This is a genomic window from Bosea sp. BIWAKO-01 (genome assembly GCF_001748145.1).
Lineage (GTDB): Bacteria > Pseudomonadota > Alphaproteobacteria > Rhizobiales > Beijerinckiaceae > Allobosea.
Genome location: NZ_BCQA01000001.1, coordinates 2,226,380 through 2,280,000, shown reverse-complemented (window position 1 = coordinate 2,280,000; position 53,621 = coordinate 2,226,380). Strand labels below are relative to the sequence as shown.

Sequence of the window (53,621 nt, the reverse complement as noted above, 5' to 3'; positions counted from 1 at the left end):
GGCCCGGCACAGCGCGCGCGCGCCCATGTCCCAGCGCGTCGGCGACCGTGAGGTCATCCGCGTGCGCCCGTTCGTGCGGCTTGCCTCCAACCTGTCGCTGACCACCGGCGTCTACGCGACGAACATTCCGCCCTTCAATCCGCTGCGCCTGTTTGCGGAAGGCGGCCAGCCCGCCGAGCGCTATGCCGAACCGGCCGGCGACATGCCGGATGCCGACGTCACCATCGTCAAGCGCGACCTCACCACGATCGCGATTCCGACCGGACGCCCACGCCTCGGCGACCCCGACGTGATCAAGCAGGTCGAGGAAGAGCGCGCCAACCAGGCTGTGGCGGGCCGGCAACGTCCCTTGCCGATCCCGCCACAGCTGATGCTCAGCCGCACGCTGGGCGGCGGTGCAGCGCCCAGCGCCACGAACGACCTTCTTGCCTATTCTCCGGCCACAGACACGCGCTTCTCCGGCATCGAGGTGCGCGTTGTCCCTGAAAATGTCACCAACGCGCTGAAGACCCCCATCGCCGCATCCCGCGAGCCGCTTGTCGAGGACAAGCTGCTGATCACGCGGCGCGGCGAGAATTTCGAACAGGTCATGCGCAATGCCGGTGCTCCGGCCGAGCAGATCAGGGCGATGATCCAGGCCTTCAGCGGCAAGGTGCGCGTTGCCGCCTTGCCGGACGGCCAGGTCCTTCAGGCGCTGTTTGCACCCGGTCCCCGGCCAGGCGATCCGCGCCAGATCGTTCGCGTCTCGCTGCTCACCAACGGCCAGCCCGAGGCAACGATCGCGGTCAATGATGCCGGCGCTTTCGTTCCGGTCTCGCTGCCGAAGCAGGAGATCGTCGGCACACCCCGCAGGGCAGCCGCGGAAGACGAGGAGGACGAGGAGGATACCGGCGCCGCCAGGCTCTATGAGAGCCTCTACGAGACCGGATTGCGCCACGACCTGCCGCGCCCGATGATCGACGAGCTGGTCCGGATTTTCTCCTACGACCTGGACTTCCAGCAGCGCGTGCGCGGCGGCGACAATCTCGAGGTGATCTTCACCGAGGACGAGGAAGGCGAGCGCGGCGAAATCCTGTCGGCGACGCTCACCATCAACGGCGATACCCGCCGGGTCTTTCGCTATCAGTCCCCTGAAGACGGCCTGATCGACTATTTTGACGAAGAAGGTCGCTCGCTGAAGAAGTTCCTGCTGCGCAAGCCGATCACCGATGCCGAGATGCGCTCCGGCTTCGGTATGCGCTACCACCCGGTCATGCGCTATTCGAAGATGCATACCGGCGTCGACTGGGCCAACCGCATCGGCACGCCGATCCTGGCCGCCGGCAACGGCACGGTGATCAAGGCCGACTGGGCCTCAGGCTACGGTCGGCGGATCGAAATCCAGCACGCGAACGGGTATGTCACGACCTATTCGCATCAGTCGGGCTTTGCCAAGGGCATCGGTGCCGGTGTGAAAGTGCGCCAGGGTCAGGTTATCGGCTATCTCGGCAATACCGGCCTCTCCACCGGGCCGCATTTGCACTACGAGGTCATGGTCAACGGCAACTTCGTGAATCCGATGAAGATCCGCGTTCCGCGAGGACGCGAGCTCGAAGGCAAGACGCTGGCCGAGTTCAAGCGCCAGCGTGACGAGATCCAGGGGTTGATCGTGCGCTCGGGCGGGGTGCTGGCCCAGGCGCGCTAGCGCCCTATCCCGGCTGACCGAAAATGCGGCACGGCCATGCCGCTATTTGCGCGACCGCTTCCTTGACTTTGCCTGCTGCAAGACCGATCGCGAGGGGGCGCCTTCCCGATCCCGCTCATCGAATCTGTCGCGCCGATGCTCTCCTCCCTGCTTGTCGTCCTGCCCGTCTTCGGCCTGATCGGCCTCGGCTATGTCGCGCGCTGGACGAAGCTGGTCCGCGAGACGACCGGCGAAGGTCTTTCCGACTTCGTCTTCGTTCTGGCTGTGCCCTGCCTGCTGTTCCGGACACTGGCCAAGGCCGATATCCCGGCGAGCCAACCCTGGGGCTACTGGATCTCCTATTTCACCGGCCTTGCCATCGTCTGGGCCCTGGCCATGCTGGTTGCGCACCGCGTCTTCAGCCGTAAGGGACCGGAGCTGGTGGTCTCGGGCTTTGCCGCCGCCCAGTCCAACACGGTCTTCGTCGGCGTGCCGATGATCCTGAAGGCCTATGGCGATGCCGGCGCGGTGCCGCTCGGCCTGCTACTGGCGGTCCATCTGCCTGTGACCATGACGGCAGCGACCTTGCTCGCCGAGGGCCGCTCGGCATCGCTGAAGGTGATGGCCCGCAGGCTCTTCACCCACCCCATCATCATCGGCATCCTGCTCGGCTCGGCGGTGCGGCCGGTGATCGGCTTCATCCCAGCCCCGGTCTGGACATTGGTCGACCTGCTCGCCGGTGCGGCGGTCCCCTGCGCCTTGATCAGCCTCGGCATCGCCATGCGGCGCTACGGGCTGGAATCCGGTCTCGGTCTGCCGGCCGTGTTGAGCACCCTCAAGCTCGGCCTTCACCCGCTGATCGTCTATCTGCTGGCGACCCGCGTCTTCGAGATGCCGGCGCACTGGTCAGGCGTCGCAGTGCTCTTCGCCGCCTGCCCCTGTGGGATCAACGCCTATCTGTTCGCCGAGCGCTATCGGCAGGGTGTCGCCGATGCCTCGAGCGCGATCGCCCTCTCGACCATGCTCTCGCTCTTTACCACCGCGGCCTGGCTGACCTGGCTCGGCGTCGGCTGAACCGCCCGTGCATCGGCCCGAAAATGGATTGCCGCTTTCGGGCCGACGCCAACACAGAAGGTTAGCCTCAGACCGGATACGGGATCCCGTCCGAGGCTCTAGGCAAAGCCGAGCCGCGCGCGGATGTCCGCGGCCGTGACACCTTGTGCCCTCAGCTCCGCGAGGCCTTCCGACATCCGGCTCTTGGCGAGCTTCTGGCCGGTCTCGTCCTGCAACAAGCGATGGAAATGGTAACGCGGCGTCGGCAGGTCGAGCAGGTGTTGCAGCACGAGATGGATATCGGTCGCCGCTTCGAGATCCCGCCCGCGCACGACATGAGTGACGCCCTGAAGCGCATCGTCCGCGACCACGGCAAGGTGGTAGCTGGTCGGCACGTCCTTGCGTGCCAGAACCACATCCCCCCAGCGCGCGGGAGCGGCGGCAACACGCGTGACCCGCCCATCTTCGTCGAAGCGCGGATATCCGACCTCCCCGCCGATCCCTGCCGCCGCCCGCCCCATCGCCAATCGCAGCACATGAGCCTCGCCGTTCGCCGCACGCTTGCCCGCGTCATCGGGAAGCAGCGCGCAGCAAGTCCCGGGATAGAGCGGCGATCCGTCGGGATCGCGCGGCCAGGGACGGCCCGTCTCTGCTTCCTTGAGCTCCACTGCACGCATGATCTGCCCGCGCGAGCAGAAGCAGGGATAGATCAGCGCCTTCGTCTGCAGCCGGCCGAGCGCGGCGCGATAATCGTCGAAATGTTCGGACTGCCGGCGGATGGCGGCGTCAAAGCGGATGCCGAGCCAGGCGAGATCCTCATGGATGCCTTGCTCGAATTCTGGCCGACAGCGCGAGACGTCGATATCCTCGATGCGCAGCAGCAGCCTCCCGCCCCATCGCCTGGCCAGGTGCTCATTCATCAGCGCCGAGAATGCGTGGCCGAGATGCAGCCGGCCGTTCGGGCTGGGCGCGAAACGAAACACCGGTCTGTCGCGATCGCCTGAGGACGTTGCCATGGGCCCTCTCTATGGTCTGGCCATGACCGGGCCAAGTCTTCAGGTACAACCCGTCTTCAGACACAGCCAAATCTCCTGACACGCACTGCCACCATCCCGGTTCAAGAAGCGAAGATGACCAGAATCACCTGCGACGCCGACCTCGAAGAGGGCATGGCCGCGCTCCGCCCGCTTCACCCGAGCTGGAGCGCCATCATCGACCGGACCGGCCTGCCGCTGCTGCGTCGCCGCGAGGGCGGCTTCAAGGGGCTGGCATCGATCATCGTGGCGCAGCAGCTTTCCGTGGCGAGCGCCCGTGCCGTCTGGACCCGGGTCGAGTCGGTCCTGACGCCGCTCACGCCGGAGCGCGTGCTCGCTGCAAGCGATGAGGATATGCGGCTGTCCGGCCTGTCGCGGCCAAAGCAGCGCACCTTGCGAGCCGTCGCCGCGGCAATCGTCGAAGGAACGCTCGACCTGGGGTCTCTGGAGGGCGGTACCCCGGAATATATCCACGAGCACATGACCGCCGTCTCCGGCATCGGACCCTGGACCGCGGATATCTATCTGTTGTTCTGCCTCGGACACCGCGACGGCTTCGCGGCCGGCGATCTCGCCATCCAGGAGGCCGCGCGCGTCGCCTTCGGCCTCCAAGCCCGCCCGAAACCGGGCGAGCTGCAGGAGATGGCCGAGGCCTGGCGCCCCTGGCGCGGCGTGGCAGCCAGACTGCTCTGGGCCTACTACGCCGCGCTGAAGCGCCGCGAGGGGATCAACTCCTAAGGCATCGGCCCGCGAAGTGGAATGCGGCTTTCAGGAAAGCCGATTCGAACAGAGACGGTTGGATCGGACCTTAGCCGCGAACCACTTTGAGCGCGGTCTGCGCGGCCGCACGCAGGAAGCCGGTGTCGCTCATCACGGTGACCAGCCTGGCTCCCATCTCGACGCCCTCCTTCGCCCTCTCGGCGCTGGCGGCATAGAATGCGACCGGCTTGTTCACGGCAGACGCACGGGCCACGATGTGACGCAGGGCCTCGTCGACCTCCTTCGCCGAGGCGTTGACCGACGCTCCACCGGACAATGCGATCGAAAGATCGGATGGGCCCACGAACAACGCGTCGATGCCTTCAAGCGCCAGAATATCGTCGAGAATCGCCATGGCCTCGCGCGTCTCGATCATCGCGAAGGTCATCGAGAAACGATTGGCGGCCTTGAGATAGCTATTGGCGTCGAGCCCAGAGGCGCCCAGGCCGCCATAGCTGCCCCAGCTGCGTTCACCGAGCGGCGGATACTTGGCATAGGCCGCCAGACGGCGCGCATCCTCCATTGTGTTGATCATCGGCGCGATCACGCCCGAGACGCCGGCATCGAACAGCTTCGACACGTTCTGGAATTCGCCGACCGCGATCCGCGCCAGAGCAGGCTTTCCGGCCGCATTGATCAGCGGGATCGCCCGGATGACCTCGCCAAGCGTGATCGGCCCGTGCTGCATGTCGAGCGTGACGGCGTCAAAACCTTCCTGCGCAAGCACTCCGGCGATGCTCGGATCGGGCAGTCCACACCAGGCGGACAGGAGCGTGTCGCCTTTGCCGAGACGATCGGCGAGCGAGGACAGGACGGTTGGCTTGGCGGAGGACATCGGCGTTTTCATCCGGTTGAGCCCGCTCTTGAAACACGGCGGGACGAGGACAGTGGGCAGCAAACTCGCACAAAAACAAACGGGCGCTCATGCGCCCGTTTCAACCACGTTCTGCGTTTGGTGAACCGGCCAAGCCGATTCACGTGAAACAGGGTCTTGGCGCTAGCGCCCGGCCTGGATTTCCTCGGCGGCCCTGATCAGGAGCTCGGTCATCACGCGGCGGATCTCCTCGTCCGGCACCGCGACGCTCGCGGTTGCGAAATCGGACCTCACTTTGCGCAGCACGTCATCGTCGCCGGCCTCCTCGAAATCGGCCAGGACCACGGACTTCGCGTAAGCGTCCGCTTCAGCGCCGCTCTTGCCGAGCTTCTCGGCTGCCCAGAGGCCGAGAAGCTTGTTGCGCCGGGCCGTCGCCTTGAAGCGCAGCTCCTCATCAAGGGCGAACCTGCTCTCGAAGGCATCCTTGCGCTGATCGAATGTCGTCATGCGGGTTAAGTCCTCTTGCGGGCTCCGGGTGGCTTCTCAAAGCGATATAGGATGCCGCAGCGCCCAGGGCCAGCGCGGATTGCACGCTGGCGATCAGACACTCCGCCCGGTTTGTTGCGTTTGCAGTGCAGAAGCCCCATATAGCGGTCGCGAGGGTATCCGATTTGGCTATGCTCGCTTTGAACCGGACCAATCCGCAATCCAGGCCGATCGCGTCCGAGCGCAGATCTGAGCGAGGCTTGCGAAGGACCGGCGGAACAGGGGCCACGATCCCGCCGCGGGCAACCGCGACCAGAGAAAGGCCGATTTTGGATTTCCTCAAGCCACGGTACATCCCGATGAATCGCCGCCGTCGCATTTACGAAGGCAAGGCGAAGGTCCTCTATGAAGGACCGGAGCCCGGTACGCTGATCCAGCACTTCAAGGACGACGCCACCGCCTTCAACGCCAAAAAACATGAGGTGATCGACGGCAAGGGCGTCCTGAACAACAGGATCTCCGAGCACATCTTCTCCAATCTCAACGATATCGGCGTGCCGACGCATTTCATCCGTCGGCTGAACATGCGCGAGCAGCTGATCCGCGAGGTCGAGATCATTCCGCTCGAGGTGGTGGTGCGCAATGTCGCCGCCGGCTCGCTCTCGACCAAGCTCGGCCTCGAAGAGGGCACCCAGCTGCCGCGCTCGATCATCGAGTTCTACTACAAGAACGACGCGCTGAACGACCCGATGGTCTCGGAAGAGCACATCACCGCCTTCGGCTGGGCGACGCCCCAGGAAATCGACGACATCATGGCGCTTGCCATCCGCGTCAATGATTTCCTCTCCGGCTTGTTCCTCGGCGCCGGCATCCGCCTCGTCGACTTCAAGATGGAATGCGGCCGGCTCTGGGAAGGCGAGATGATGCGCATCGTCGTCGCCGACGAGATCAGCCCGGATTCCTGCCGGCTCTGGGACATCAAGTCGAAGGACAAGATGGACAAGGACCGCTTCCGCCGCGACATGGGCGGCCTGATCGAGGCCTATACCGAAGTGGCCCGCCGCCTCGGCATCATGGGCGAGAACGAAAAGGCCGGCCCAGCCGCCGGACCTCGCCTGGTGCAGTGAGCGCTGGCGGAGCCGTGACAGCGAACTGGAAACGGGAGCGCCTGCGCTCCCGTTTGCTTTTGGCTGCGCTGCTCGGCGGCCTGAGCCTGCTCACCGCCTGCAGCAACCATTTCGGTCCCGGCCTTGCCGAACTGGCGGCCGATCGAGGCTGGCAGCCGCTGCCGATCGGCTCCTGGGTCGTCAATGACGGCCTCGAGCCCCGTACCATCGTCTATTGCGCCGGCGCGCACTGCGTGCGCCCCGCTGTCGCAGCCCTGATCGCCGTTGAAGGCCGCAAGGCCGACGAGTTCGAACGAGGCCTCGCCACCGATCCAGCCCGTCTGGCCCGTGAATTCTCGAAGCCGGTCGATGCCGCCAAGGGCACGAAGCCCAGGCGCGCAACGGCCACGATCAAAAGCACCACCAGCGTTTCCCGCTTCGATGGCGGCGGTCCGTCCGGCCTGCTCGTCGAAATTCGCGGCAAGGGCGAGACCGGGCTGCTTGCAGCAACCGCGATCCTCTATGGCCGGGAAGCCGGCAAACTCGTCATGGCGATCGCGGTCAGCAATGATGGCGAAGCCGCCCAAAACTATGCACGCGCCGCCTGGCGCAGCCGCTGATTCGCCGTGAAGCCCTGACATGTGGTTGAGCCCGAACCGATTCGCCGCTAAGGCACCCCGCAGAAGCCCTGCCCGGAGAGCACAATGAAAGCCCGCGTCACCGTCACCCTCAAGAACGGCGTGCTCGATCCGCAGGGCAAGGCGATCGAAGGCGCTCTGAAATCACTCGGAATCGACGGTGTCGGCTCGGTGCGTCAGGGCAAGGTCTTCGACATCGAGCTCACCGCCAGCGACAAGGCCGCAGCCGAGAGCGCTCTCAAGGATGCCTGCGAGAAGCTGCTCGCCAACACCGTGATCGAGAACTATCGCGTCGAAATCGGAGCGTAAGACGATGAAAGCCGCCGTCGTCACTTTCCCCGGATCCAATCGCGAGGGTGATGTCGCCACTGCCCTGCGGCAGGCCGGCGCCACCGTCACCCATGTCTGGCATGCTGACATGGAGCTTCCGGCCGGCACGGATCTCGTCGTGCTGCCGGGCGGCTTCTCCTATGGCGACTATCTGCGCTGCGGCGCCATCGCCGGCCGGGCCCATATCATGGATGCAACGCGAGCCCATGCGGCGCGCGGCGGCTATGTGCTTGGCATCTGCAACGGCTTTCAGATCGCCTGCGAAGCGGGGTTGCTCCCGGGTGTCCTTGCCCGCAACGCCAATCTGAAATTCGTCTGCAAGCGCCAGCATCTCACCGTCGAACGCACCGATACCGCCTTCACCCGTGCCTATGCCAAGGGCCAGGTGATCGATGTCTGCATCGCGCATGGTGAAGGCAACTATATCGCTGATCCCGAGACGCTGGCCCGCCTCGAAGGCGAAGGCCTGGTTGCCTTCCGCTACGCCGACGCCGATGGTCAGGTCACCACCGAAGCCAACCCCAATGGCTCGCTGAACGGCATTGCCGGCATCTACTCGCCGGGTTTCAATGTGCTCGGTCTGATGCCGCATCCGGAAAACCTGATCGATTCGCTCACGGGCGGCACCGATGGACGCGGCATGTTCGAGAGCCTGATCAGCGGCAAGAAGGCAGCCTGACCGGCTCCCCCGTCATGCTCGGATTTGGCCTGGCATGACGGACACGACGGGGCCAGGCGGCCCGGCTTACTTCGCCAGCGAGGCCGCCTTCGCCAGCAGCTTCTGCGCGCTGTTCACATCGAGCGCGCCGACATGCTTGTCGACGATCCGCCCGTCGGGGCCGATCAAGAAGGTTTCCGGTACGCCATAGACGCCCCATTCGATGGCGCCACGGCCGGCGCGATCGACGCCCACGGCGGAATAGGGATTGCCGAGCGCTCCCAGGAAGCGGCGGGCATTCTCGGCCTCATCCTTGTAGTTCAGCCCGACCACGGCGACCTTGCCCTGCTTGACCACGGGCGCCTCAGCCATCGCGACAAGATGCGGGTGCTCGACGCGGCAGGGCGCGCACCAGCTCGCGAAGACATTGACGATGGTGGCCCGCCCCTTGGCCAGATCGGCCATGGTGAAGGCCGGGACCGGCTGTCCGTCGCGCTGCAACCCTTCGAGCGCGGTCAGCGCGATCGTCGGAGCCGGCTTGCCGATCAGCGCCGACGGAACCTTGCTGGCATCCCCGCTGAACAGCCCGACCAGGAAGACCAGGGACAGCCCGGCAAACAGGATCAGGGGAATCAGGAAAACCAGCGGCGAGCGCCGGCCTGGCGCACTCTCGACCTCGCTCACGACAATGCCTTCCCGGAACGGCGGCCGGCGCCGCGCTGTTCCAGCGCGTCGAGAGCCTGCCTTTGCGCGCGGTGATCGCGCCAGGTCATCAGAATCAGTCCGCCGAGAATCATCACGACCGACCCATAGGCGGACAGGATGTAGCCGGCATGCGGTCCAAACGCGCTCATATCGCGACCTCTGCCGCCAGCCGGTCCAGCCTCTCGGCCTCGAAGATCGTCAGCGTGCGGACCCGGCGGCGCATGATCTCGGCCCGCATCGCGACGAGATGCAGCGCCAGCGCCAGCAGAGTGAACCCGGCCGCCAGGATCAGGAGCGGCCAGAGCATGGCTGGATGAATGGTCGGACCGCCGGCGCGGAAGACCGATGCCGGCTGGTGCAGCGTATTCCACCAGTCGACCGAGAACTTGATGATCGGCACGTTGACGAAGCCGACCAGTGTCAGGATCGCCACCGCGCGCCCGGCGCGCGAGGGATCGTCGAGCGTGCGCCACAGCGCCATGATGCCGAGATAGATCAGGAAGAGCACGAGCACCGAGGTGAGCCTGGCATCCCAGACCCAATAGGTGCCCCACATCGGCTTGCCCCAGAGAGCCCCCGTGATCAGGCAGATCAGCGCGAAGCAGGCGCCGATCGGCGCCGCCGCCTTCTGCGCGACATCCGCAAGCGGATGGCGCCAGACCAGGGTGCCCAGTGCCGAGACCGCCATCATCGAGTAGAACATCAGCGCGAGCCAGGCTGCCGGCACATGCACGAACATGATGCGGATGGTCTCGCCCTGCTGGTAGTCCGCCGGTGCGACGAAAAAGGCGAGATAGAAGCCGACGGCAAGCAGCAACGCGGCCGCCCCCCCAAGCCAGGGCAGCAGCCGGCTCGACAGGCGCATGAAACGCGTCGGATTCGCCAGTTCGATCAGGCTAGCCATGCGGCCCTTTTGCTCTTCATTTGACGAGTGAGGATGTAGCAACCGGCTTCACGCTTCACAATCTCAGCCGATGGCCATGGCGTCGCAGCCTATTCCGCCTGCCGGAGTGCTGCAGCAGCGGCTATGGTGCCGATCACAAGCGTCGCGAGCGACAAGGCGCACAGGATCAGGAACGGCGTCAGGAAGGGCACCGTGCCGCCAAGCGCGCTGTTCGAAGCCGAGACGCCGAAGATCAGCACCGGCACCGTCAGCGGCGCGACGAGGATCGGCAGGATCAGGCCGCCCCGCTTGAGGCCGGCCGTCAACGCGGCTCCCGTGGCGCCGATGAAACTCAGCGCCGGCGTCCCGACCAGCAGCGTCCCGGCGACCGGCAGCATCGCCTCGCCGGGAAGCGCGACCAGCAGGCCAAGCAGCGGGGCAGCCAGCGCCAGCGGCAGACCGGTCGTCAGCCAATGCGCCAGCCCCTTGGCCAGCACAGCGAGTTCGAGGGGCAGGGCCGAGGCGCGGATCAGGTCGAGAGAACCGTCCTCCTCATCGCCCTGGAATAGCCGGTCGAGCCCGATCAGGGTCGCAAGCAGCGCTCCGAGCCAGAGAATGGCCGGGCCGATCCGCGAGAGCAGATTGAGATCAGGCCCGAGCGCGAAGGGCACCAGCACGACCAGCGTCAGGAAGAACACCAGCGCGAGCTCCCCACCTCCGCCGGCACGGGCCGCCAGGGCAAGATCGCGTTTCAGGATCGCCAGGAACGCTCCGCTCACGGCCCGATCCTCATCTCGCGCGCCGTTTCCAGGCCAATCGGGCCATGCGTTGCCGCCAGGATCGCGCCGCCCGCATCGAGATGGGCCTGCATCAGCCCGATCAGCATGCGCTGGGAGGCCGTATCGAGCGCCGAGGCCGGTTCGTCGAGCAGCCAGAGCGGCCGCCGTGAAACCAGGAGCCGTGCCAGCGCAACGCGCCGGCGCTGCCCGGCCGAGAGATAGCCGACCGGCAGGGCCGCGACATGCGGCAAGCCGATAGCGGCGAGCGCCTCATCGGCGGCAAGCCCGGGCTCGCCGAGCAGGGCCTGGACGAAATCGAGATTCTCGCGCGCCGTCAGCGCCGTTTTCAGGCCGTCGCGATGACCAACGAGATGGATCTGTTCCATCAGGGGCGCATCACCGATGCCCGTGACCCGCAAAACTCCCGCGGCAGGCCGCAGCCGCCCGCAGATCATCGCGATCAGGCTCGACTTGCCGGCGCCGTTGCGGCCGGTGAGCGCAATCGCCTCCCCGTTCCCGAGCGTGAACTCAAGCTTCTCGAAAACCAGTCGCCCGCCACGGCGGCAAGCCAGGCCTTCGGCGCTCAGCGTGAGTGGGGGGTAGGAAATTTGCGTCAAGGCCAGGGCATCTTCCCGTGCGTCAGAAGCTGCCACGCACGCGTTTCGTTCATGTAGCGGGCTTCTTGGAATTGATCTATAGAACGCTCGGCTACGCCGCACGCCGATCCGGCGCGGGGCTCGGGCACTCCCGGGGCGGCGCGCGCGTCATGCGCATTAGGCCTTCGATCTGGCCTGCCCGCAAGGGCGACCGAATCGCGACCGTAACCCCTTGATCAGGATTATGCCCGCATGGCTAACCAGGATTCCTTCAAGTCCCGCAAGACGCTCGACGTCGGCGGCAAGAGCTACGTTTATTACTCCCTGCCCGACGCCGAGGCGAACGGCCTTCCCGGCATTTCGAAGCTTCCCTTCTCGATGAAGGTTCTGCTCGAGAACCTGCTGCGCTTCGAGGATGGCCGCTCGGTCACCAAGACCGACATCGAGGGTTTCGTTGCCTGGCTGTCCGACAAGGGCAAGGCCGGCAAGGAGATCGGCTTCCGCCCGGCACGCGTGCTGATGCAGGATTTCACCGGCGTTCCGGCAGTGGTCGACCTGGCCGCGATGCGCGATGGCGTCGTCGCGCTCGGCGGCGATCCGGCCAAGATCAACCCGCTCGTCCCCGTCGACCTCGTCATCGACCATTCGGTCATCGTCGACGAGTTCGGCACGCCCAAGGCTCTCTCGCAGAATGTCGAGCTGGAATATGAGCGCAACGGCGAGCGCTACCGCTTCCTGAAATGGGGCCAGGGCGCCTTCGACAATTTCCGCGTCGTCCCGCCCGGCACCGGCATCTGCCATCAGGTCAATCTCGAATACCTCGCCCAGACCGTCTGGACCCGGACCGAGACGATCGACGGCAAGGAGGTCGAGGTCGCCTATCCCGACACCGTCGTCGGTACCGATTCGCACACCACCATGGTCAACGGCCTGGCCGTGCTCGGCTGGGGTGTGGGCGGCATCGAGGCCGAGGCTGCCATGCTCGGCCAGCCACAGTCCATGCTTCTGCCCGAGGTCATCGGCTTCAAGCTCACCGGCTCGCTGCGCGAAGGCATCACCGCGACCGACCTCGTGCTGACCGTCACCCAGATGCTGCGCAAGAAGGGCGTCGTCGGCAAGTTCGTCGAGTTCTTCGGCCCCGGCCTCTACAACCTGACGCTCGCCGACCGCGCCACCATCGCCAATATGGGCCCGGAATACGGTGCAACCTGCGGCTTCTTCCCGGTCGACGCCGAAACGATCGACTATCTCACCACCACCGGCCGCAAGTCGGACCGGATCGCGCTGGTCGAGGCCTACAGCAAGGCACAGGGCCTGTTCGCCACCATCGAGACGCCGGACCCGGTCTTCACCGACACGCTGGAACTCGACCTGACCACGGTCCAGCCTTCGATGGCCGGCCCGAAGCGCCCGGAGGGCCGCGTCGACCTCGGCGCCGTCGCCAAGGGCTTCGCCGCAGCGATGGACACCGAATACAAGAAGGGCGCCGAGATCGCCCGCCGTGTTCCCGTCGAAGGCCGTGCCCATGATCTCGGCCATGGCGACGTCGTCATTGCCGCCATCACCTCCTGCACCAACACCTCGAACCCCTCGGTGCTGATGGCTGCGGGCCTGCTCGCCCGCAACGCGGTCGCCAAGGGCCTGACGGTGAAGCCCTGGGTCAAGACCTCGCTTGCCCCCGGCTCGCAGGTCGTGGCGGAATATCTCGCCAAGTCCGGCCTCCAGACCGACCTCGACACACTCGGCTTCAACCTGGTCGGCTTCGGCTGCACCACCTGCATCGGCAATTCCGGCCCGTTGCCGGGCCCGATCTCGAAGGCGATCAACGATCAGGGCCTGATCGCGGGCGCCGTGATCTCCGGCAACCGCAATTTCGAAGGACGCGTCTCGCCGGACGTGCAGGCGAACTACCTCGCCTCGCCGCCGCTGGTCGTCGCCTATGCGCTCGCCGGCAGCGTCCAGAAGGACCTGACGACCGAGCCGCTCGGCACGGGCAAGGATGGCCAGCCCGTCTTCCTGAAGGACATCTGGCCCTCCAACAAGGAGATCCAGAGCTTCATCGCCCAGAACGTCACGCGCGCCATCTTCGAGGCGAAATATGCCGACGTGTTCAAGGGCGACCAGCACTGGCAGGACGTGAAGACGCCGGAGAGCCAGACCTACGCCTGGGACGATGCCTCGACCTATGTGCAGAACCCGCCCTATTTCCAGGGCATGGGCAGGAAGCCTTCGCCGGTCAGCGAGATCGTCGGCGCGCGCATCCTCGGCCTGTTCGGCGACAAGATCACGACCGACCACATCTCACCGGCCGGTTCGATCAAGGCGGCTTCGCCTGCCGGCCAATACCTGACCGAGCACGGCGTCGCCGTCGCCGACTTCAACCAGTACGGCACGCGGCGCGGCAATCATGAGGTGATGATGCGCGGCACCTTCGCCAACATTCGCATCCGCAACCACATGATGGGGCCGAATGGGCGTGAGGGTGGTTACACCATCCACTATCCCAGCAAGGAAGAGCTGCCGATCTACGACGCGGCCATGCGTTATCAGGAGGAGAAGGTGCCGCTGGTCATCTTCGCCGGCGTCGAATACGGCAACGGCTCCTCGCGCGACTGGGCGGCGAAGGGCACCAATCTGCTCGGCGTCAAGGCCGTGATCGCGCAGAGCTTCGAGCGCATCCACCGCTCGAACCTCGTCGGCATGGGCGTCGTTCCCTTCACGCTGCCGGAAGGCACGAGCTGGGCGTCGCTCGGCCTGAAGGGTGATGAGAGCGTCACCATCAAGGGGCTGGCCACGGTCAAGCCACGCCAGATGCTGGAAGCGGAGGTCACTTTCGCCGACGGCACGGTGAAAAAGGTCCCGATTCTCTGCCGCATCGATACGCTGGACGAGCTCGATTACTTCAAGAACGCCGGCATCCTGCACTACGTGCTGCGCGGCATCGCGGCGTAGTCCACGCCCTGCCCTGGCTCCGTCTGACGGCGCCGGGGACATCGACATGCAGGGCCGGCCTCTGGCCGGCCCTGTTTCGCCTTGCGGCGCCTCCAGTTGTCCTCGCGCAGGCGTAGGTGTAATGGGGCGTCACAGCCATCCTTGGCGGGGGGCTTGGGGCAGGCGCGCGCCAGCGCGCCCGGATGTCCGCCGCCACAATCCAAGACGACGGGAGCACCCGCATGTCCGCCACGTTCGAGACGGTCGCCGGTATCATTTCGGAGACCTGCGATATTCCTCGCGAGAAGATCACGCCCCAGAGCCACGCCATCGAAGACCTCGGTATCGACTCGCTGGCCTTCCTCGACATCGCCTTCGCGATCGACAAGGCTTTCGGCATCAAGTTGCCGCTCGAGCAGTGGACCCAGGAGGTCAACGAAGGCAAGGCGCCGGCCGAGCAGTATTTCGTGCTTGAGAACCTGTGCCAGCGCATCGACGACCTCGTCGCCGCCAAGAAGGCCTGAATTTCGCTCGCAGGGCCGCCCCTTCGATGAATTTGCGAGGCGGCCTTGAGACGGACACCCTCTCCCGATAGAGCATGATGCAGCCGAGCCGGGCGTTCCCTCGCCCGCTCGGCGCATCTGTTGCTCGCCACCCGGTCAGGACCCGCATGCGCCTCGAATATTTCGACATGATCGACACGGTCGTGACCTTCGATCCGTCGCAGAAGCGCATCGCCACACGTTCGACCGTGCCGAGCGCGAGCCCCGTTTTCGAGGGGCATTTCCCCGGCCACCCGCTTGTTCCCGGCGTACTCCTCACCGAGACCATGGCCCAGGCTTCCGGCTATCTTCTGCTCGCTCTCAACCAGTTGCAGCAGATGCCGTTCCTGATGATGGTCGACAAGGCGCGCTTCCGCACCTTCGTCGAACCTGATGCGGTGCTGGATGTCAGCGCAGAGCTCGTTCACGAAGGCTCGGGCTACGCCGCCACCAAGGCGAGGATCGCGATCGACGGCAAGCCGATCTGCGATGCCGAGCTGCGTTTCCGCCTGATGCCGTTCCCGGCCGACATGCGGACGTTGATGGAGCAACGGATCGCGGCGATCGGCCTCGTCCCGGAACGGAACTGACATGATGCGTGACGTCGTCATCACCGGCATCGGCCTGGCCTCCAGCCTGGGCGAAGGCATCGAGACGCATGCAGCGGCTCTGGCCTCTTCCGTGGCACCGGTCGTCGATACCGAGAGTTTCGCGCCCTATCCCGTGCACCGGCTGAAGCCGCTGGAACTCGATCGGCAGATTCCGAAGAAATCCGACCAGCGCCAGATGGAGCCATGGCAGCGGCTTGGCGTCTATGCCGCCGGCCTTGCCCTCGATGCTGCCGGCCTGAAGGACGACGTCGAAGCCAAGAGCGAGCTCCAGGTCATCGTCGCCGCCGGCGGTGGCGAACGTGATCATGCCGTCGATTCCGCGATTCTGACCGGCTTGCGCGGCGCGAACCAGCCTGGCGCCTTCCTGAACGAGCGGCTGATGGGCGACCTGCGCCCGACGCTCTTCCTGGCGCAGCTCTCCAATCTTCTCGCCGGCAATATCGCGATCGTTCACGGCGTCACCGGCGCCTCGCGCACCTTCATGGGCGAAGAGCAGGCCGGCGTCGACGCCATCCGCACCGCCCATGCCCGCGTCGCCTCCAGCCAGGCAGACGTTATGCTGGTCGGCGGCGCCTACAATGCCGAGCGTCGCGACATGCTGCTGCTGCTCGAGGCCGGCGGCTATTTGCGCAAGGGTGATTTCGCGCCGGTCTTCGAACGGCAAGATGCGCCAGGACTGATCACCGGCAGCGCGGCAGCGTTCCTGGTCCTGGAATCGGCCGAGCGCGCCAAGGCCCGTGGCGCAAAGGTTCTTGCCGGCCTCAGCCATGTCGCGGCCGCCCGTGCGCGCCGCAGCGAGCAGGGCGCGGTCGAGGCCTCGTTGCGCAAGCTGGTTGCCGGCTTCGGCGCGGTATCGTCCTCGCCGCTCGTCATCTCGGCGGCGACCGGCGCGGCCGGCGTCACCGGCGAAGAGGCATCGGCCATCGCCAACCTGCCAGCCGCCAAGCGCGTTGCGACTGGCGATCTCGTTGGCCACAGCCTCGAGGCGGCATTTCCCATTTCGGTTGCCCTTGCCGCCATCGCCCTTGCCAATGGCCAGGCAAGCGAAGCGATCGTCACCGGCGCCGGCCATTGGCGCGGAGAAGGCGCGGCGCGCCTCGTGAAAGCGTGAGAACATCGCCATGAGCGCACAGCATCGCGACTCCAAGGGCCGCCCCGTCGTCGCCGTCACCGGACTGGGTGTCGTCACCTCGCTCGGCCAGGGCAAGCAGACCAACTGGGAAGCGCTGACCGCCGGGCGATCGGGCATCCACCGCATCGAGCGCTTTCCGATCGACGGGCTGCGTACGACCATCGCCGGCACGGTCGATTTCCTCTTCGACGCCCCCTTCACGGCGCCTCAGCTTTCCGAAAAGCTCGCGACACTCGCCGCAGAGGAGGCCGTGAGCCAAAGCGGACTCGGCTTGGACGGTGATTTTCCCGGCGAGCTCTTCATGGCCGTTCCTCCCGTCGAGATGGAATGGCCGCAGAAGCAGGAACTGGCGCAAGCCATCGACGGCGACGTCGACTATGACGGATTGCTGCGCGCTGCCGCCTCGCACAAATACAAGGCCATGCACGAACTCTTCCTGTTCGGAGGCGTCGCCGATCACATCGCCGATCGGTTTGGTACCCGGGGTTCACCGATCTCGCTCTCGACCGCTTGCTCCTCCGGCGCGACAGCCATCCAGATGGGCGTGGAGGCGATCCGGCGCGGCGAGACGAGCGCGGCGCTGTGCGTCGGTACTGACGGCTCGGTCCATGCCGAAGCGCTGATCCGCTTCTCCCTGCTCTCGGCCTTGTCGACCCAGAACGATCCGCCGGAAGGCGCATCCAAGCCCTTTTCAAAGAACCGCGACGGGTTCGTCATGGGCGAAGGGGCCGGGGCGCTGGTTCTCGAGGATTACGACCACGCCTTGGCGCGGGGCGCGACCATCCTCGGCATCGTTGCTGGGTGCGGCGAGCGCGGCGACGGCTTCCACCGCACGCGTTCGAGCCCGGACGGCAAGCCCGCGATCCTTGCCATGCAGGATGCGCTGGCCGATGCAGGGCTGACGCCGGACGATGTCGACTACATCAACGCGCACGGCACCTCGACGCCCGAGAATGACAAGATGGAGGCGATGAGCTGCTCCGCCGTCTTCGGCGAGCGCATGGCGCGCCTGCCGATCTCCTCGAACAAGTCGATGATCGGCCATACGCTCACGGCCGCCGGTGCCGTCGAAGCGGTGATCTCGCTTCTGACCATCGCCAATGGCCGCATCCCACCGACGATCAACTACAACCTACCCGACGCCGCCATTGCCCTCGATGTCGTGCCGAATACGGCGCGCGACGCCAAGGTCAGGACCGTCATCTCCAATTCCTTCGGCTTCGGCGGGCAGAACACCTGTCTCGTGCTGACCGCCCCCCCGGAGGCGGCATGACCCGCATTCTCGTCACCGGCGGCGCCAAGGGCGTTGGCGCCGAGATCGTGCGCGCGCTCGCAGCGGCAGGACATGATGTCGATTTCACCTATCGGTCATCGACCGGTCAGGCACTGGCGCTGGCAGCCGAGATCGGCGCGGCGCATCCAGGCCAGGCCGTTCGCGCGCTGCCGCTCGATCTCGCCGACAAGACGGCTTTGGACACATTCTGCGAGACGGTCGAGGGCGACAGCTATTTCGGCTTCATCCACAACGCCGGACAGCCCTATGACTCGCTCGCAGCGATGATGGTGCAGGACAAGGCAGAAGCGACCATGCAGGTCAATTTCTGGGCCTTCACTCGCCTTGCCAAGAGCCTGATGCGCGGCATGCTGCGCGCCCGCAGCGGACGGATCGTCGCGATCGGATCAGTGGCCGCGCTGCGCGGCAATCCGGGCAATGCCGCCTATGCCGCCTCGAAGGGCGCGCTGATTTCCTACGCCAACACCCTGGCCGTCGAAACCGGCAAGCGCGGCGTCACCGTCAACGTGATCGCGCCGGGCTTCATCGATACCGACATGATGGCACCCTACGCCGCCTATCGGGAAAAGATGGAAAGCCAGATCCCCGCCGGCCGCTTCGCGAAGCCCGAGGAGATCGCCGGGCTCGCCGCCTTCCTGATGAGCCCCCCGGCCGCCTATATCACCGGCACCGTGCTGCCGATCGACGGTGGCCTGACGGCACAGCTCGGCGTGCATCGCTGAGCGCGCTCAGCCGGCAGACATGTATTTGAAAGGCTCGACATGCGTTCCCTCCAGCTCTTCGGCGACCGTGACCTGCGCCTGACAGAAATCGACCCGCCGCCGCCGCCAGCTGCCGGCGAGGTGCAGATTCGCGTGCGCGCCGTCGGCCTGAACTATCTCGATGTCTGGGGCTTCCGCGGCATGGCCTTCGCCAAGCGCAAGATGCCTCAGGCGGCCGGTGTCGAGGCCGCAGGCGAGGTGGTGGCTGTCGGCGAAGGTGTCAGCCGTTTCCGGGAAGGCGACACCGTCACCATGTACGGCGCCGAGACCTGTGGTCACTGCAAGGCCTGCCGCGAGGGTCGCGACAATCTCTGCGAGAATGTCGCCGGCATCATGGGTTTCCATATCGACGGTTTCGCCCGCGAGCTGATCAACCGGCCCGAGCGCCTCGTGATCAAGGCTCCGAAGGGCGTGTCCTTTGAGGAGGCCGCCTGCGCGCCGATCGGCTTCGGCACGGTGCAGCACATGCTCTTCGACAATGCCAAGCTGGAGCCGGGTGAATCCATTCTCGTTCACGCCGGCGGCTCCGGCATCGGCACCGCCGCGATCCTGATGGCCAAGGCGATCGGCTGCACCGTCTACACCACCGTCGGCGACGATGAGAAGGGCGCCAAGGCCAAGGCGCTCGGCGCCGATTTCGTGGTCAACTACAAGACCGAGCGCTTCGAGGGCGAAGTGCGCCAGCTCACCAAGCGCAAGGGCGTCGATGTCGTCTTCGAGCATGTCGGTGCCGATACCTGGAATGGCTCGCTGCTTTGCCTGAAGCGCGGCGGCAGGCTCGTCACCTGCGGCGCGACGTCTGGCCCCTCGACCACAATGAACCTGATGCAGCTCTTCCAGCAGCAATACCGCATCTTCGGCTCCTTCGGCTGCCGCATCGAGAACATCGCGCAGTCGCTGGAGAAGATGGCGGGCGGCACGAAGCCGGTGATCGACTCGGTCTTCCCGCTCGAGGATTTCGAGAAGGGGCTCGCCCGACTCGAGGGCCGCAAGGTCTTCGGCAAGGTCATTGTTGCCTTCTGAGCCCCGGAATCGCGCGCCAGACTTGACCGGCGCGTATTCCTGACGCAAGTCGCGCGGCTGGCGCCGGGCCTTTCCGGCTCTTCGGAAAGAGGCCCTCGCGGCATTGAGACGTTTGAAGCACTTCGCGGGCCGGCTCGTTGCGGCCATCATGATCGGCCTGATCCGGGCTCTGTTCGGCTTCCTGCGCCTGCTCGGGCCGGAACGCGCCAGTGACCTCGGAGGCTGGCTGCTGCGCAGCGTCAGCCCGCTGATCCCGGTCAATCGCGTCGCACTGGCCAATATCCGTGCCGCCTTCCCCGAGAAGAACGAGGCCGAAGTCCGGGCGATCGCGCGGGGAGCCTGGGAGAATCTCGGCCGCACCGCTGCCGAGTACGCTCATCTCAAGACCCTGTTCGACTATGACGACGACAACCGGGATGCTCCCTCGCGGGTCGAGGTCTCCGGCATCGAGCATTTCGTCGCGCTGAAGGATGACCAGAAGCCAGGACTGATCTTCTCGGCGCATCTCGCCAACTGGGAGCTGCCGGCGATCTGTGCCGCGGCCTACGAGCTCGACACCACCGCGGTCTTCCGCGCGCCGAATGATCCGGCAATCGCCAACGTGGTGCACGAGATTCGCTCCGGCGCCATGGGCGGACTTGCCGCCGCGAAGCAGGGTGCTGCCTTCGCGATGCAGGGCGTGCTCGAGAGGGATGGCCATCTCGGCATGCTGATCGACCAGCATTTCACCCGGGGCGTGGTGATCCCTTTCCTGGGCCGCCCGGCCCTGACCAATCCGATCCTCGGCAAGTTCGCACGCCGGTTCGACTGCCCGGTCCATGGCGTGCGGGTCATCCGGCTGCCGGGGCAGCGCTTCCGGCTTGAACTGACGCCACCGCTCGACCTGCCCCGCGACGAAGCCGGCGAGATCGATGTCACGGGCGCCATGGCGATGATGACCGCGGTGGTGGAAGGCTGGGTGCGCGAGCACCCTGAGCAATGGCTCTGGATGCATCGGCGCTGGCGTCCGAACATGATCAAGTCGGCTGCGCTGGCGAATTACGGGGATACGACCTGGCCGCAGCCCAAATTCAAGGCAACGTGATTTCCAAGTGAGGCTCATTGAGCGCTTTGGTAACATCTTGCAGTCAGCTTGAAGCCGAGTTTCGAGAATGACCCGCCGGATACGCGCCCTTTCTGCCTTCCTTGCTGCCCTCACGTTTGGCGGCGCGACAGCGCTTGCCCAGACGCCGGCCAAGCCCCCAAGGGCGGTGATCGAACTTTTCACCAGCCAGGGCTGCTCGTCCTGCCCCGCGGCAGACGCGCTCTTCGTCGAATTGGCCAAGGATCCGAGCCTGATCGCCCTCACCATGCCGGTGACCTATTGGGATTATCTCGGCTGGAAGGACACGCTCGGCCAGGACGTTTTCAGCAAGCGCCAGAAATACTACGCCAAGGGGCGCGGCGACGGCCAGATCTACACGCCTCAGGCCGTGATCAACGGCGCTTCGCATATGGTCGGCTCCGACAAGGCCCAGATCGAGCAATCGCTCAAGGAGCACGCGAGCCCGGCTCTACCGGTCTCCGTCGCCCTGTCGGAAGCCTCCGGCCACCTGAGCATCAAGCTCGATCCCACCGGCGCCGGCAGCGAGCGCGGCGGCGGTGTCTGGCTGGTGCCGATCTCGCGCCTTGTCACGGTTCCCATCGAACGCGGCGAGAACAAGGGTAAATCGGTGACATACGCCAATGTCGTGCGCGGCATCGTCAAGATCGGCGAATGGACCGGAGCGGCAACGACGATGTCGGTCCCACTGGCGACGGCACAACTTCCGAATGCCGACGCTTATGTCGTCCTGGTGCAGGGCGACCAGCCCAATCGGGTGATCCTGGGCGCCGCGCGCAGCCCGCGCTGAGGTTTCAGAGCAGGACCACCTTGTTCGGCAGCTCGTCGACGTCGTCTGCCGCTGGCGGCGCATGGCGGGCGAGAACGCTGCCGACGGCTCCAACGGCATCGATCAGGCCTTCGCGCAGGCGGTCCTCCTTCGCTGCCCCGAGCAGCGGCTCGATGATGCCACGCCAGACCGCCTGATCGATCGTCTCGTCTATTCCGATATCCGCGACGATCTCGGCGTAGCGCTCCTGCAGGGCAATGTAGAGCAGGACGCCTGTGCGCCCACGCGTGCGGGTGAGGCCGCGCGCCGTAAACTCGCGCAGGGCCACGTCATGGGCCCGCCGGCGCTTGACGAAGCCAGGCACGAAGCGTCCACCGCGCCCATACCAGAGCAGCGTCACCATCAGAACCGCAGCGCAGACGAGTTGGATCAGGAAGATTCGCGGGGCGCTGGTTGCGGTCAGCATCAATAGCGGCCAGGGCACGAACAGGGCCAGCACCAGCGCCATCACCAGCGGCACGGTGTGGTAGCTGCTCGCAGCGCGGTCGATCACCACAACGATCTCGCCGGAGGTCAGGCTTTCCGCCTGCCGCACTGCTTCAGCGATCGCCTCCTGGTCTTGCGTATCCATCACCAACTCCCAGAAGCACCACCGCCGCCAGACGAGCCTCCGCCTCCTGAAAAGCCCCCGCCGGAACCCCAGCCCCCGCCCCCGCTCCAGCCGGAACCAGTCCCGGTCCCCCAACCTGAGCCGGTCGGCGGCAACGTCACCCAGCGGCCATCGCGCATCCGGTGCCTGCGCCCGCCGCCTTGCTGGTTCAGGCCACGCAGGATGCTGACCACGACGATGAAGATGAAGAACATCACCAGGATGACGGCCACATCCTCCCCGAAGCTGCTTTCATCACTGCGGACGGTCGCACGGCGCTGCCATTCTTCGGCATCTCCAGCCAGAATGCTCAGGATCGCATCGACGCCGCCCTCGATGCCTCCGGCAAAATCGCCCGTCTTGAACTTCGGTGCCATGGCTGTGGTGATGATGACTTTCGAGAGCGCATCGGTGAGCGCGCCCTCCAGCCCATAGCCAACCTCGATGCGGACCTTGCGCTCGTTCGGAGCGACGAGCAGCAACACGCCGTTGTTCCTGGCCTTCTCGCCGAGCTGCCAGTGCCGGAACAGGCGATTGCTGAAATCCTCGACGGCGTAGCCCTGGAGCGACGGCACGGTCGCGATCACGACCTGATCGCTCGTCTTCGCTTCATGGGCCTGCAGCTTCTGCTCGATGCGGCTGCGCGCCGCGGCATCGAGCAGATTGGCGCTGTCGACGATGCGACCGGTCAGAGCAGGAAAATTGGGATCGGCGGCAAGCGCGAAGCCGGCCCAGAGCAGGACAAGCAACAGGGAGAGATAACGGAGAACCCCTCTCCCTTCTGGAAGAGGGGCTACCCGGCCTGTTTCGTGAGCGAACCGGAGCACCCCGGGCGCCCCTTAGAACTTCACCTCCGGCGGCTTCTCTGCGCCCGCTGCCGCGGAGAAGGTCTCCATCGCCTTTGCGCCCCAGAACAGCCGCGCCCAGATCACGCCGGGGAAGGTGCGGATCTCGGTGTTGAAGCTCTGCACCGCCTGGATGTAGTCGCGCCGGGCCACCGCAACACGGTTCTCTGTGCCTTCAAGCTGAGACTGCAGGGCGAGGAAGTTCTGGTTCGACTTGAGCTCCGGATAGCGCTCGACCGTGACCAGGAGCCGCCCCAGAGCGCCCGTCAGGGCATTCTGCGCATCCTGGTATTCCTTGAACTTCGCGGGATCGGTGATGGTCGAAGCGTCGACCTTGACCTGCGTCGCCTTGGCGCGCGCCTCGATCACCTGCGTCAGCACCTCACGCTCCTGCGAGGCATAGCCCTTCACGGTCTCGACCAGATTGGGGATCAGGTCGGCGCGGCGTTGATACTGGTTCTGGACCTCGCTCCAGGCTGCTTTGGCCCTCTCCTCGAGTGTCGGCACATTGTTGATGCCGCAGCCCGCGAGCACGAGGCCGAAGAGGGTGACGGCCGCAAGCGCAAGGCTGCGACGACGAACGGTAGAGAGCGCGAACGACATGTCGATGCCCCTTTTGGCAATGATCGAGCGATCGATTCGGAGCTTAGCGCTCCGCTCGAGCGGGTGAAAGGCAGCTCGTACAATCACCCGTTGCGTTATCCGGACCTTGCATCGCAGCCCTTCCGCTGCTGGGATGCGCGTCAGCCTGCAGCGGGAGATCGCCAGCATGAACTTCTCGTTCTCCACATCGCGACGCGCCGGACGATCACCCCTTCTTGCACTGGCCGCCGCCAGCGCCTTCTGGGCAGGAGGCGCGGCCTCACAGCCCCTTGCGCCCGCGCCTGAAGCTGCGACCGGCCGAATCGCCAAGGCCGTCGGCACCGCGCAGCGCTACATGGCGGCCGCCGCCAACCCGCTCGCCGCCAGCGCCGGCCGCGACATCCTGCGCGCCGGCGGCAGCGCCACGGACGCCGCCATCGCGATCCAGCTCGTGCTCAATCTGGTCGAGCCGCAGAGCTCGGGCATCGGTGGCGGTGCATTCTTCGTGCACTGGGACGAGGCCGGACGAACACTCGTCACGCTGGACGGCCGCGAGCGCGCTCCGCAGGCCGCGAAACCCGACCGCTTCATCGGTCCCGAGGGCAAGCCGATGAAATTCATCGACGCCGTCGTCGGCGGCCGTTCGGTCGGTGTGCCCGGCACGGTCAAGCTGCTGGAGGAGGCGCACAAGCGCTGGGGCAGGTTGCCCTGGGCCACTGTCATGGCCCCCGCAATCAAGCTCGCGGAAGATGGGTTCACCATCTCGCCGCGCCTCAACGGCCTGCTTTCCGGCGAGACGAATCTCGCGAAGGACCCGCGCGCCGCCGCCTATTTCTACGAACCGGACGGCAAGGCCAAGGCGGTGGGCACGGTCTTGAAGAATCCGGCCTTCGCCGCGACGCTTCGCGCCGTCGCCGAGAGAGGGTCCGACGCTTTCTACTCCGGGCCGATCGCCGAGGACATCGTCTCGACCGTGACTGGCCACAAGACCAATCCGGGCGATATGACGCTCGCGGATCTGCAGGCCTACAAGGTCGAGGAGCGAGAGGCGGTCTGCGGCTCCTATCGGGTCTGGCGGATTTGCGGCATGGGACCGCCGAGCTCCGGCGCGATCGCCGTCCAGCAGATGCTCGGCGTGCTCGAAACCCAGAACATGGCCCGCCTCGGCCCCTCCGCCGAGAGTGCACACTGGTTCAGCGAGGCAGGTCGCCTTGCCTTCGCCGACCGCGCGCTCTTCCTCGCCGACCCGGCTTTTGTCAGCGTGCCGGTCAGCGGCTTGATCGACCGCGACTACATCCGCTCGCGCGCCGGGCTCGTCAGCCCCGACAAGTCGATGGGCCGCGCCAAGCCCGGCGATCCCCCCAACAAGCGGGCCCAGCTCTTTGCCCCCTCGGACGGCATCGAGAACGGCACGAGCCACATCTCGGTGATCGATGCCGATGGCAATGCGGTCGCGATGACCACGACGATCGAGGATGGATTCGGCTCGCGGCAGATGACCAGGGGCGGCTTCCTGCTGAACAACGAGCTGACCGATTTCAATTTCGCTCCGGAGGAGGAGGGCAAGCCCGTCGCCAACCGCGTCGAGGGCGGAAAGCGCCCGCGCTCCTCTATGGCGCCAACTCTGGTGTTCGATGCCTTCGGCCGGCTCTACGCCGTGGTCGGCTCGCCCGGGGGCAGCCAGATCATCGGCTTTGTCGGCAAGACGCTGGTCGCCCTGCTGGACTGGAAGATGGATCCGCAGGCCGCCGTCGACTTCGCCAATTTCGGCAGCCGCAATGGCCCCACCGAGCTTGAAAAGGGCACTGAGGCCGAGGCCTGGAAGACAGCGCTCGAGGCCAAGGGCCATGAGGTCAGGCTGCTGGAAATGACCTCCGGCATCCAGGCGATCGTCAAGACCCCTGAAGGCTTTGTCGGGGGAGCCGACGGCCGGCGCGAGGGCGTGGCGATCGGCGACTAACGGGTCCGGCACATCATGCCCGGGCGAATTCCGGGCCTCATCGGCTTCGGAATGTCCCGGGACGGCAATGCGCCCGAGACAGGCGGCAAGCGCTAAGCCTGCCCGACCGGCCGTTCCCCGCCCGCGCCGCGTCCGGCGATCAGCCAGTAGACGAAGCCGGTGGCGGCCCCGACCAGGAACAGCGCTGCAATGATCTGTGTCTCGCTCGCCGTCGGTGCGCGTGACAGCCGCAGCATGGCGAGCGGCAGCAGCGCCGCGAACATGCCTGTCAGCCCGCTCTGGATCAGCCCGCTGCGGATGCGGAAGAGCTCGGAGCCGACCGCGACGAGAACGACCGGCGCGACCATGATTGCAAAGCCCAACCGGCCGAGCAGCGTGAAGGCAGCTTCCGCCGTGGGGCCGGGATCGAAGCCGCTCTCGGCCTGGGCGAAAAGCGCTGTGAGCAGGCGCTCGAAGCCGCCGCCGATCAGCAGCGCGATGTCAGGCGAAACCACGCTCGCGATGAGCAGGGCAAACATCCCAAATCCCATCGCAACGAGCAGCGCGAACGGAATCAACAGCAGCCAACGCAGCATATGTCAGCTCGCCAGCGCCGCAGCTTCGGCCTCGCTCTGCTCCAGCATTAGCCGGGCACGAGCCGAGAGCTTTTCGGTTTCGCTCTTGAGCTGGCCGCAGGCGGCGAGGATGTCGCGCCCGCGTGGCGTGCGCACCGGCGAAGCGTAGCCTGCGCGGTAGACGATCTCGGAGAAGCGCTCGATCCGGTCCCAGTCAGAGCATTCATAGCGCGTGCCGGGCCAGGGATTGAACGGGATCAGGTTGATCTTGGCCGGAATGCCCTTGAGCAGCCTGACGAGTTCGCGCGCCTCGGCATCGCTGTCGTTGACGCCCTTCAGCATCACGTACTCGAAGGTGATGCGCTTGGCGTTCGACAGGCCGGGATAGTTGCGGCAGGCCTCGAGCAGGTCGCGGATCGGGTACTTCTTGTTCAGGGGGACCAGTTCATTGCGCAGGTCGTCGCGCACGGCATGCAGCGAGATCGCCAGCATCGTGCCCATCTCCGCGCCGAGCGCTTCGATCTGCGGCACCACGCCGGAGGTCGAAACCGTGATGCGGCGACGGCCGAGCGACAAGCCCTCATTGTCCGAGATCACGTCGATCGCATCGCGGACGCCGTCGAAATTATAGAGCGGCTCGCCCATGCCCATGAAGACGATGTTCGAGACGAAGCGGCCACCGTCATTCGGCACGAAAGCACCCTCGGGCGGCGTGCGCCCGGGGAAGTCGCCGAGACGATCGCGCGCCACCATCAGCTGCGCCACGATCTCCTCGGTGGTGAGGTTGCGCACCAGGCGCTGCGTACCGGTGTGGCAGAAGGTGCAGCTGAGCGTGCAGCCGACCTGGCTCGAGACACAGAGCGTGCCGCGGTCGACCTCGGGGATATAGACGCATTCGATCTCGGCACCACGATCTCGTGCACCGACCGGAGGCATCCGCAGCAGCCATTTGCGTGTGCCATCGCTCGAGACCTGCTCGGCCGTTACCTCCGGCAAATCGAGCGTGAAACGCTCGGCCAGCGCAGCGCGCAAGACCTTGCTGATCGTTGTCATCGCGGAGAAATCGCGGACGCCGTAATGATAGATCCAGTTCCAGAGCTGGCCGACGCGCATGCGTCGCTCCTTCTCGGAAACGCCGATTTCAGCCAGCGCATCGGATAAGCCGGCGCGTGTGCGCCCGACCAGCGAGGCAGGTCGCAAAACGGGTTCGGCCGCCGGAGCGGGGGAAGCAGGGACGGACAGGGACATCGGAACTCGGGCTCAAGCGGGCATCATGCGCCCGCGCTCGGCGGGCTCATATCATAATCCGCATAAAGCGCGAAATCGGCGGAAATGCGCCGCCTGCCCGCGTTACTTGCAGGCGTCTTCGGCGCGCTTGACGATCTGGTTGAGGCCGGCGAGCGAGTATTTGTCGCTGGTCGGATTGCCGCGTTTCGACATGCCCTTGACCTCGAGGCTCGCGCCCTTGCGCAGCGCGTCGAGCATGCGGCCTTCCTCAGCCGGATTCTTGAGCCACATGTTCTGGCCCTTGGCGACAAGCGCGAAGCGCTCATTGCCGATGATCGCCTGATGCTCGACATCTTCCTTGAGGTCGAAATTCATCACCAGGCTGATCTCGTTGCGCACCCCTTCGGTGGGGCGGCTGGAGACGAAGAGCATGCCTTCGACATCCTTGAGATTGGCAGGGATGCGGGTTTCCGCCTTGGAAAGCGCGTAGCAGACCTTGGATCGGCCCTGCTGCGACGAGAAGGCCTGCCATTTCCCGGCAGTCTCGAGCAGCATCGCCTGCGCCTGGCCCGAAGCCGCAGCGCGTTGGGCCGGAGCAGGCGCTCGCTGCGCCTGGGCCGGGGAAATCAGAAACGGCAAGGCCAGCGCGACAAGCGCCGAGGCCAGTTTCGCATGCCGGGTGGCGGTGACGCCGGTTCGGAAGTAGTTGAGAATCATCGACCGCCATCAATCAGCAGAAATGTTAACAGCATCTCTATTTCCGAAGCATTTTGCGCGGAACCTCAAGAATGCCTGAACCATAGGATGTCACGATCCTGGCGAAAATGCGAATATGACGCTGCCGCGAGCAAGGTTCCGCTCGCACCGGCGCCGTGGCACAATCCGCCTGGAAACAAGCGGTGATCGGCGGTGTCCGGGCGGAATCGCAGGCACGAGCCAGGCTGAGGACGGTGCGTAGAGATGAAAGCACTGCTTTGCGAGACCCACGGGCCAGCAGAAAACCTCGTGATCCGTGACCTGCCCGATCCGAAGCCGGGCCCGGGCGAGGTTGTCATCACCGTCAAGGCGGCGGCGCTGAACTTCTTCGACACGCTGATCATCCAGAATCGCTACCAGACCAAGCCGCCCCTGCCCTTCTCGCCAGCAGGCGAATGCGCGGGCATCATCAGCGCGATCGGCCGCGATGTCGAAGGGTGGCGCATCGGCGAGCGTGTTGCCGTATGGCTCGGGCATGGTGGGGCGCGTGAAAAGGTCGCGGTCTCCTCTCGGGCGATCGTGCGCGTGCCGGATACCCTTGATGACGCGCAGGCTGCCGGGCTCTTCGTGACCTATGGCACCGCGATGCACGGCCTCATCCAGCGCGCCGGGCTCAAGGCCGGCGAGACCCTGGCCATTCTCGGCGCGGGCGGCGGCGCAGGCCTCGCCGCCGTCGAGATCGGCGCCTTGCTCGGCGGCCATGTCATCGCCTGCGCCTCCTCGCCGGAGAAGCTGGCGCTGGCGCGTGAACATGGCGCCCAGGAGGAGATCGATTACAGCATCGAGGATGTGAAGGCGGGCCTGCGGCGCCTGACCGAGAACCGTGGCGTCGACGTGCTCTACGACACGGTTGGCGGCGATCTCGCCGAGCCGGCATTGCGCGCCATGGCCTGGGAGGGGCGCTATCTCGTTGTCGGCTTTGCCGGCGGCGCGATCCCGAAGATTCCACTCAACCTGCTGCTCCTCAGGAGTTGCGACCTGCGCGGCGTGTTCTGGGGTGAGTTCGTCGCGCGCGAACCGGCGGCGCATCGCCGCAACATGGAACGACTGCTGGAATGGGCCGCAGCCGGGCGCATCAGCGCCCATGTTCACGCCACCTTCCCGCTCGAACGCGCTACAGAAGCGTTTGCGATGATCGGGGATCGCAAGGCGCAGGGCAAGATCGTCCTGACGCCCTGAACGGGGCTCAAAGCCCCGCCAGCGTGTCCTGCGCCTTCTGGCGATGCTCCGGCGTGATCGACCCCGCAACCGCGGCGATCGCAGCCGCCATCACGGCCGCATCGTCGCTGAAGCCAAGAATCGGCATGATGTCGGGAATCGCATCGATCGGCAGCACGAAATAGCCGAGCGCGGCCAGCAACGTCAGCCGGACACGCCGGGGGGTCGCCGGATCGCGGGTACAGAAATAGGCTGCCAGCAGGTCCTCGGCAAAGGGGATGCGCTTGGCGACCCGCTTGAGAAGGCTCATCAGATCGGCGCCGAAACGCGCTTCGTCGCGCAGGCTCCGCCGGATCGCCGCCATCTCTTCGGCGCTGAAACGCGAACTGAAACCCTCGCTCATTCCTCTCTCTCCGTGGACGGACCTGAAAACCTCGGCCCAGTGCGGAATACACATTTCCCGCGCCGGAAATGTGGCCCCGGTCGCAAGGCTGCACAAGGGTTGCGCCAAGAATCGTCCTTGGAGCGGCCGATGGCGCGGATTAAGGCTGGTCCAGCCATTTTTGCGAACAGGGACCTGACATGAAGCTCGATTCGTCCATCGCAGCCATCGTTACCGGCGGCGCGTCCGGCCTCGGCGAAGGCACCGCACGCATGCTCGCCTCCCAGGGCGCCAAGGTTGCCATCTTCGACATGAATGCCGAGCGCGGCAAACAGGTGGCGAGCGAAATCGGCGGCGTCTTTGCCCTTTGCGATGTCTCGAACGATGCCTCGGTCGACGAAGCCCTGCTCACGGCTCGTCGGGCGCATGGCATCGAGCGCATCCTGGTGAACTGCGCCGGAATCGCCCCGGGCCGCCGTGTCGTCTCGAAGAAGCGTGAGACCGGCGAACTCGTGGCTCACGACCTCGCGACCTTCGAGAAGACGCTCGCCGTCAACCTCGCCGGCACTTTCCGCATGATCGCACGCTCGGCGCTCGCACTCGCCGCGGAGCCACCGGTCACGCCCGATGGCGGGCGCGGAGTCTTCATCTGCACGGCTTCGGTCGCGGCCGAGGATGGCCAGATCGGCCAGGCGGCCTATTCCGCCTCGAAGGGCGGCATTGTCGGCATGACGCTGCCGATCGCGCGTGACCTCGCCCAGCTTGGCATCCGCGTCATGACGATCATGCCCGGCCTGTTCGAGACTCCCATGTTCGCGTCGGTACCGGACGACTATCGCCAGGCGCTGGAAGCCTCGATCCCGCACCCCTCGCGCCTCGGCCGCCCCGCCGAATATGCCGCGCTGGTCAGGAGCATCGTCGAGAACGACATGCTGAACGGCACGGCAATCCGCCTCGACGGCGCGATCCGGCTCGCACCGAAATAGCGCACTGCGTCAAATAATCCTGAAGACCGCGCACCCGTCTTGTCTCGGTAGAGGTCCCACCGCATTGCGTCGCCGCCTCGTGCTTGCGCCCGAGGCGCAAGGAGCGTGGCGCAGAACATGGCGCCGGCCTCTTCATCGCTGGCGGGCGAGGCCACAACGCCGCGGGCAGCCGTGCCACCCCTTGCAAGGACGCCCTATTTTCCGGGCGTCGCAGGCGGCTTGATCTCATGCTTCAGGATCAGTGGCGTCTGAGCCAGGGCAAAGGCCATGGTCAGCGGCATCACGCCCCAGACCTTGAAGGCGACCCAGAAATCCTGCGTCTGCGTGCGCCAGACAATCTCGTTCAGCGCGGCAAGGACGAAGAAGAACAGGCCCCAGCGGAAGGTGAGCTTGCGCCAGCCTTCCTCGTCGAGCTGCAGGACGGTCTCGAGCACGAGCGCCAGCAGCGAACGCCCGAAGAACAGTCCGCCAAGCAGGATGCAGCCGAACAGCGTGTTGACGATGGTCGGCTTCACCTTGATGAAGAAGGCATCGTCGAGCGCCAGCGTCAGCCCGCCAAAGACCGTCACCACGACCGCGTTGACGATCGCCATGCGCGGCAGATGGTGGAGCAACACACGCGACAGGGCGAGCGAGACAAGCGACGCCACGATGAAGATGCCGGTCGCGACAAAGATGCGCCGGTCTTCGGCGACGCCGAACAGGCGGTCGCCATAGGAATTGGCGAAAAAGAATATGGCCAGCGGCCCGAACTCGAGGCCGAGCTTGAGCAGCGGGTTAACGCCCTTGTCCTTAGTCGTCCCGGCCAGACTCTCGCTCACGCAGCTTCTCCCAATCCAGCAACCGCGCGTGCAAAATCACGTGCGGAGAATGGTTCCAGATCCTCGACACTCTCGCCGACGCCGATGAAATGCACCGGCAGGCCAAACTGGGCGGCGAGCGCCACGAGGATGCCGCCGCGCGCCGTGCCGTCGAGCTTCGTCATCACCAGCCCGGTCACGCCAGCCGTCTCGCGAAAGGCCTCGACCTGCGAGATCGCATTCTGGCCCACCGTCGCGTCGAGCACCAGCAAGGCTGCATGCGGCGCCTCCGCGTCGAGCTTGCGGATCACCCGCACCACTTTGGCGAGCTCGTCCATCAACCCTGCCTTGTTCTGCAGCCGGCCGGCCGTGTCGACGAGAAGGATATCGACCCCGTTGGCCCTGGCTTTCTGCAGCGCCTCAAAGGCCAATCCCGATGCATCCGCACCCTGCTGACCAAAGACAACCTCCGCACCCGTGCGCTCGCCCCAGACCTTGAGCTGCTCGATCGCAGCTGCGCGGAACGTGTCGCCCGCAGCGAGCATCACCGACTTGCCTTCGGCACGGAATTTCGCAGCCAGCTTGCCGATCGTCGTCGTCTTGCCGGAGCCATTGACCCCGACCATCAGGATCACGAACGGCTTTTTCGTGGCGTCGATCGTCAAGGGGTGCGCCACCGGCGTCAGAATGCTCTCGACCTCGCGCGCCAGGATGGCCTTCACCTCCTCCGGCTCGATCTCCTTGTCATAGCGTCCCTCGCCCACCGCCTTGGCGACGCGCGCCGAGGTGGCGAGGCCAAGATCGGCCTGGATCAGGATGTCTTCGAGATCCTCCAGCGTGGCGGCAGTGAGCTTGCGCTTGGTGAAGAGCTCGGTGATGCCTGTGGTCAGCGCCGAGGAGGTCCGGGAGAGCCCGTCCGCCAGCCTGCGCCACCAGCTGCGCTTCGGCTGCGGTGCCGGAGTCGGCTCCACGGGTTGTCCGGATGCCATGGGCAAAACCGGCGCGGGCGCGGGTTCGAGCTCCGGTTCGGGTTCCACCTCCGGCATCGCGATCGGCAGGGGCGCAGCCTCGCCAATCAGCAGATCGGGGGCTATTGGCGCATCGGGTACAGCGTCAGGAGCCGGCTCGGCTCCGGCATCCGGCACGTCCGGGGAGGGTTCGGCTGCGCTTTCAGGAGCGGGTTTGGACTGTTCCTGCTCCAGCCCGAACAGCCTCGAAAAGAAGCCGCGTTTTTTCGGTTCGCTCTCGCTCATCACTCGTCCCGTCATCCTGCAGGCCGGGCGCCCGAGTTGCGCCACACCGCTGGTTTGGATAGCGCAATGCCATGAGCAGACCGGATCAACCAGCAATTTCGCGCGAGACCCCAGAAGCGGCCTTGCCGGTGCCACTGCTTTATCGCGACGCGATGATGCTGGTGATCGACAAGCCCGCCGGCCTGCCTTCGCATCGCGGCCCTCAGGCAAAGCGCCGCGTCATTCCCGTGCTGACCGATTATCTCGACGCCCTGCGCTTTGGTCTGCCACGACGGCCGGAAGCCGCCCACCGGCTCGACAAGGATACATCCGGCTGCCTCATCCTCGGCCGCCACCCACGCGCGATGGCCGAGCTCAACCAGCTGTTCCGCGACGGCCGCATCGACAAAACCTATTGGGCTATCGTCGAGGGGGCTCCGCCGGACGAGGAAGGCCTGATCGATCTGCCCCTCGCCAGGCGTTCTCCCGAACGCGGCTGGTGGATGAAGGTCGACCCGGAGGGATTGCCTTCACAAACCCGTTATCGCGTGCTGGGTCGCGCGGAGGGTTTGACATGGCTCGAACTCGAGCCGCTCACCGGCCGTACACACCAATTGCGGGTGCATTGCGCAGCCTCCGGCTGGCCCATGCTGGGTGACGAAGTCTACGGCTCGGCGCCGCGCGATGGTGGACCAGGACTCCAGCTCCATGCCCGCGCTGTCAGCGTTCCGCTCTATCGCAAGCGCGAGCCGATCAGAATCGAGGCGCCCCCGCCCTCACACATGCTGGAGGCGCTCGGGCTCTGCGGCTGGAGCAAATCTTTCGCGAATCCTAACGCGGCTGCCGAGCAAGGCGAACCGTCATCAACCCTTCGCTAATTTGAGCTTGCTATCCCTAGGGAATAGCAACCGGAGCGTGCATTGATGCCGGAGTCAGCGACCTTGAGCAGCAGAGCCGGGCCCGGCGGGCTGATGACGCTCGACGCTGCGCGCCAATCCGCGCATGAGGCCGGCCCGGATGCACCGCTGGCGACACTGCTCTCCTGGGTCGAAGACTATCTGATGCAGTGTCATGCCGATCTCGGCCGGGCCGGCGCCGTCTGCCCCTTCACACGCCAGGCGGCCCGGCTCGATACGGTCCGCCTCGCCATTTCCGAGGAACGCGCCACAGAAGAGGATGCGGCTTTCGCCCTGGTTCGCAGCGGCTTCAGCACGCTCGACGCCATCCCCTGCAAGGCCGGCATGCGGCATTTCCGCACGGTGATCATCGGCTTTCCGAAATGCGACGGCCCGGACGGCATCGCCATGCTTAAGCGCGTCCAGGACCGTCACAAATTCTACTCGCTGCGGCGCAACCGCATGATCGGGCTGATGCATGCGACGTCGGAGGCGCCAGGCCTCTGGAATTCCGATTTCCGGCCGCTGCGCGCGCCTCTGCCTGTCATCGCCATCCGCCACATGGTCGAGCATGACGCGCCCTTCGCCGCCAGGCACCCGCTGCTGCTCCTGCCCTATCTCGCCCGCTTCCCGATCGCAGGGTCGAAGCGGCTGATCGCACATCTGCGCGCCGGAGCCCAATGATGAGCAAGCGGCGGGATGGCTCCGAGGTCGGTGGAGCCGTGACGACAGAGGTCATTACCGAGCGCGATGATTTTCTCGCGCTCCAGCCGGAATGGGACGCGTTCTTTGCGCGCGTCGCCCTGCCTCACCAGGTCTTCCAGAGCCACGTCTTCCTGAAGCACTGGGCCGCGCATTATCTCGAGGGGCATGGCCGGCTCAGCATCGTCATCGCACGCCGCCAAGGTGTCCTTGCGATGCTCTGGCCGCTCGTCCGGCAGCGCCGCTGCAGCCTCGAGACCCTCCGCTTCATGGGCATCCCGGTCGCGCAATTCGGTGACATCCTCGTCGAGCCCGGCCCTGACCGCGATACACTCTTGCGAACGGGTTGGCGCGCCGTGCGCGCACTGGGTGCTGATCTGTTCGAGGCGCGCAAACTGCGAGCAGACTCCGTTCTCGCCGTGTCCGGACTGCTCAGTGAAGCCATGCCGATCGAGCAGCTCAACGCCCCCTTTGCCGATCTGGTCTGGCGGGTCGGCACGAACGGCCCAAGCAGCGCCTATCCCGCTCGCGAACGTTCGAATTACCGTCGGCGCCTGCGCCGGCTCGAGGAGCGCGGCACGATCAGCTTCGAGGCGCCGCCGCCCGGTCCCGCCGCCGCAGCCCTTGCCGGCGACGCCGTGGCGTTCAAGCAAGCCTCGCTGCTGCGCCATGGCACCGTCGCGCCGACGATCGACGATCCACGCTTCGCGGCTTTTTTTCGGGATTTTGCAGGAGATGCGGACGGAGGAAGCTCGCTGCGCGTCTCCGCGATATGCTGCGATGGCGCCCCGATCGGCATCGACCTCTCGCTTGACTGCAAGGGCCGCAGCTTCGGCCATGTCCTTGCACCCCACCCCGATTTCGAGCGCGGCGGCGTCGGCAGCATCCTGATTCATCACAGCTTCGCCAGCGCCAGGGCACGCGGCAATGCCGTGTTCGACCTGCTGGCCCCGTCGGATGCCTACAAGCTTGAGCATGCCGACGGGCAGACCGGTGTCAGCGACCTCCTGCTGCCGCTCTCCCTCAAGGGGCGGGTCGCCTGCAGCGTCGGTTTCCAACGCTTGCGGCCCGTTCTGAAGAGCGCGGCCAAGAGACTTCCACCCGGTATTGCACGCCGTGTCGCGACCTGGGGCAGGGCTGGCTGATCAGCCGGCCATGGCGTCCATGGCACGGGCGAGCTTGACGTCGAGCTCGGTCAGCCCGCCGGCATCATGCGTTGCCAGCGTCACTTCGACCGTCTTGTAGACATTCGACCATTCCGGATGATGGTCCATCCTTTCGGCCAGCAGCGCCACGCGGCTCATCCAGCCGAACGCCTCGTTGAAATCATGGAAGATGAAGCGCTTGGCGATGGCCTCACGACCCTCGACCAGTTTCCAGCCCACCAGCGTCATGAGCGCTTCGTTACGAGCTTCGGCACTCAGTCGCTTGCGCATGATCATCTCCGCTGGAAATCGCTTCGCGGGAGCCGGTTGGGGTAGGATGGGCCGAGCGGGTAGGCTGCTTCAAGCACATAGGGCCCGCCGCCGATCGAATCCCGCGATGACATCAGGGCGAAGCGTCGGGCCGTGAAGGCGATCGGCCGGACGATGGGATGCATCGCCAGGTAATGGGCAACCTCGACAGGCGAGGTGTCCCGCAGCCGGGCGAGCGTGACATGCGGCACGAACTTGCGCCCTTCCGCCGGTAATCCGAGGCGGCGCATCAGGCGTTCGATATCGGCCTGGAGCTCACCGAGCTGGCGACTGGGTTGTACGCGCGCAAACACGGCGCGCGGCTTGTCGCCCCCGAAACTGCCCAATGCGTCGAGTGTCACCTCGAAGGGCTGCGTCTGCAGATCGGCGAGAAAGCTGTCGACGTCATGGGCCATGCGGCGGTCGACGTCCCCGAGGAAGCGCAAGGTAACGTGATAATCGGCCGGCTCGATCCAGCGCGCTCCAACGAGTCCGCCGCGATGCAGCGTCAGCGTCGAGGCGACCTCGGCGGGTATCTCCAGAGCTGTGAACAGCCTCGGCATGGCGAATCAGTGCCAAGTTTTTGTGACTCTGGCGAGACGAAAAGCGATGAGCTGCAGGAAAACCTCCGCAAACTTTCGCCTTCTCGCCCCGCCATGAGCCGCGCTTGCTTCAGGGACAGGGGTTTCCGACCAATTGGTGAATCGCGTCGATCTTTGCTTCGACCTCGGGCGAAACTGCGACATCGATCGAACCGATATCGGTCCGCAATTGTTCCATCGTCGTCGCGCCAATGATGTTGGCCGTCACGAAGGGACGCGAATTCACGAAGGCCAGCGCAAGTTGCGCCGGATCCAGGCCAGCTTCGCGGGCAACCGCGATATAGCGCTTCACCGCATCTTCCGCGCCGGCAGCCTCGTAGCGCTGGCCCCGATTGAACAGCGTCGAGCGCGCGCCGGCCGGCTTGGCGCCGTCCAGATATTTGCCGGTGAGGTAGCCCTGGGCCAGCGGCGAATAGGCCATTAGGCCGACCTGCTCACGCATCGCGATCTCGGCCAACCCCGTCTCGAAGGTGCGGTTGAGCAGGTTGTAGGCATTCTGGATCGATTGGACGCGAGGCCCTCCGCGCGCTTCGGAGTCGCGCACGAAGCTCATCGTGCCCCAGGCGCTCTCGTTGGAGAGCCCGAGATGACGGATCTTGCCGGCCTTCACAATCTCGCCGAAGGCGTCGAGTTGTTCGGCGATCGACGTCTCGCCATCGGGCGTTTCGAAAGCGGCCTTGTTGAAGCGCGTCGGGTTCGAGCCCCACGGCATCGCACGCTCGGGGAAATGCAGCTGGTAGAGGTCGATATAGTCCGTCTGCAGCCGCTTCAGGCTCTTGTCGACGGCCTCGAAAATCTGCTTGCGGTTGATGCGGGTCGGTCGGCGATCGTCCCGGAACCAGTCATTGGCCGAGCGGCCGACGATCTTGGAGGCCAGGATGACCTTGTCGCGGTTCTTCCGCGCCTTGAACCAGCTACCGATGATCCGCTCCGTCGAGCCCTGCGTCTCCGGCTGCGGCGGAATCGAATACATTTCTGCCGTATCGAAGAAATTCACGCCCTGCGCGAGCGCGTAGTCCATCTGCTCATGGCCCTCGGCCTCGGTGTTCTGCTGGCCCCAGGTCATGGTTCCAAGGCAGATGACCGAAACCTGGAGGTCGGTGCGCCCAAGACGGCGATATTGCATGGTCGGACAACTCCGGAGATTGCGCGCAGCGGCGCTCATGGGTGGGAAGCGATTTTCGGGCCGACCGGCATGATGCGATGCGCCGCCCTGCTCCGTGGCGGCACATCGCTCCGGAACGGAAGGGATCAGGATTTCGAGCGGATGGTCTCCAGGAAGCGCTCTACCGTCGGCAGAATCCGCTCGACGATGACGCGCACGCCTTGGGTTGTCGGATGCAGCAGATCTGGCTGGTTCAGCGCACGATCGCCCGCGATGCCCTCGAGGAAGAACGGATAGAACACCAGCGCGTGTTTCTCGGCGAGTGCCCTGAAGAGCCCGTCGAAGCGGCCCGTATACTCCACGCCGAGATTGCGCGGCGCATACATCCCGGCCAGCAGCACCGGGATACCGCGCGCCTTCAGCCGCGTGATGATCTCTTCAAGCGCTTTTTCCGTCACCGCCGGATCGAAACCGCGCAGCGCGTCATTGGCGCCAAGCTCGACGATGACGCCATCGGTCCCGTCGGGCACCGACCAGTCGAGCCGCTCGAGACCGCCCTGGGCGACATCGCCCGAGACACCGGCATTGGCGATATCGACGGCGTGTCCCTTCTGGCGCAAGGCTTGCTCCAGCACCGCCGGGAATGCCGCGCTCGCCGGCAGGCCGTAGCCGGCGCTGAGGCTGTCGCCCAGTACGACAAGCTTGAGCGGGCGCGGTGTCTGGGCTTGGGCCATGGCTGAAACCGGAAGGATCGCCAAGAGCGCCAGCCAAAAGGCCGCAGCGCAAAAAGCACGGGCAAATGATTGGACAAGCGCGCGACCGCGCCCATATCGGGCGGCGGGGTGCAACGCGCTGAGACCCCATCCCCATCGCCATGCGATGCGGATGGACGTCGTCGATGGCATTGAAGACAGGATCATGTGGCGATGAGTGATAAGTCAGCCCCGGCGATCGAATTGCGGGATGTCCATCTTAGTCTGGGGCGTGCAGCCGCCCGCGTCCATATCCTGAAGGGCGTTTCTTTGTCACTGGCTGCCGGCGAGGCAACCGGGCTGGTCGGTCCTTCGGGATCGGGCAAATCCACCCTGTTGATGACGATGGCCGGGCTCGAACGGCCCGATTCCGGACTGGTGAAGGTGGCCGGCCAGGATCTTGGTCAGCTCGGGGAAGATGGCCTTGCGGTCTTTCGTGGGCGCCAGATCGGCATCGTCTTCCAGTCTTTCCATCTCGTTCCGACGATGACGGCGCGCGAGAATGTCGCTTTGCCACTCGAACTTGCGGGTGCAGACGATGCGTTCGCCCGGGCCGAAGCCGAGCTGCGCAATGTCGGGCTCGGCGATCGCATGGACCATTATCCGGCCCAGCTCTCCGGCGGCGAGCAGCAGCGCGTCGCGATCGCTCGCGCGGTCGCGCCCGATCCCGCCATTCTCGTCGCCGACGAACCGACCGGCAATCTCGACGAGAGCACCGGCCGCTCGATCGTCGATCTGATCTTCGCGCTGCGCCGCGAGCGGGGCGCCACCCTCGTGCTGGTCACGCATGACCTCTCGCTCGCCGCGGCCTGCGACCGCACGGTGCGCCTGCGCGCCGGGCGGATCGAAGCCGATGCCGATCTCGCGGTCGCCTGAGCGCTCGCCATGCACGCTCCGGTCAAGCCCACCGCTGCCACTCCTCCCCGCTCTCCTTTTGGCCCGGCACTCGCCCTGCGGCTCGCCTGGCGCGATCTGCGCGGTGGCCTGCGCGGATTCGGCGTCTTCATCGCCTGTCTCGCTCTCGGCGTCATGGCCATCGCAGCCGTCGGCTCGGCGTCGCGCGGCCTGACGGAAGGGCTGCATCGCGAGGGGCGACGCATTCTCGGCGGTGACGTCGCCTTCAGCCTGATCCATCGCGAGGCCACCGCCGTCGAGCGGAGTTTTCTCGAGGGGCGTGGCGCCCTCTCGACCATCGCCACGATGCGCGGCATGGCCAATGCCGGCGACAAGGGCGCGGCCCTTGTCGAGCTCAAGGCGGTCGATTCCACCTATCCGAGCATCGGCGAGGTCGTCAGCGAGCCGGCTGGCCCGCTTTCCGATCTGCTGTCCCAGAGCAACGGCAGCTTTGGCGCCATTGCCGATCCCGTGCTGCTTGGTCGCCTCGACCTGAAGATCGGCGACACCATCTCGGTCGGCAGCGCACGCGTGCAGCTGCGCGCCAGCCTTGTATCCGAGCCCGACAAGATCGCCTCGGGCGTCGGCTTCGGCCCTCGCGTCCTGGTTTCCCAGGACGCATTGCGTGCCACCGGGTTGCTCCAGCCGGGCAGCCTGGTGCGCTGGACCTATCGCGTCTCGCTGCCCCCCACGGCGTCCGATGATACGGCCCTCGAGCGCCTCATCGCCGATGCAGGTCACCAACAGCCGGACGCTGGCTGGGAAATCCGCTCGCGCGCCAATGCCGCGCCGAGCTTTCAGCGCAATCTCGAGCGTTTCACGCAGTTCCTCACCCTGGTCGGACTGACGGCCCTGCTGGTTGGCGGTGTCGGCGTCGCCAATGCGGTGCGCCGCTTCGTCGAGGCCAAGAAGCTTGATTTCGCCACCTTGAAGGCGATTGGCGCAACCGGCGGACATGTCGTCGCGATCCATCTGACCGAGGTCATGATCGTTGCGGCACTCGGCATCGCGATCGGTCTTCTGCTGGGCGCCGCCGCGCCCTTTGCGCTCGGCTATGCGCTTCGCGACCTGCTGCCCCTGCCCTTCGAGCCGACATTGGCGCCGGGAGAGCTGGTGATTGCGGCGCTCTATGGCCTGCTGACCGCGCTGGTCTTTGCGATATTGCCGCTCGGCCGGGCGCATGACGTGCCGGTCTCGGCCCTGTTCCGCGACCAGATCGAGCCGGATCTGCGCCGGCCCAGGCTGGTCTATCTCGGTGTCTTCCTTGCGGCTCTCATCGGTCTCGTCGGTGTCGCAGTCGCCTTCGCCTATGACCGCCGCATCGCACTGATCTATATCGCCGTTGCCGCTGGCATCTTCCTGCTGCTGCGCCTCGTCGCCTGGACTCTGATGGCTCTCGCCCGCCGCAGCCCGCGGCCGCGGAACCCGGCCCTGCGGATGGCGCTCGCCAATGCCCATCGCCCCGGCGCATTGACGCCGTCGCTCGTGCTCTCGCTGGGCCTCGGTGTCGCCCTGCTCTCGGCGCTCGCCTTCATCGATGTCAGCCTCACCCGGCAGTTGACCCAGTCGCTGCCGGACAAGGCGCCGAGTTTCTTCTTCCTCGATATCCCGAACGGCCAGAGCGCGCGCTTTGACAGCTTCATCGCCGAAACGAGGCCTGGCGCCACGCTCGAACGCGTCCCGATGATGCGCGGCCGCATCACCAGTCTCAACGGCGTGCGCGCCGAGCAGATCAAGGCCTCCGAGCAGGCAGCCTGGGTCCTGGATGGCGATCGCGGCATCACCTATGCGGAAACCATGCCCGAGGGCTCGATCATCACCGCCGGGGAATGGTGGCCGCCAGGCTATCGCGGCGAACCGCTCGTCTCCTTCGATGCTCCTATCGCCGCCGGGCTTGGGCTCAAGGTCGGCGATAGCGTCACCGTGAACGTGCTCGGCCGCAACATCACCGCGCGCATCGCCAATCTGCGCACCATCGAATGGCGCTCGCTCGGCATCAATTTCGTCATGGTGTTCTCACCCAACACCTTTGCCGGCGCGCCGCACACCAATCTCGCGACCGTCACCTCCGGGACCGACGCGACGGCAAGCGCCGATGCGCAGCTTCTGCGCCGGCTGGCGGTCGAGTTCCCGTCGGTCACCGCCGTGCGGGTGAAGGACGCGCTCGAAGCGGTCAACACCATTGTCAGCCAGCTCGCGACCGCGATCCGCGGCGCCTCGGGCCTGGCGATCGCTTCCAGCCTTCTGGTCCTGGCAGGCGCTCTCGCGGCCGGGCAGCATGCGCGGCTATACGACGCGATGATCCTGAAGACGCTCGGCGCGACGCGTCGCTTCATACTTTCGTCGTACGCCCTCGAATATGCCGGAATAGGTTTTGTCTCTGCCCTGTTCGGCGTTGTCACCGGCGCATTGGCAGGCTGGGGTGTCGTCACCCAAGTGATGAAGATAGAATTCGTCAGCGATCCGACTGGCGCGATCCTCGCTGCGACTGCCGCGATCGTGGTTACCGTCCTGTTCGGATTGTTCGGAACCCTAAAAATACTGTCGAAAGCGCCTGCTTCTCATCTGCGGAATTTATGAGAACTGTCGCTTTTGCCTCGGAGATAGACATGGATCGCTCGCGCCATTGCATCAGGCCGGGCTCCATGATCTATGCAGACGGCGCTCTTAACCATGGCGGCCTCTTGTAAGGTCGCTCGATCCCCCTCATATTCCGCGTTGTCGCCACGATTTTGGGCGATGGTGGAAATCGCGGAGGCGATGTCCGCCCCGGAATTCTACCTGTGAGGGAAATCGCTCTATGAGCAACTTCGACCGCAATGCTCCAGTCTGGGGTGCCGGCCGCGCACAGCAGACCAGCGCCGTCGAGATGGATCAGGGCCTGCGCTCGTTCATGCTCGGCGTCTACAACAACATGTCGATCGGTCTGGCCATCACCGGCCTTGCCGCCATCGGCATCAGCATGCTGGCGATCGCCGGCGTCTCGCCGACCGGCAAGGTCACGGCGCTGACGACATTCGGCCAGGCAATCTATCTCAGCCCGCTGAAATGGGTCGTGATGCTGGCCCCGCTCGCCTTCATCTTCTTCTTCTCGTTCAAGGCCGAGAGCATGAGCTCCTCGACCGCGCGCGCCATGTTCTTCGCCTTCGCAGCGGTGATGGGCGTGTCGATGTCGTCGATCTTCGTCGTCTTCACCGGCGAGTCGATCACCAAGGTGTTCTTCATCACGGCCGCCGCCTTCGGCGCGCTCAGCCTTGCCGGCTACACCACGAAGAAGTCGCTTTCGGGCATGGGCTCCTTCCTGATCATGGGCCTGATCGGTCTGGTGATCGCCTCGGTGGTCAATATCTTCCTGGCCTCGAGCGCGCTGTCCTTCGCCATCTCGGCGATCGGCGTGCTGGTCTTCGCCGGCCTGACCGCCTGGGATACCCAGCGCCTGAAGGAGATGTATCTCTACTCCGACATGGATCCGGAATCGGCCGCGAAGCTCTCGGTGAACGGCGCGCTGTCGCTCTACCTGAACTTCATCAACATGTTCCAGATGCTGCTGTCGCTGTTCGGCACGCGCAACCAATAAGCACCACCTCGACCCTTGCGGGTCGCGCGAGCCCCGGCTGCAAGGCCGGGGCTTTTCTTTTGCGTTCGTCGCAGTCCATCTTGACCGGATGGAGCCCATTTCGATCAGGGACGGTCGCATCGACGACATTCCCGTCATCACCACGATCTATGCCGATGCCGTCTCGAACGGCACCGCCTCCTGGGAGCTGGAACCGCCCTCGGCCGGCGAGATGCTGCGGCGCTTCGAGGCGCTCATCGCCGATGGCTATCCCTATCTCGTCGCGACCAGAGGCGAGGACCTGCTCGGCTACGCCTATGCCGGGGCTTATCGCCCGCGTCCGGCCTATCGCAGCACGGTGGAGGATTCGATCTATCTCTCGCGGCAGGCGCAGGGCTTGGGCATCGGCCGCGCCTTGCTGAGCGCGCTGATCGCCGCGTGTGAAGCCAGGGGGTTCCGGCAAATGGTCGCGGTCATTGGCGATGGGAACGGCGCCTCGGTCGCCTCGCGCCGCCTGCATGAACAGGCCGGTTTCGCACTCATCGGGGTCGCCAAGGCCGTCGGCTACAAGCACGGCCGCTGGCTCGACCAGATGCTGATGCAAAAGGAGATCGGCGACGGCAGCCGAACCGCGCCGCCCCTCAACTCACCACGCTGAGCTTCTTGTCGACCACCCGCAGGACACGGCTGAGATCCGAGCCGCGCTTCAGGATCAGCCCTGTCGCCGCGACGATCGAGTACGCACCCTGCCGCTTGGCAAGGGCGGGATCCTTGACGATCCGATAGAGCGGCACCTCGGAGGTTCGGCGATAGACCGAGAACTGTGCCTTGTCCTTCAGGAAATCGATGGCGTAGTCGCGCCATTCGCCTGCAGCGACCATCCGGCCGTAGAGATTGAGCAGCTCAGAGAGTTCCCGGCGATCAAAGGTAACGGCCGCCGGCTTGACCGGACCGGGGAAGGCAACCACCGCCCCGGCCCCATGCGATTGCGGCGTTTCGCTTTCGCTCATAGCGCCTCCCGATCGGCGGTCAGGCAGGGCCCGATCGCACTTCCCGTTGGGCAGGATGATGCGCCCCGGATGCTGCGCTGGCAAGAGATCGAGGGAGGCAGAAAAGAATCACGCCTTCGTCAGCCACGCCGCATTTTCGCCGCGAACGCGCCAAGCGATGGCCAAGTTGCCGGGCTCAACTCCCCTCGTTGCCTCGACGGCCCGGCCTCATCGAGTTCCGGATACGTCAGCCCCCCAGCCCCCCGGGCTTGGTGAGGTCGGGCCTATCGGTTCGAGGCTACCTCAACGGCTGGCGGTTTCCGCTGGCCGTTTTCTTTTGGCGAAAATGCAGGCTCATCAGCGCTTTTGTCCGTGGTATTCGGCATTCGGCCGCATATCGACAGCCGAAGCCATCCGGTTCGACATGTTGAAGAACGAAGCGACCGCGCCGATATCCCAGATATCGCGCTCGCCGAATCCCGCCGCCCGCAACGCCTCGCGATCGCCTTCCTCGACGAGATAGGGCGTCTCGCTCAGCTTCACCGCAAAGTCGAGCATCGAACGATGGCGGGGCGAGAGTGCGGCAGCGCGATAGTTCATCGCCATCAACTCGCCGAGCACAGGATCCCCCGAGAGCTGACGGACGGCGGCGCCATGCGCCGTCAGGCAGTAATAGCACCGGTTCACGCTCGACACGGCAACCGCGATCATCTCGCGCTCGAGCTTGGAGAGACCGGAAGGGCCGAGCATCAGATCGTTGTAGAACGCGGCGAAGGCCGTGAGCTTGGCGTCGTCATGGGCGTAGGCCAGCAGCACATACGGCACGAAGCCGAGCTTCTCCTGGCATTTGGCGAAATAGGCCTGATTCTCGGCCGACAGCTCGACTTCCGGCAACGCAAGCGCCATCACCCTTGGCGGCTCATCCTGCCGAGTCGGAAGCTCGCCGACCTTCGATTTGTCATGCTTGTTCGACATGGTCCGTTTCCTGATGTGTCGGCGAGGTTGAACTTTCGACAGGATCTGCCGCGATGTTCGCACGGGCGACCTTGTTCGTGTGCATGATGCGACGAAAGTTGAAAGGCGCCGCAGCCTATGTCATCGCTGCGGCAAAATAACTGAGGGTTCTGGGGATGGTTAAACGAGTGACGAATGCAACGATCGAGGCTCTGGCCGCGGTCGAGGCCGCAGCCTCCCAGAGCGGAACCGGCATGCCGGCGGAGTTTCCGAAGCTGCTCTATGGCCGCGTCGTTGCCGAAGATATCGTCGCTCTCCCGCCTGATCTCCTCGCCCGTGCCGCTGCCGCCGCCTACAAGCATCTGACCGCGAAGCGCCGGCCCGGCACCCCGAATCTGCGTTTCCGCGACGAAGCCTTCAGCGAACATGGCCGCGAACGGCAGATCACGATTCTCGAAGTCGTGAACGATAATAAGGCTTTCCTGCTCGATTCGACGCTGGCTGAGCTGACCGAGCAGGGCTACGAGCCCCGCCTCGTCGCCCACCCGATCCTGGCAGTCGCGCGCGATGCCGACGGCTCTTTCCACTCGCTTGCAGGCGAAGCGACCGGGCGTGCTCCGGAAGGCGCGCGCCGCGAAAGCCTGATCCATATCCATCTCGACCGGATCGACACGCCCGAGGCGCGCGAGCGCCTGAAGACCGGTCTCGAAAGGGTCTATGTCGATGTCGGCCTGGCGGTCGACGATTGGGCTGCCATGCGCGGCCGAATCACCGAGGTGATTCAGGCCTACCGCTCCAACCCGCCCCCGCTTGCCGAGGACGAGGTCGCCGAGGCCCTGCAATTCCTCGAATGGATCGCCAGCGACAATTTCACGCTTCTCGGCATTCGAGCCTACCGTTTCCCGGGCGGTGATGCGGCTGCCGACCCGATCGACAGCTCCGGTCTCGGCATCCTGCGCGATCCCTCTGTGCGCATGCTGCGCAAGAATCGCGAAATGGTGGTGATGACGCCGGAGATTCGCGCCTTCCTCGCCAAACCGCAGGCGCTGATCATCACCAAGGCCAACGTCAAGAGCCGCGTGCATCGCCGCGTCCATCTCGACTATATCGGCGTCAAGCTGTTCACGCCTGACGGCCATCTCGACGGCGAGATGCGAATCGTCGGCCTGCTGACCTCCAACGCCTATACAGGCAGCGCCCGCGCCATTCCCTATCTGCGGCTCAAGGTCGCGCGCGTCGCCAAGAACACGGGCTTCGACGCGGCGAGCTATTCCGGCCGCGCGCTGCTCAACGTGCTCGATGCCTTTCCGCGCGACGAGCTTTTCCAGATCGACGGCGAGACACTCGAACGCTTCGCCCTCGATATCCTGCAGCTGACCGAGCGCCCGCGCATCCGCGCGCTGGCCCGGGTCGACGAATTCGACCGCTTCGTCTCGATCCTCGTCTTCATTCCGAAGGATCGTTACGACACGCAGGTCCGCCGTCGCGTCGGCGAATTCCTGGCGCGGATCTATGAGGGGCGCCTGTCGGCCGCTTACCCGGCCTATCCGGAAGGCCCGCTGTCGCGCACCCATTACATCATCGGCCGCGACGAAGGCCGCACGCCAAGGGTCGATCGCGCCACGCTGGAAGCCGGCATCGCAGCGATCGTCCGAACCTGGGCGGATGGCCTCAAGGACGTTCTCGACGAGCAGAAGGCGGGCCCGGCAGCGCGGTCGCTGACCGAGCGCTATGCCGAGGCCTTCGGCGCGGCCTATCGCGAGCGCTTCTCGGCCACCGATGCGCTCGAAGACATCGACATGCTGCAGAAGCTCACCCCGGAGCGGTCGCGCGCGGTCAATCTCTATCGCCGCGAGGGCGATACCGCGGCGCGGGCCAATCTCAAGGTCTTCTCGAGCGGTGCGCCGATCTCCCTCTCCGCCCGCGTGCCGGTGCTTGAGAACATGGGCTTCCGCGTCGTCAACGAGCGGACCTTCAATCTGACGCCGCAGCAGACCGCCAATGGGGTTGAGGCGCCCGAAGCCGCCCGCGTCTGGCTGCACGACATGACCCTGGAGCGTGCCGGCGGTGGCGAGATCGATGTTGCCCGCCTCGACCCGACCATCGAAGCAGCGCTGATGGCCCAGTTCCGCGGACTGGCGGAATCGGACCGTTTCGACCAGCTCGTCCTTGCCGCCGGAATCGCCTGGCGCGAGGCTGCGCTGCTGCGTGCGCTCGGGCGCTATCTGAGGCAGGTCGGCGCGCCCTATGCCCAGGACTACATCGCCGATGCGCTGACCCGTCACCCCGGTATCGCCTCTAAGCTGATCGCCTATTTCGTCGCCAAGTTCGACCCGCATTTCGATGCGAGCAAGCGCGAGAAAGCGATGCAGGCCGAGCGTGAAGGCATCGAGGCCGCGCTCAACGACGTCACCAGCCTGGACGAGGACCGGATCCTGCGGCGCCTGGTCAACCTGATCGAAGCGGCGCTGCGCACAAATTTCTTCCAGATCGGCCCGGACGGCTATCCGCGCAGCACGATCTCGCTGAAATTCGAATGCGCCAGGCTCGACGATCTGCCGCTGCCGCATCCGCTCTACGAGATCTTCGTCTATTCGCCCCGGGTCGAGGGCGTGCACCTGCGCTTCGGCAAGGTCGCGCGCGGCGGCCTGCGCTGGTCCGACCGGCCGCAGGATTTCCGCACCGAGGTACTGGGCCTGGTCAAGGCTCAGCAGGTGAAGAACGCCGTGATCGTTCCGGTCGGCGCCAAGGGCGGCTTCTTCCCGAAGCAGTTGCCGCCGGCGAGCGATCGCCAGGCCTGGATCGCGGAAGGCACCGAGAGCTACCGCATCTTCGTCCGCACCCTGCTGGAGCTCACCGACAATCTCGACGGCGAGACGGTCATTCCGCCGGCCGATACCGTGCGCCATGATGGCGATGACCCCTATCTCGTCGTCGCCGCCGACAAGGGCACTGCGACCTTCTCCGATATCGCGAACGCGCTTTCGATCGAGAAGGGGCATTGGCTCGGCGATGCCTTCGCCTCGGGCGGCAGCCAGGGCTATGACCACAAGAAGATGGGCATCACCGCACGCGGCGCCTGGGAGGCCGTGAAGCGGCATTTTCGCGAGATCGACATCGACATCCAGTCGACGCCCTTCTCGGTGGCGGGTGTCGGCGACATGTCGGGCGACGTCTTCGGCAACGGCATGCTGCTCTCGCCGGCGATCAGGCTTGTGGCCGCCTTCGACCACCGCGACATCTTCCTCGATCCGGAGCCCGACCCGGCAGCGTCGCTTGCCGAACGCCAACGCCTGTTCGCGCTGCCCCGCTCCTCGTGGCAGGACTACGACAAGTCGCTGATCTCCAAGGGCGGCGGCGTATTCTCGCGCCAGGCCAAGAGCATCCCGCTCTCGCCGGTGGTGCGCGCGCTGCTTGATCTCGACAAGGCGGAAGTCACCCCGCCCGAACTGATGACCGCAATCCTGAAGGCGCGGGTCGACCTGCTCTGGTTCGGCGGCATCGGCACCTATATCCGGGCCGCCGACGAGACCGATGCCCAGGTCGGCGACCGCGCCAATGACGCGATCCGGATTGCCGGCGCCGATCTGCGGGCCCGTGTCGTCGGCGAGGGCGCCAATCTGGGCTGCACCCAGCGCGGCCGCATCGAAGCCGCCCGCAACGGCATCAGGATCAACACCGATGCCATCGACAACTCCGCCGGCGTCAACACCTCCGACGTCGAGGTCAATATCAAGATCGCGCTCGCGGACCCTGTCCGCGATGGGCGCCTGCCTGAGAAGAAGCGCAATGCCCTGCTCGTCGACATGACCGACGAGGTCGGCCTCCTCGTCCTGCGCAACAACTACCTGCAGACGCTGGCGCTTTCGCTGACCGAGGCCCAGGGCGCGACGGCAACGCCCGCGCTACGTCGCCTGATGCTGACGCTGGAAGCCCAGGGCCGCCTCGATCGCTCGGTCGAGTTCCTGCCGACCGATATGGTGCTGGCCGAGCGTGAGAAGCGCGGCGAGGGCCTGACCCGGCCGGAGCTTGCCGTGCTGCTGGCCTATGCCAAGCTCGCCCTGCACGATGCCTTGCTCGAATCGGCCATTCCGGACGATCTCTATCTCAACAACGAGCTCGCCCGTTATTTCCCGAGGGCGCTGCGCGACAAATACGGCGCCGAGATCGCCAGCCACAAGCTGCGTCGCGAGATCGTTGCAACCCAGCTCGCCAATGCCATCATCAACCGCGGCGGCCCGGCCATCGTCTCGACCCTGGCCGGCCAGACGCGCGCCGACGCACCGGCGATCGCAGCGGCCTACGCCATTGCGCGTGACTCCTTCGATCTGATCGCCCTGAACGGGGCGATCGATGCGCTCGACGCCAAGATCCCTGGCAAGACCCAGATCGGTCTCTATGCCGCGGCCCAGGAACTCGTCACCGATCGGATGAGCTGGTTCCTGCGTCGGGGCGTCGCCAAACCGGGCTCCATCGAGCAAACGGTTGCGCATTACGCGAGGGGCGTCTCGGCACTTGCCGGTGAACTCGACAGCCTGCTGCCCGAGGCAGCCGCCCAGGCGCGTACGGCCCGCATCGCCGTTCTCGTCTCGGAATCAGTGCCCGAAACCCTCGCCGCGCGGATTGCCAGCCTGCCCGCACTTGCCCAGGCGACCGACATCGTCGACATCGCCGACCGGACCAAACGGTCGATTGCCGAGGTGGCGCGGATTCATTTCGGTGCCGATTCGGTCTTCGGCCTGTCCAGCCTGGCAGCAGCAGCCGCCGCCGTGCCGGCAACCGACGATTATGAGCGCCTGGCCCGCGACCGCGCCATCGAAACGCTGGTCGATGCTCATGCCGGGTTGACTCAGGAGATCGCCTCGGGCGCAACCGGATCCGACACCCTCGACGGCTGGCTGGCCGATCGTGGCGCGGAAGCCGATCGCACCCGCGCGACGGTCTCGGCCATCACGATGTCGGGCCTGTCCCTGCCGAAATTGATGGTCGCAGCCGGCATGCTCGCCGACCTTCCGAGAAAGCACTGAGAAGAGATCATGACCGAGACCGAACGCGACACGCCAGCCACCCGGATCGACCCGAAACTGCTCGAGATCCTGGTCTGCCCGGTGACCAAGAGCACGCTCGAATACGACGCAGCAAAGCAGGAGTTGATCAGCCGCCCTGCCAAGCTCGCCTATCCGATCCGCGACGGCATTCCGATCATGCTGCCGGAAGAAGCACGGCAGATCGAGGGATAGATCCCGCTCTCGAGGCACGCCTCGGAGCGTTCCGCGTCATTGTCGGGCTTGTCCCGACCATGACGCCGCTTGTTAGAGTGCCTCGCCTCTGAGCAGGCGTGGCGGCTCCCCTGCCAGTCCCGCCGCCTCGCGGATGAAGAAGCGCTTCAGCCCTGGCATCCGATCGACCAGCCCGAGCCCGAAATCGCGTGCCAGGCGAAATGGCGTCACGTCATTTGAAAACAGCCGATTGAGCCCGTCTGTCACCGCGCCCATCGCAACTGTGTCGAAACGCCGGGCGCTTTCATAACCTTCGAGAACGTCGGCGCTGCCTGGATCGAGTCCGAGCCGCGCCGCATCGACAATGGCCTCGGCCAGGGCCGCGACATCCTTCAGCCCGAGATTGAGCCCCTGGCCGGCAATCGGATGGATCAGGTGAGCGGCGTCACCAAGCAGCGCCAGCCTGTCGCCGACGAAGCGACGCGCCACGCCAAAGCCGAGCGGCATCGCCGTGACCTTGCTCTCCAGTGCAAGCTCCCCAAGCTCCAGTCCGAAGCGCCGCTCGATCTCGTCGAGCATATCGGCCTCGTCGAGTGAGAGCAGCGCCGCGACATTCTCCTCGCGCTCCGTCCAGACGATCGAAGAGCGGTGGCCGAGCCTGCCGCCGTCGCTGAGCGGCAGGATCGCGAAGGGCCCGGAAGGCAGGAAATGTTCGACGGCGCGCCCGTCATGCGGCCGCTCATGGCTCAGCGTCGCAACGAGCCCGGACTGGTGGTAGGACCAGCCGACCCAGCCGATGCCGGCGCGTTCGCGCAGCCGCGACCGTGCGCCATCGGCGGCCACGAGCAGTAACGCCGCAATGCGCTCGCCGCCCGCATAAGTGATCTCGATGGCGTCGTCCTGCGCATCGAAGCCGCGAACGCCTTCCGGCCGCATCTCGACATTCGCTTCACGGCAGGCGCTCAGCAGCGCCGTCATCAGCGCCATGTTCTCGACCATATGGGCGAAGGATTGTCCGGGCTCGATCTCGCCGTCGAAGGTCAGGAAGACCGGGCGCACCACGTCTGGATTGCGGCTGTCGGTCACCACCATTTCGGTCATCGCGGCAGAACTGCCTGCAACGGCCTCCCAGACGCCCAGCACCTCCAGCATGTTGCGTGCAGCCGCCGCCACGGCGTAGGCGCGGTTGTCCTGACGCGGCGGTGCCGCAAGCGCCGGGTCCGCCAGGACGATCGCATAAGCCTCGCCCAGCGCACGTTTCAGCGCCAGCGCCAGCGAAAGCCCGGCGATGCCGCCACCCGCGATCACGATCCGCCTGTCGGAATGGCCGGTCTGCTGCCCCATCGTCCTGCTCCTGCGCCTCATGCCGACCACGCCTGGACCAGCGCTTGACGACGCCCGGTGCGTCGGTGCTGATGCGGAGGATACGGCGGAACCGTCTTCGGCTCAGCCGGCCCATCCGTCAATCCGCCCGCCAGTCGAGCCTGAAGAACCATGTCCCAGATCAGCGACTCCCTGACGTCGATCCTCGATCTCGAGCGGCTCGAGCGCAATCTGTTCCGCGGTCGCAGCCCCAAGATCGGCTGGCAGCGCGTCTTCGGCGGGCAGGTCATCGGGCAGGCCCTCTACGCCGCCTGCCAGACTGTGGAAGGCCGCCAGCCGCACTCCCTGCACGCCTATTTCCTGCTGCCGGGCGACCCCGAGACTCCGATCATCTACGAGGTTGAAAGGCTGCGCGATGGCCGCTCGTTTACGACGCGGCGCGTGCTGGCGATCCAGCACGGCGAGGCGATCTTCTCGATGTCGGCCTCGTTCCAGGCTGAGGAACCCGGCTATGAGCATCAGATGCCGATGCCGGACGTGCCGATGCCGGAGGACCTGCCGAACCGGGAGGAGATGCAGCGCAGCGTACTGCCGCATATGCCCGAAGCCGTGCGCGCCTATTACCAGCGCGAGCGCCCGATCGAGATTAGGCCCGTCGAACTCCAGCGCTACGTTACCGGCGAGAAGATGGAGCCGAAATTCAATGTCTGGATCCGCTCGATGCAGCCTTTGCCCGACGATCCGGCGGTCCATCAAAGCGTGCTTGCCTATGCTTCGGATCTGATGCTGCTCGATTCGAGCCTCATCGCGCATGGCAAGACCGTGTTCGACAAGCAGATCCAAGGCGCGAGCCTCGATCATGCGCTCTGGTTTCACCGCCCCTTCCGCGCCGACGACTGGCTGCTCTATGCTCAGGACAGCCCCTCGACCTCGGGCGCGCGCGGGTTCTCCCGCGGCCTCGTTTTCGATCGCCACGGCAAGCTCGTCGCGTCCGTGGCGCAGGAAGGTCTGATCCGGCCCCGTCCGGACCGCGAATGAGCGCTTTCTAAGCAGAAGCACAGCAATCAATCATTTGCCTGTTTATTAGGCAATCACCCCGTGCCGAGAGGCGTGACGGGGCGTCTTTCGTTGCGCCATCCCCTCATATCCCCCTCCGGCAGTTGGCACGGGCCTTGAATTGACCGGCCGTGACGTGTGTCGGGCTCCCGGCGCGCGCGGAACGCAACGCGATCGCCGGGGCTGACATCCGGGCGGCGGAAACGGGGAAACCCAAGCATGAAAATCGTGATGGCTGTCATCAAGCCGTTCAAGCTGGAGGAGGTGCGCGACGGGCTCACCGCCATCGGCGTGCATGGCCTGACCGTGACCGAGGTGAAGGGCTATGGCCGGCAGAAGGGCCATACCGAGATTTATCGCGGTGCCGAATATGCCGTGAGCTTCCTGCCGAAGATCAAGATCGAAGTCGCCGTCTCGGACGAGCTCGTCGGCAAGGTGATCGAGGCGATCACCGCCGCAGCCCGTACCGGCCAGATCGGCGACGGCAAGATCTTCGTCTCGTCGATCGAGAAGGCCGTCCGCATCCGCACCGGCGAGACCGACGGCGACGCCCTCTGATCCTCTCGATCCTACAGTTCAGGAGTTTCCAACCATGAATTTCAAGACCCCATTGCGGGCCGGGCTAGTCGGAGCGGTGCTGGCCGCGACCACGGCCGTCGCGCTGGCCCAGACTGCAGCGGCTCCCGCCGCGCCGGTGCCGAACAAGGGCGATACCGCCTTCATGATGAGTTCGACCGTGCTCGTGCTGCTGATGACGATTCCCGGCCTCGCCCTGTTCTATGGCGGCCTGGTGCGCAGCAAGAACATGCTCTCGGTGCTGACCCAGGTCTTCGCCATCGTCTGCATGGTCAGCCTGCTCTGGGTGATCTACGGCTACTCCCTCGCCTTCACCCATGGCGGCGGCCTGAACGATTTCGTCGGCGGCTTCTCGAAAGCCTTTCTGCGCGGCGTCGACGGCAACTCGGTCGCGGCGACCTTCTCGAACGGCGTCGTCATCCCCGAATACGTCTACATCTGCTTTCAGATGACCTTCGCCTGCATCACGCCGGCCCTGATTGTTGGCGCCTTCGCCGAGCGCATCAAGTTCTCGGCACTGATGCTGTTCACCGCCCTCTGGGTGACCTTCATCTATTTCCCGATGGCCCACATGGTCTGGTACTGGGGCGGTCCCGATGCCGTCGGCAATGCGGCCAAGGCTGTCGCTGAGGCGGGCCCCGATGCCAAGGCAGCCGCGACAGCGGCGCTCGACGCCGTCAACGCCGATGCCGGCATGCTCTTCAAATGGGGTGCGCTCGACTTCGCCGGCGGCACCGTCGTCC

At 65.6% G+C, this 53,621-nt stretch carries 55 protein-coding genes (2 of these 55 running past the window's edge); 31 read left to right on the top strand and 24 right to left on the bottom strand.

Annotated features, from left to right (window positions below):
- Positions 1-1,684, top strand: the 3' portion of a protein-coding gene (locus tag BIWAKO_RS10455; protein ID WP_069878647.1) for a M23 family metallopeptidase. 341 nt of this gene lie to the left of the window's left edge; the window shows 1,684 of its 2,025 coding nt (coding positions 342-2,025); its start codon lies off the left edge, out of view; the stop codon is at positions 1,682-1,684.
- A 135-nt stretch (positions 1,685-1,819) separates the two neighbouring features.
- The gene (locus tag BIWAKO_RS10450) at positions 1,820-2,737 is read left to right on the top strand and encodes an AEC family transporter (protein WP_069878646.1); all 918 of its coding nucleotides are present in this window, start codon (positions 1,820-1,822) and stop codon (positions 2,735-2,737) included.
- A 98-nt stretch (positions 2,738-2,835) separates the two neighbouring features.
- Here the strand turns inward: BIWAKO_RS10450 and gluQRS are convergent, their stop codons facing one another.
- The gene (gene gluQRS, locus BIWAKO_RS10445) at positions 2,836-3,732 is read right to left on the bottom strand and encodes a tRNA glutamyl-Q(34) synthetase GluQRS (RefSeq protein ID WP_069878645.1); all 897 of its coding nucleotides are present in this window, start codon (positions 3,730-3,732) and stop codon (positions 2,836-2,838) included.
- Between the two features lie 114 nt (positions 3,733-3,846).
- Between gluQRS and BIWAKO_RS10440 the strand changes: the two genes are divergently transcribed.
- A complete protein-coding gene (locus BIWAKO_RS10440) occupies positions 3,847-4,488 on the top strand; it encodes a DNA-3-methyladenine glycosylase family protein (protein ID WP_069878644.1) in 642 nt (213 codons plus the stop codon).
- A gap of 70 nt (positions 4,489-4,558) precedes the next feature.
- Here the strand turns inward: BIWAKO_RS10440 and BIWAKO_RS10435 are convergent, their stop codons facing one another.
- Both BIWAKO_RS10435 and BIWAKO_RS10430 read right to left on the bottom strand, forming a co-directional pair.
- Entirely contained in the window at positions 4,559-5,344 is a 786-nt protein-coding gene (locus BIWAKO_RS10435) for an HpcH/HpaI aldolase family protein (RefSeq protein WP_069882341.1), read from the bottom strand.
- 162 nt (positions 5,345-5,506) lie between these two features.
- Positions 5,507-5,830 (bottom strand): DUF1476 domain-containing protein, encoded by a 324-nt coding sequence (locus tag BIWAKO_RS10430; RefSeq protein ID WP_069878643.1) that lies wholly within the window; start codon positions 5,828-5,830, stop codon positions 5,507-5,509.
- Between the two features lie 308 nt (positions 5,831-6,138).
- Here BIWAKO_RS10430 and purC point away from each other — a divergent pair, with 308 nt between their 5' ends.
- The 4 genes from purC (at position 6,139) to purQ (ending at position 8,562) form a co-directional block, all read left to right on the top strand.
- Positions 6,139-6,936: a phosphoribosylaminoimidazolesuccinocarboxamide synthase gene (purC, locus tag BIWAKO_RS10425; RefSeq protein ID WP_043242352.1), complete on the top strand. Its 798-nt coding sequence runs from the start codon at positions 6,139-6,141 to the stop codon at positions 6,934-6,936.
- 14 nt (positions 6,937-6,950) lie between these two features.
- A complete protein-coding gene (locus BIWAKO_RS10420) occupies positions 6,951-7,535 on the top strand; it encodes a hypothetical protein (protein ID WP_141740040.1) in 585 nt (194 codons plus the stop codon).
- Positions 7,536-7,619: 84 nt separating this feature from the next.
- Positions 7,620-7,862 carry a phosphoribosylformylglycinamidine synthase subunit PurS gene (purS, locus tag BIWAKO_RS10415; RefSeq protein WP_069878641.1) on the top strand — a complete coding sequence of 81 codons (243 nt, stop codon included), beginning with the start codon at positions 7,620-7,622 and terminating at the stop codon, positions 7,860-7,862.
- A 4-nt stretch (positions 7,863-7,866) separates the two neighbouring features.
- Positions 7,867-8,562, top strand: coding sequence for a phosphoribosylformylglycinamidine synthase subunit PurQ (gene purQ / locus BIWAKO_RS10410; RefSeq protein WP_069878640.1), 696 nt, complete (start codon positions 7,867-7,869; stop codon positions 8,560-8,562).
- 66 nt (positions 8,563-8,628) lie between these two features.
- On the opposite strand, the gene BIWAKO_RS10405 is transcribed toward purQ, so the two are convergent.
- The 5 genes from BIWAKO_RS10405 to ccmA all read right to left on the bottom strand — a co-directional run bounded on the left by BIWAKO_RS10405 (position 8,629) and on the right by ccmA (position 11,525).
- Positions 8,629-9,225, bottom strand: a complete 597-nt coding sequence (locus tag BIWAKO_RS10405; RefSeq protein ID WP_084651247.1) for a DsbE family thiol:disulfide interchange protein — start codon at positions 9,223-9,225, stop codon at positions 8,629-8,631.
- On the bottom strand, positions 9,222-9,395 hold the full coding sequence (gene ccmD / locus BIWAKO_RS10400) for a heme exporter protein CcmD (protein WP_069878638.1): 174 nt from the start codon (positions 9,393-9,395) through the stop codon (positions 9,222-9,224). Before ccmD ends, BIWAKO_RS10405 begins: the two co-directional genes overlap by 4 nt.
- Positions 9,392-10,150 (bottom strand): heme ABC transporter permease, encoded by a 759-nt coding sequence (locus BIWAKO_RS10395; RefSeq protein WP_069878637.1) that lies wholly within the window; start codon positions 10,148-10,150, stop codon positions 9,392-9,394. The genes ccmD and BIWAKO_RS10395 overlap by 4 nt, the downstream gene beginning before the upstream one ends.
- Positions 10,151-10,239: 89 nt before the next feature.
- On the bottom strand, positions 10,240-10,908 hold the full coding sequence (gene ccmB, locus BIWAKO_RS10390; protein WP_069878636.1) for a heme exporter protein CcmB: 669 nt from the start codon (positions 10,906-10,908) through the stop codon (positions 10,240-10,242).
- Positions 10,905-11,525 carry a heme ABC exporter ATP-binding protein CcmA gene (gene ccmA, locus BIWAKO_RS10385; RefSeq protein ID WP_244523405.1) on the bottom strand — a complete coding sequence of 207 codons (621 nt, stop codon included), beginning with the start codon at positions 11,523-11,525 and terminating at the stop codon, positions 10,905-10,907. Before ccmA ends, ccmB begins: the two co-directional genes overlap by 4 nt.
- A 231-nt stretch (positions 11,526-11,756) precedes the next feature.
- Between ccmA and acnA the strand changes: the two genes are divergently transcribed.
- The 9 genes from acnA to BIWAKO_RS10340 all read left to right on the top strand — a co-directional run bounded on the left by acnA (position 11,757) and on the right by BIWAKO_RS10340 (position 21,690).
- Positions 11,757-14,456 (top strand): aconitate hydratase AcnA, encoded by a 2,700-nt coding sequence (gene acnA / locus BIWAKO_RS10380; protein ID WP_069878635.1) that lies wholly within the window; start codon positions 11,757-11,759, stop codon positions 14,454-14,456.
- Positions 14,457-14,677: 221 nt separating this feature from the next.
- The gene (locus BIWAKO_RS10375; protein ID WP_043242327.1) at positions 14,678-14,959 is read left to right on the top strand and encodes an acyl carrier protein; all 282 of its coding nucleotides are present in this window, start codon (positions 14,678-14,680) and stop codon (positions 14,957-14,959) included.
- 146 nt (positions 14,960-15,105) lie between these two features.
- Complete coding sequence (locus BIWAKO_RS10370) at positions 15,106-15,567, top strand: 3-hydroxyacyl-ACP dehydratase FabZ family protein (RefSeq protein ID WP_069878634.1); 462 nt, start codon at positions 15,106-15,108, stop codon at positions 15,565-15,567.
- A 1-nt stretch (position 15,568) separates the two neighbouring features.
- A complete protein-coding gene (locus BIWAKO_RS10365) occupies positions 15,569-16,699 on the top strand; it encodes a beta-ketoacyl-ACP synthase (RefSeq protein WP_069878633.1) in 1,131 nt (376 codons plus the stop codon).
- Positions 16,700-16,709: 10 nt separating this feature from the next.
- Positions 16,710-17,993 (top strand): beta-ketoacyl-ACP synthase, encoded by a 1,284-nt coding sequence (locus tag BIWAKO_RS10360; RefSeq protein ID WP_069878632.1) that lies wholly within the window; start codon positions 16,710-16,712, stop codon positions 17,991-17,993.
- Complete coding sequence (locus BIWAKO_RS10355; protein WP_069878631.1) at positions 17,990-18,736, top strand: SDR family NAD(P)-dependent oxidoreductase; 747 nt, start codon at positions 17,990-17,992, stop codon at positions 18,734-18,736. The genes BIWAKO_RS10360 and BIWAKO_RS10355 overlap by 4 nt, the downstream gene beginning before the upstream one ends.
- Before the next feature lie 39 nt (positions 18,737-18,775).
- On the top strand, positions 18,776-19,798 hold the full coding sequence (locus tag BIWAKO_RS10350) for a zinc-binding dehydrogenase (protein WP_069878630.1): 1,023 nt from the start codon (positions 18,776-18,778) through the stop codon (positions 19,796-19,798).
- A gap of 103 nt (positions 19,799-19,901) precedes the next feature.
- Positions 19,902-20,882, top strand: coding sequence for a lipid A biosynthesis lauroyl acyltransferase (locus BIWAKO_RS10345; protein ID WP_074471531.1), 981 nt, complete (start codon positions 19,902-19,904; stop codon positions 20,880-20,882).
- Between the two features lie 67 nt (positions 20,883-20,949).
- The gene (locus tag BIWAKO_RS10340; RefSeq protein ID WP_069878629.1) at positions 20,950-21,690 is read left to right on the top strand and encodes a DUF1223 domain-containing protein; all 741 of its coding nucleotides are present in this window, start codon (positions 20,950-20,952) and stop codon (positions 21,688-21,690) included.
- A 4-nt stretch (positions 21,691-21,694) separates the two neighbouring features.
- On the opposite strand, the gene BIWAKO_RS10335 is transcribed toward BIWAKO_RS10340, so the two are convergent.
- From BIWAKO_RS10335 to BIWAKO_RS10325, 3 genes are all read right to left on the bottom strand, one after another.
- Positions 21,695-22,300: a TPM domain-containing protein gene (locus BIWAKO_RS10335; protein WP_069878628.1), complete on the bottom strand. Its 606-nt coding sequence runs from the start codon at positions 22,298-22,300 to the stop codon at positions 21,695-21,697.
- Positions 22,300-23,067, bottom strand: coding sequence for a TPM domain-containing protein (locus tag BIWAKO_RS10330; RefSeq protein WP_244523404.1), 768 nt, complete (start codon positions 23,065-23,067; stop codon positions 22,300-22,302). The genes BIWAKO_RS10335 and BIWAKO_RS10330 overlap by 1 nt, the downstream gene beginning before the upstream one ends.
- A gap of 90 nt (positions 23,068-23,157) precedes the next feature.
- Complete coding sequence (locus BIWAKO_RS10325; RefSeq protein WP_069878626.1) at positions 23,158-23,766, bottom strand: LemA family protein; 609 nt, start codon at positions 23,764-23,766, stop codon at positions 23,158-23,160.
- Between the two features lie 166 nt (positions 23,767-23,932).
- Here BIWAKO_RS10325 and ggt point away from each other — a divergent pair, with 166 nt between their 5' ends.
- A complete protein-coding gene (ggt, locus tag BIWAKO_RS10320; RefSeq protein WP_069882339.1) occupies positions 23,933-25,705 on the top strand; it encodes a gamma-glutamyltransferase in 1,773 nt (590 codons plus the stop codon).
- 92 nt (positions 25,706-25,797) lie between these two features.
- On the opposite strand, the gene BIWAKO_RS10315 is transcribed toward ggt, so the two are convergent.
- From BIWAKO_RS10315 to BIWAKO_RS10305, 3 genes are all read right to left on the bottom strand, one after another.
- Positions 25,798-26,280, bottom strand: coding sequence for a hypothetical protein (locus tag BIWAKO_RS10315; RefSeq protein ID WP_069878625.1), 483 nt, complete (start codon positions 26,278-26,280; stop codon positions 25,798-25,800).
- Positions 26,281-26,283: 3 nt separating this feature from the next.
- On the bottom strand, positions 26,284-27,507 hold the full coding sequence (gene rlmN / locus BIWAKO_RS10310) for a dual-specificity RNA methyltransferase RlmN (protein WP_069878624.1): 1,224 nt from the start codon (positions 27,505-27,507) through the stop codon (positions 26,284-26,286).
- Positions 27,508-27,609: 102 nt separating this feature from the next.
- Positions 27,610-28,203, bottom strand: a complete 594-nt coding sequence (locus tag BIWAKO_RS10305) for a hypothetical protein (RefSeq protein ID WP_084651246.1) — start codon at positions 28,201-28,203, stop codon at positions 27,610-27,612.
- A 243-nt stretch (positions 28,204-28,446) separates the two neighbouring features.
- Between BIWAKO_RS10305 and BIWAKO_RS10300 the strand changes: the two genes are divergently transcribed.
- Positions 28,447-29,421, top strand: coding sequence for an NADPH:quinone oxidoreductase family protein (locus BIWAKO_RS10300; RefSeq protein ID WP_069878623.1), 975 nt, complete (start codon positions 28,447-28,449; stop codon positions 29,419-29,421).
- Positions 29,422-29,428: 7 nt separating this feature from the next.
- Here the strand turns inward: BIWAKO_RS10300 and BIWAKO_RS10295 are convergent, their stop codons facing one another.
- Positions 29,429-29,803: a YkvA family protein gene (locus BIWAKO_RS10295; RefSeq protein WP_069878622.1), complete on the bottom strand. Its 375-nt coding sequence runs from the start codon at positions 29,801-29,803 to the stop codon at positions 29,429-29,431.
- 179 nt (positions 29,804-29,982) lie between these two features.
- Between BIWAKO_RS10295 and BIWAKO_RS10290 the strand changes: the two genes are divergently transcribed.
- Positions 29,983-30,768, top strand: a complete 786-nt coding sequence (locus BIWAKO_RS10290; protein WP_069878621.1) for an SDR family NAD(P)-dependent oxidoreductase — start codon at positions 29,983-29,985, stop codon at positions 30,766-30,768.
- A 194-nt stretch (positions 30,769-30,962) separates the two neighbouring features.
- On the opposite strand, the gene BIWAKO_RS10285 is transcribed toward BIWAKO_RS10290, so the two are convergent.
- A complete protein-coding gene (locus tag BIWAKO_RS10285) occupies positions 30,963-31,589 on the bottom strand; it encodes a septation protein A (protein WP_244523403.1) in 627 nt (208 codons plus the stop codon).
- A complete protein-coding gene (ftsY, locus tag BIWAKO_RS10280) occupies positions 31,586-32,821 on the bottom strand; it encodes a signal recognition particle-docking protein FtsY (protein ID WP_069878620.1) in 1,236 nt (411 codons plus the stop codon). The genes BIWAKO_RS10285 and ftsY overlap by 4 nt, the downstream gene beginning before the upstream one ends.
- Before the next feature lie 71 nt (positions 32,822-32,892).
- On the opposite strand from ftsY, the gene BIWAKO_RS10275 reads away from it, so the two are divergent.
- The 3 genes from BIWAKO_RS10275 (at position 32,893) to BIWAKO_RS10265 (ending at position 35,543) form a co-directional block, all read left to right on the top strand.
- A complete protein-coding gene (locus tag BIWAKO_RS10275; protein WP_069878619.1) occupies positions 32,893-33,678 on the top strand; it encodes an RluA family pseudouridine synthase in 786 nt (261 codons plus the stop codon).
- Between the two features lie 63 nt (positions 33,679-33,741).
- Positions 33,742-34,380, top strand: coding sequence for a DUF6875 domain-containing protein (locus tag BIWAKO_RS10270; RefSeq protein WP_141740039.1), 639 nt, complete (start codon positions 33,742-33,744; stop codon positions 34,378-34,380).
- Positions 34,380-35,543, top strand: coding sequence for a GNAT family N-acetyltransferase (locus tag BIWAKO_RS10265; RefSeq protein WP_176733297.1), 1,164 nt, complete (start codon positions 34,380-34,382; stop codon positions 35,541-35,543). The genes BIWAKO_RS10270 and BIWAKO_RS10265 overlap by 1 nt, the downstream gene beginning before the upstream one ends.
- Here the strand turns inward: BIWAKO_RS10265 and BIWAKO_RS10260 are convergent, their stop codons facing one another.
- From BIWAKO_RS10260 to BIWAKO_RS10245, 4 genes are all read right to left on the bottom strand, one after another.
- On the bottom strand, positions 35,544-35,834 hold the full coding sequence (locus BIWAKO_RS10260; protein WP_043237017.1) for a 4a-hydroxytetrahydrobiopterin dehydratase: 291 nt from the start codon (positions 35,832-35,834) through the stop codon (positions 35,544-35,546).
- A 2-nt stretch (positions 35,835-35,836) separates the two neighbouring features.
- Positions 35,837-36,415 carry an RNA 2',3'-cyclic phosphodiesterase gene (gene thpR, locus BIWAKO_RS10255; protein WP_069878616.1) on the bottom strand — a complete coding sequence of 193 codons (579 nt, stop codon included), beginning with the start codon at positions 36,413-36,415 and terminating at the stop codon, positions 35,837-35,839.
- 109 nt (positions 36,416-36,524) lie between these two features.
- Positions 36,525-37,580: an aldo/keto reductase gene (locus tag BIWAKO_RS10250; RefSeq protein WP_069878615.1), complete on the bottom strand. Its 1,056-nt coding sequence runs from the start codon at positions 37,578-37,580 to the stop codon at positions 36,525-36,527.
- Between the two features lie 125 nt (positions 37,581-37,705).
- On the bottom strand, positions 37,706-38,293 hold the full coding sequence (locus tag BIWAKO_RS10245; protein WP_069878614.1) for an arylesterase: 588 nt from the start codon (positions 38,291-38,293) through the stop codon (positions 37,706-37,708).
- A gap of 192 nt (positions 38,294-38,485) precedes the next feature.
- Between BIWAKO_RS10245 and BIWAKO_RS10240 the strand changes: the two genes are divergently transcribed.
- From BIWAKO_RS10240 to BIWAKO_RS10225, 4 genes are all read left to right on the top strand, one after another.
- On the top strand, positions 38,486-39,187 hold the full coding sequence (locus BIWAKO_RS10240; RefSeq protein WP_069878613.1) for an ABC transporter ATP-binding protein: 702 nt from the start codon (positions 38,486-38,488) through the stop codon (positions 39,185-39,187).
- A 9-nt stretch (positions 39,188-39,196) separates the two neighbouring features.
- Positions 39,197-41,785, top strand: coding sequence for an ABC transporter permease (locus BIWAKO_RS10235; RefSeq protein ID WP_069878612.1), 2,589 nt, complete (start codon positions 39,197-39,199; stop codon positions 41,783-41,785).
- A 220-nt stretch (positions 41,786-42,005) separates the two neighbouring features.
- Positions 42,006-42,782, top strand: a complete 777-nt coding sequence (locus tag BIWAKO_RS10230; RefSeq protein ID WP_069878611.1) for a Bax inhibitor-1/YccA family protein — start codon at positions 42,006-42,008, stop codon at positions 42,780-42,782.
- A gap of 88 nt (positions 42,783-42,870) precedes the next feature.
- Positions 42,871-43,419, top strand: coding sequence for a GNAT family N-acetyltransferase (locus BIWAKO_RS10225; protein WP_069878610.1), 549 nt, complete (start codon positions 42,871-42,873; stop codon positions 43,417-43,419).
- Here the strand turns inward: BIWAKO_RS10225 and BIWAKO_RS10220 are convergent.
- Entirely contained in the window at positions 43,403-43,771 is a 369-nt protein-coding gene (locus BIWAKO_RS10220) for a DUF2794 domain-containing protein (RefSeq protein WP_069878609.1), read from the bottom strand. The two genes, BIWAKO_RS10225 and BIWAKO_RS10220, sit on opposite strands and share 17 nt — an antisense overlap.
- 336 nt (positions 43,772-44,107) lie before the next feature.
- Positions 44,108-44,656 (bottom strand): peroxidase-related enzyme, encoded by a 549-nt coding sequence (locus BIWAKO_RS10215; RefSeq protein ID WP_244523633.1) that lies wholly within the window; start codon positions 44,654-44,656, stop codon positions 44,108-44,110.
- A gap of 224 nt (positions 44,657-44,880) precedes the next feature.
- Here BIWAKO_RS10215 and BIWAKO_RS10210 point away from each other — a divergent pair, with 224 nt between their 5' ends.
- Together BIWAKO_RS10210 and BIWAKO_RS10205 are read left to right on the top strand one after the other, a co-directional pair.
- Positions 44,881-49,731: an NAD-glutamate dehydrogenase gene (locus BIWAKO_RS10210; protein WP_141740038.1), complete on the top strand. Its 4,851-nt coding sequence runs from the start codon at positions 44,881-44,883 to the stop codon at positions 49,729-49,731.
- Positions 49,732-49,740: 9 nt separating this feature from the next.
- Positions 49,741-49,944: a Trm112 family protein gene (locus BIWAKO_RS10205; RefSeq protein ID WP_069878606.1), complete on the top strand. Its 204-nt coding sequence runs from the start codon at positions 49,741-49,743 to the stop codon at positions 49,942-49,944.
- A 72-nt stretch (positions 49,945-50,016) separates the two neighbouring features.
- Here the strand turns inward: BIWAKO_RS10205 and BIWAKO_RS10200 are convergent, their stop codons facing one another.
- The gene (locus BIWAKO_RS10200; RefSeq protein ID WP_069878605.1) at positions 50,017-51,267 is read right to left on the bottom strand and encodes a ubiquinone biosynthesis hydroxylase; all 1,251 of its coding nucleotides are present in this window, start codon (positions 51,265-51,267) and stop codon (positions 50,017-50,019) included.
- A gap of 150 nt (positions 51,268-51,417) precedes the next feature.
- Here BIWAKO_RS10200 and tesB point away from each other — a divergent pair, with 150 nt between their 5' ends.
- The 3 genes from tesB to BIWAKO_RS10185 form a co-directional block, all read left to right on the top strand.
- Positions 51,418-52,284, top strand: a complete 867-nt coding sequence (tesB, locus tag BIWAKO_RS10195) for an acyl-CoA thioesterase II (protein WP_069878604.1) — start codon at positions 51,418-51,420, stop codon at positions 52,282-52,284.
- A gap of 237 nt (positions 52,285-52,521) precedes the next feature.
- Positions 52,522-52,860 (top strand): P-II family nitrogen regulator, encoded by a 339-nt coding sequence (locus tag BIWAKO_RS10190; RefSeq protein ID WP_043236992.1) that lies wholly within the window; start codon positions 52,522-52,524, stop codon positions 52,858-52,860.
- 34 nt (positions 52,861-52,894) lie between these two features.
- On the top strand, positions 52,895-53,621 hold the start of the coding sequence (locus tag BIWAKO_RS10185; RefSeq protein ID WP_069878603.1) for an ammonium transporter. It continues 752 nt past the right edge of the window; 727 of the gene's 1,479 nt are visible here — the first part of the coding sequence; its start codon is at positions 52,895-52,897; the stop codon falls past the right edge of the window.

Bases quoted from the DNA above. Each gene is read 5' to 3' on its own strand.
- BIWAKO_RS10450 (WP_069878646.1), top strand. From the start codon at position 1,820: ATGCTCTCCTCCCTGCTTGTCGTCCTGCCCGTCTTCGGCCTGATCGGC.
- gluQRS (WP_069878645.1), bottom strand. From the start codon at position 3,732: ATGGCAACGTCCTCAGGCGATCGCGACAGACCGGTGTTTCGTTTCGCG.
- BIWAKO_RS10440 (WP_069878644.1), top strand. From the start codon at position 3,847: ATGACCAGAATCACCTGCGACGCCGACCTCGAAGAGGGCATGGCCGCG.
- BIWAKO_RS10435 (WP_069882341.1), bottom strand. From the start codon at position 5,344: ATGTCCTCCGCCAAGCCAACCGTCCTGTCCTCGCTCGCCGATCGTCTC.
- BIWAKO_RS10430 (WP_069878643.1), bottom strand. From the start codon at position 5,830: ATGACGACATTCGATCAGCGCAAGGATGCCTTCGAGAGCAGGTTCGCC.
- purS (WP_069878641.1), top strand. From the start codon at position 7,620: ATGAAAGCCCGCGTCACCGTCACCCTCAAGAACGGCGTGCTCGATCCG.
- purQ (WP_069878640.1), top strand. From the start codon at position 7,867: ATGAAAGCCGCCGTCGTCACTTTCCCCGGATCCAATCGCGAGGGTGAT.
- ccmD (WP_069878638.1), bottom strand. From the start codon at position 9,395: ATGAGCGCGTTTGGACCGCATGCCGGCTACATCCTGTCCGCCTATGGG.
- BIWAKO_RS10395 (WP_069878637.1), bottom strand. From the start codon at position 10,150: ATGGCTAGCCTGATCGAACTGGCGAATCCGACGCGTTTCATGCGCCTG.
- acnA (WP_069878635.1), top strand. From the start codon at position 11,757: ATGGCTAACCAGGATTCCTTCAAGTCCCGCAAGACGCTCGACGTCGGC.
- BIWAKO_RS10375 (WP_043242327.1), top strand. From the start codon at position 14,678: ATGTCCGCCACGTTCGAGACGGTCGCCGGTATCATTTCGGAGACCTGC.
- BIWAKO_RS10370 (WP_069878634.1), top strand. From the start codon at position 15,106: ATGCGCCTCGAATATTTCGACATGATCGACACGGTCGTGACCTTCGAT.
- BIWAKO_RS10365 (WP_069878633.1), top strand. From the start codon at position 15,569: ATGATGCGTGACGTCGTCATCACCGGCATCGGCCTGGCCTCCAGCCTG.
- BIWAKO_RS10360 (WP_069878632.1), top strand. From the start codon at position 16,710: ATGAGCGCACAGCATCGCGACTCCAAGGGCCGCCCCGTCGTCGCCGTC.
- BIWAKO_RS10355 (WP_069878631.1), top strand. From the start codon at position 17,990: ATGACCCGCATTCTCGTCACCGGCGGCGCCAAGGGCGTTGGCGCCGAG.
- BIWAKO_RS10350 (WP_069878630.1), top strand. From the start codon at position 18,776: ATGCGTTCCCTCCAGCTCTTCGGCGACCGTGACCTGCGCCTGACAGAA.
- BIWAKO_RS10340 (WP_069878629.1), top strand. From the start codon at position 20,950: ATGACCCGCCGGATACGCGCCCTTTCTGCCTTCCTTGCTGCCCTCACG.
- BIWAKO_RS10335 (WP_069878628.1), bottom strand. From the start codon at position 22,300: ATGGATACGCAAGACCAGGAGGCGATCGCTGAAGCAGTGCGGCAGGCG.
- BIWAKO_RS10325 (WP_069878626.1), bottom strand. From the start codon at position 23,766: ATGTCGTTCGCGCTCTCTACCGTTCGTCGTCGCAGCCTTGCGCTTGCG.
- ggt (WP_069882339.1), top strand. From the start codon at position 23,933: ATGAACTTCTCGTTCTCCACATCGCGACGCGCCGGACGATCACCCCTT.
- BIWAKO_RS10315 (WP_069878625.1), bottom strand. From the start codon at position 26,280: ATGCTGCGTTGGCTGCTGTTGATTCCGTTCGCGCTGCTCGTTGCGATG.
- rlmN (WP_069878624.1), bottom strand. From the start codon at position 27,507: ATGTCCCTGTCCGTCCCTGCTTCCCCCGCTCCGGCGGCCGAACCCGTT.
- BIWAKO_RS10305 (WP_084651246.1), bottom strand. From the start codon at position 28,203: ATGATTCTCAACTACTTCCGAACCGGCGTCACCGCCACCCGGCATGCG.
- BIWAKO_RS10300 (WP_069878623.1), top strand. From the start codon at position 28,447: ATGAAAGCACTGCTTTGCGAGACCCACGGGCCAGCAGAAAACCTCGTG.
- BIWAKO_RS10295 (WP_069878622.1), bottom strand. From the start codon at position 29,803: ATGAGCGAGGGTTTCAGTTCGCGTTTCAGCGCCGAAGAGATGGCGGCG.
- BIWAKO_RS10290 (WP_069878621.1), top strand. From the start codon at position 29,983: ATGAAGCTCGATTCGTCCATCGCAGCCATCGTTACCGGCGGCGCGTCC.
- ftsY (WP_069878620.1), bottom strand. From the start codon at position 32,821: ATGAGCGAGAGCGAACCGAAAAAACGCGGCTTCTTTTCGAGGCTGTTC.
- BIWAKO_RS10275 (WP_069878619.1), top strand. From the start codon at position 32,893: ATGAGCAGACCGGATCAACCAGCAATTTCGCGCGAGACCCCAGAAGCG.
- BIWAKO_RS10265 (WP_176733297.1), top strand. From the start codon at position 34,380: ATGAGCAAGCGGCGGGATGGCTCCGAGGTCGGTGGAGCCGTGACGACA.
- BIWAKO_RS10260 (WP_043237017.1), bottom strand. From the start codon at position 35,834: ATGCGCAAGCGACTGAGTGCCGAAGCTCGTAACGAAGCGCTCATGACG.
- thpR (WP_069878616.1), bottom strand. From the start codon at position 36,415: ATGCCGAGGCTGTTCACAGCTCTGGAGATACCCGCCGAGGTCGCCTCG.
- BIWAKO_RS10250 (WP_069878615.1), bottom strand. From the start codon at position 37,580: ATGCAATATCGCCGTCTTGGGCGCACCGACCTCCAGGTTTCGGTCATC.
- BIWAKO_RS10245 (WP_069878614.1), bottom strand. From the start codon at position 38,293: ATGGCCCAAGCCCAGACACCGCGCCCGCTCAAGCTTGTCGTACTGGGC.
- BIWAKO_RS10240 (WP_069878613.1), top strand. From the start codon at position 38,486: ATGAGTGATAAGTCAGCCCCGGCGATCGAATTGCGGGATGTCCATCTT.
- BIWAKO_RS10235 (WP_069878612.1), top strand. From the start codon at position 39,197: ATGCACGCTCCGGTCAAGCCCACCGCTGCCACTCCTCCCCGCTCTCCT.
- BIWAKO_RS10230 (WP_069878611.1), top strand. From the start codon at position 42,006: ATGAGCAACTTCGACCGCAATGCTCCAGTCTGGGGTGCCGGCCGCGCA.
- BIWAKO_RS10225 (WP_069878610.1), top strand. From the start codon at position 42,871: ATGGAGCCCATTTCGATCAGGGACGGTCGCATCGACGACATTCCCGTC.
- BIWAKO_RS10220 (WP_069878609.1), bottom strand. From the start codon at position 43,771: ATGAGCGAAAGCGAAACGCCGCAATCGCATGGGGCCGGGGCGGTGGTT.
- BIWAKO_RS10215 (WP_244523633.1), bottom strand. From the start codon at position 44,656: ATGGCGCTTGCGTTGCCGGAAGTCGAGCTGTCGGCCGAGAATCAGGCC.
- BIWAKO_RS10210 (WP_141740038.1), top strand. From the start codon at position 44,881: ATGGTTAAACGAGTGACGAATGCAACGATCGAGGCTCTGGCCGCGGTC.
- BIWAKO_RS10205 (WP_069878606.1), top strand. From the start codon at position 49,741: ATGACCGAGACCGAACGCGACACGCCAGCCACCCGGATCGACCCGAAA.
- BIWAKO_RS10200 (WP_069878605.1), bottom strand. From the start codon at position 51,267: ATGGGGCAGCAGACCGGCCATTCCGACAGGCGGATCGTGATCGCGGGT.
- tesB (WP_069878604.1), top strand. From the start codon at position 51,418: ATGTCCCAGATCAGCGACTCCCTGACGTCGATCCTCGATCTCGAGCGG.
- BIWAKO_RS10190 (WP_043236992.1), top strand. From the start codon at position 52,522: ATGAAAATCGTGATGGCTGTCATCAAGCCGTTCAAGCTGGAGGAGGTG.